A 57,671-nucleotide genomic window follows, 5' to 3' on the forward strand; every position below is an offset into this window, starting at 1 on the left:
TGTTGGTGTTGGATTCGCGGTTGCGGCCGGTTCCGGTGGGTGTGGTGGGGGAGTTGTATGTGGGTGGGGTGCAGGTGGCTCGGGGGTATGAGGGTCGTGTGGATTTGACGGTGGGTCGGTTTGTGGCGGATCCGGTGTCGGGGGTGGTGGGTGCTCGGGTGTATCGGACGGGGGATGTGGTGCGGTGGGGTTGTGGTGGGGTGTTGGAGTTTGTGGGGCGCACGGATTTTCAGGTGAAGGTGCGGGGGCAGCGGGTGGAGTTGGGGGAGGTGGAGGCGGTGTTGGCTGCTCAGGTGGGGGTGGCTGGTGCGGTGGTGGTGTTGCGGTCGGGTGTGGGTGGGGATTTTTTGGTGGGGTTTGTGGTGGGTGAGGTGGGGGTGGTGGTCGATGAGGTGGTGGTGTTGGAGGGGGTGCGGAGGTCTCTTCCGGGGTTCATGGTGCCGTCGGTGGTTGTGGTGTTGGGGGAGTTTCCGGTGACGGTGCATGGGAAGTTGGACCGTAAAGCCCTCCCGGACACTACTTTTACAGCCGCGGACTATCGGACGCCGAGCACACGAGCCGAAGTTATGGTCGCTCGAGCCATCGCCGAGGTTCTCGATCTCGACCAGGTGGGCGCCGACGACAATTTCTTCGAACTGGGTGGAGACTCGCTCAGCGCCACTCGCGTCGCAGCGCGCATCAGATCCGAATCGAGCACGAATGTCGGTGTGAAGGCCTTGTTCGACACTCCCGTGGTCGCTGATCTGGCGGCATCGATCGATCAGCTGCAAGCTGTGCTGCGAGGTTCAGGGCTGGAAGGTTCGGGGCCGGAAGGTTCGAGGATTTCAGAAATTGCAGGTAAGCCACGGCCAGAACACATTCCGCTATCGCTCTCACAGGCGCGCATGTGGTTCGTCAACCAGTTCGACACCTCGTCTCCGCTCTACAACATCCCCGTCGCACTACAACTGGACGGCTTCCTGGATTCGGGTGCGCTCCAAGCCGCACTGGGTGATGTGGTGGAACGGCACGAAACCCTTCGAACGATCTTCCCGACGTCCGCGAACGGGCCCCACCAGGTGATCGCCGAACCAGCGCTCGCTGCTCCTCGAATCCACCCCGTGCCGATTTCCGGCGAGCGGCTTTTTACGGATTTGCACGCGTTCTTCGACGTCGGATTCGATGTGGCCGAAGAGTTCCCGCTGCACGTGAGGTTACTCCGAATCGGGCCGGAGCAGCATGTTCTTGCGATCGTCGTCCACCACATCGCCGCGGACGGTTTCTCGATGGCGCCACTGGCACGTGACCTGATGCGCGCCTATACATCCCGTGCTCAGGAGCAGAATCCGGACTGGGAGCCACTGCCCATCCAGTATGCCGACCACAGCCTGTGGCAGCGGGAGATCCTCGACGCAGAAGTTGGTCCGGGAACGTCGACGTCGCATGAATTCGATTACTGGACAGCGAAGCTGTCGGATATTCCAGAAGTCTTGCCGCTCCCTCTCGATCGACCACGAACGCCGAAACGGTCTACCGAGGGCGCGGTGGTTTCGATGGACTTCTCACCCGAGATCCATCGAGTTTTGACCGACCTCGCACACCAGAATGGTGCGTCCCTGTTCATGGTGATGCATGCGGCGCTCGCGGTGTTGCTGGCACGGCTTTCGGCGTCGGACGACGTAGTGATCGGCACTCCGGTCGCAGGGCGCGGTGCTTCGGTGTTCGACGATGTGGTCGGGATGTTCGTCAACACGCTCGTGCTCCGCACACCCGTCGAATCCGGAGCAACCTTTGCCGAGGTATTGGCCGCGGTGCGGTCAACGGATCTCGGTGCACTCGACCATGCAGACATTCCCTTCGAGAGGTTGGTGGATCACCTCTCGCCCGACCGTTCCACCGCGCATTCACCCCTCTTTCAAGTACTCCTCGAATTCCAGACCGATACGGGACTGCGCTTCGAATTGCCGGAACTGACGGCTCGCTCGCTCGACATCGATCTCGCGGTTGCAAAATTCGATCTACAACTGAGTGTGATGGAACACGTCGACGAGCACGGTGGGCCGGCCGGTATCAGCGCCGGTTTCCGGTACGCAACAGATATTTTCGATCGAGTATCGGTGATGCGCATCGCGGAGCGCTTCGAGAGAGTGATCGGCGCCGTGATCGAGGATCCGTCGGCAGTCGTCGGCGACATCGACATACTTCTGGCCGGCGAATACAGCGAGATGCTGGTTGCGCCATCGGCCTCGGCCTCGGGTTCGGCCTCGGTCTCGGGCGTCGGAACCCACGAGGATTCGCTGTCGGATCTCTTCGATCGTGCGGTGCTGACGTCCGGTGATGCCGTGGCGGTGCGCTGCGACGGTTTGTCCGTCACCTACCGCGAACTCGACGAGCGAGCAAACCGCCTCGCTCGACTGTTGGTGGCTCAGGGTGTGGTGCCGGAAACCCTGGTGGCAGTCGCGATGACCCGCTCGATCGACCTGGTGGCGGCATTGCTGGCGGTGGTGAAGGCGGGTGGCGGATACCTACCGGTGGACCTGACTTCTCCGGTCGACCGGGTGGACTTCGTGCTGCGTGACTCCGCGCCGAAGTGTGTGCTGACCACTGGGGCCGACGGCGCCGACATACGAGACAGTGACGCAATCGCAGACAACGAGATTCCAGTGATTTCCGTGGACGACCCGGCGATTCTCGAAGCGCTGCGTAGGAGTTCTCCGTTTCCGGTGACCGACCAAGACCGGCTGCTACCGCTCCGACCCGATTCGGTGGCCTACGTGATCTACACCTCGGGGTCTACTGGGCGTCCGAAGGGGGTGCAGGTTTCCCACCGCAGTGTCGTGACGTTGCTGGCAAACACCGGAGCGCTCTTCGGCTTCGACAGCGGCGATGTGTGGACGATGTTCCATTCCGAGGCATTCGACTTCTCGGTCTGGGAAATGTGGGGCGCACTCGCACACGGTGGCCGGCTGGTACTGGTCGACTACTTCACGGCCCGTTCACCAGAGGCATTCCTCGAATTGCTACGGCACGAACGTGTCACGGTGCTCAATCAAACTCCCACTGCCTTCTATCAATTGGCGGAAGCCGACCGGCGTATCGGGAGCGCGGCCCTGTCATTGCGCTACGTGATCTTCGGTGGAGAAGCCCTCGACTTCGGACAGTTGACGCGCTGGTACGCCCGCCATGGGACGTCGTCACCAGATCTGGTCAACATGTACGGCATCACGGAGACCACGGTGCACGTCAGCCACCTACCGCTCGATCGTGAGCTGGCGCGTGACGGATCGGCCTCGGTGATCGGTCGGGCGTTGCCCGGATTGCGTGTGTATGTGTTGGATCAGCGGTTGCACCCGGTGCCGCCCGGTGTGGTGGGTGAACTGTATGTCTGCGGCGATCAGGTTTCACGCGGATACCTCGGCCGGTCCGGTCTGACCTCCGCGCGGTTCATTCCCGACCTCACCGTCAGTGGGGCGCGTATGTATCGATCCGGTGACCTGGGGCGCTGGAACGACAGCGGGCAGCTGGAGTACCTCGGACGAAACGATCTGCAGGTGCAGGTAAAGGGGTACCGAATCGAACTCGGCGAGGTGGAGGCTGCGCTGCTCTCCGGAGTGGGCGTGTCTCAGGCGGCGGTCGTGGCCCGCAGAGACCGGTTGGTGGGCTACGTGGTGCCGGAGGCCGTTGCCAGTGTCTCTCCGGCGGCGTTGCTCGAGTATCTCTCACAGAGGTTGGCGGCACACATGGTCCCCGCTGTCGTGACGGTTCTCGAGGCGTTGCCGCTGACGGTGAACGGCAAACTCGACCGGAAAGCGTTGCCTGAACCTGACTTCGGGCTACAGGCAACCGTGAGTCGTGGCCCCGCCTCCGAGACGGAAAGCATCCTTGCGGGCCTGTTCGCCGAGGTTCTGGGACTCGACGAGGTGGGGGTCGACGATTCGTTCTTCACTCTCGGCGGTGACTCGATCATGTCCATCCAGTTGGTGACGCGAGCCAAGTCTGCCGGAGTTTTGATCTCACCGCGCGAGGTATTCGAACGCAAAACCGTTGCGGCGCTGTCCGAGACGGCCGGTACGTCTGGCGGTCACGCTGTTCTCGACGAGTTGCCCGGTGGCGGCGTCGGGGAGATCGAGTTGACACCGATCGCGGTATGGATGCTCGATCGCGGCGGAGATTTTCGGCGGTACTCACAATCTGTTCTCCTCGCGGTTCCTGCCACGCTCGACGAGGTCACGCTGACACAGGCGATGCAGGCCGTGCTGGACCACCACGACATCCTCCGCGCGGGCATCCGGGCGACGCTGCATCCTGAATCCGCTCGGCGGATGGACGTTGCGCCAGCAGGTACGGTGCGGGCGGAGACCGTCGTACGCCACGCGAGCCTGGAGGGTGCTGCCGTGGAGACGGTCTCGGCTGAACTCGACGCAGCTCTGGGGCGGCTCGACCCGGAGACAGGTGTGATGGTGCAGGCAGTCCTGCTCGACACCGACGGACAGATTCAAAAGGAAGGACAGCGCCAGAAACGGTTGCTACTGGTAGCGCACCATCTGGTGACGGACGGTGTTTCCTGGCGAATCCTGATCCCCGATCTTGCACTTGCTTGTGCGCAGGTGCAATCAGGCGTCGACCCGTCACTGGCTCCGGTCGGGACCTCGATGCGTCGATGGGCACGTGGCCTCGTCGACGCCGCGCGCGAGCCGGATCGGGTTGCTGAACTCGACTATTGGCGAGAGGTGCTCGAGGGTCCCGATCCGACTCTGGGTGTGCGCGCCCTGACGAAGAGGGACACCGCCTCGGCCACCACCGACATCGAAGTACGAGTTCCCACGGCATTGACCGAGGCCGTGTCGACGACAGTGCCGCAGGCGATTCACGGGAGTGTCGAGGACGGATTGTTGACGGCTTTGGCTCTTGCGATGGTCCGCTGGCATAGGGAGCGCGGGATCGACAATCCGGAGACATTGATCAGCCTCGAGGGACACGGACGCGAGGAACAGGTGGTTCCCGGGGCAGATCTTGCTCGCACAGTGGGATGGTTCACGTCGATCTTCCCGGTGCGGATCGATCTGAGCGGAGTGGATCCGATCGACGCCTTCGCCGGCGGTCCGGCTGCGGGCGTCGCTGCCAAGGCCGTCAAGGAACAACTCCGGGCGGTGCCGGACCGCGGTATCGGCTTCGGGCTGCTGCGCTATCTGAACCGCGAAACGGCACACACTCTTTCGCAACTTCCGGTGCCTCAGATCAGTTTCAATTACCTCGGACGCGTCGGTGGATCCGAGGCCGACGCTTCAGCGGGATGGGTACCGATCCGCGACGAGAACTTGCGGACGGTTACGGCCGTCGATCTTCCGCTCGCCGGCGTTCTCGAGGTCAACGTGATGACCGTCGACGACAGCGACACCGACAACAGTGATACCGAGGACGGCCCGCAGCTCGTTGCCAGCTGGACGTTCCCACCGGACATTCTGGGCGCGGATGACGTTCGGCAACTGGCGCAGTGGTGGCTCGACGCATTGGTCGGGCTCGGTGAGTACGCGGCGGACGGCGGCGGATTCACACCCTCGGACTTCGATCTGGTCGATCTTCGACAGGATGCGGTCGACGACCTCGAAAGCCGGTGCCCCGACCTGAGCGACGTCTGGTCGCTCTCTCCATTGCAAGCGGGGTTGTTGTTCCATGCCGAACTTGCCGAACGATCGGTCGACGCATACCTCGTACAAGTGGCTCTCGATCTAGCCGGCGCAGTCGATTCGGAGCGCCTGCGTCACGCCGCCGACGCGCTGCTCGACAGGCATGAGAACCTGCGTACCGCCTTCCTTCACGGCGCGGACGGCCGTGCCGTCCAGGTGGTCCGAAGCGCCGTGGCAGCGCCGTGGCAGGAAATCGACCTCACTGGTGCAACAGATCAGGATCTTGATCGAGCACTGGCGGAGGACCGAGCGCGCCCGTTCGACATGGCGCAGGCGCCGTTGATCAGATTCACGCTGATTGCTCTCGCCCCCGAAAAGTTCACGCTGGTGCTCACCAACCATCACATCCTTCTGGACGGCTGGTCCATGCCACTGCTGATCCGGGAGTTGGCGACGCTCTATGCCGCTGACGGTGAAGTGGCGGCCTTGCCTCACGCGCGCGCGTATCGCGACTATCTGACCTGGATGAGCCGCCGCGATCAGCAAGCTTCTCGAGCTGTATGGGCGAGGACGCTGAGCGGAGTCGAAGGACCGACGCTGTTGGCTCCGGCGGTTCGATCTCGTCGACTCTCCACCATGGCGGCCGAGTGGGTGTTCGATCTGGACGAGGAGTTCACAACCTCACTTCGCGGGATGGCGCGTGAACTCGGGCTGACGATCAACACAGTTGTTCAGGCATCGTGGGGGATCGTCCTCGCTGCACTGACCGGGAGAGACGATGTGGTGTTCGGAGCGACGGTGTCGGGTCGACCTCCCGAGCTGACCGGGATCGAAACCATGATCGGGCTGTTCATCAACACAATTCCGGTCCGAATCACTCTGCGCCCGAGAGAAAGTATCGGCACACTCCTCGCGCGGATCCAGGCCGAGCAAGCAGAGCTGTCGGATCATCACTATCTCGGGCTTTCCGAGATCCAAGTAGCCACGGGGCCGGAGACCGGATTCGATACGTTGACTGTCTTCGAATCGTATCCCGCCGACCGTCAGGGCCTTTCGTCCGATACCGATATCGCGGGGATCCGGATCATCGATGTCGAAGCCAAGGACGCTGCCCACTACCCGCTCAGCCTGGTGGCATCGGTCGACACCAGACTCCGCCTGAAATTCGAGTACCTACCCGAGGTTTTCGGTGCCGCCGACATCGAAGAGATCGCCGGACGACTGCATCGTGTACTCGAAGCGTGTGCCCAGCCGGATCGCCCCTTGGCTGTGGTGTCGGTGCTCGCCCCGTCCGAACGTGCCGAATTGGTGCCGGCCCGTGGCACGGCTGGTGGGTCGTCGCGCGTCTTCCCGGAGATCTTCGATGCGGCAGCCCAGCGTGATCCGAACGCGCTCGCCGTGGAATCGGCGGACGGCAGCCTGACCTACGGCGAGCTGGACATCCTCTCCAATCGCATTGCTCGCGTGCTGGTCTCGCGAGGACTGGGAACCGAGGACTACGTAGCAGTCGGTGTCCCACGTTCTCTCACGTCCGTGGTGTCGATACTTGCCGTCGCCAAGACAGGCGCTGCATTCGTGCCGATCGATCCCGCCTATCCCGACGAGCGGATCAATCACATGCTGATCGATTCGATGGTGAGCTTCGGATTGACCACCACCGCGGGCCGAGATCGATTGCCCGATATCGCGGAGTGGCTGATTCTCGACGATCCGCATTTCACGAAGAAGTGCGAGGACTTCTCGGGGAGCCCGTTGACCGACAACGACCGACTCCGTCCGATCGGGTTGGATTCAGCTGCTTACGTGGTCTACACCTCGGGGTCGACCGGCGTGCCCAAGGGAGTCGTGGTCACACAGCGAGGGCTCGACAACTTCGCCCGAGACCAGGTCGAACGCTACGGCGCAACTCCACAATCACGCACGCTGCACTTCTCCACTCCGAGTTTCGACGGGTCGCTCTTCGAATATCTGCAGGCTTTCGGCGCCGGGGCGACGATGGTTATCGCTCCACCCGGGATCTACGGGGGCGAGGACCTGGCGCAGCTTCTGGCCGAGCACTCCGTCACGCACGCGTTCATCACCACGGCGGCATTGGCAACGGTGGACCCGGCTGGGCTGGAACAACTTTCGGAAGTCGTATTCGGGGGCGAGGCGTGCCCACCCGATCTCGTCGCTCGCTGGGGACCTGGCCGCCGCCTGTACAACGCGTACGGACCGACCGAAGCAACGATCATGTCCAACGTCAGTCCGCCCATGACCGCCGGGGAACGCATCACGATCGGTGGACCTGTCAGTGGCGTCAGTGAACTGGTGCTCGACGCTCGACTTCAAGCGGTTCCCGTCGGGGTCCCCGGCGAGCTGTATCTGGCCGGACCAGGCGTGGCGCGGGGATATCACCGAAGGCCGGGGTTGACGGCAGAGCGCTTTGTTGCCAATCCGGCCGACCCAGGAACGCGGATGTACCGCACCGGCGACATCGTGCGATGGACGGCGGACATGTGTGTCGAGTACGTCGGGCGAAGCGACTTCCAGGTCAAGGTTCGAGGCTTCCGTGTCGAACTCGGTGAGATCGACAGTGTGCTGATGTCGGAGCCCAACGTCGGATTTGCCGTTACGGTTGCCGATTCCGCCCCCACCGGAGACACCCGACTCGTGTCGTACGTCGTGCCCACCGCGGGTCGACTGGACACCAGGCTCCTGATTCGCGCCGTGGCCCGGCGCTTGCCTTCGCACATGGTGCCTGCCGTTCTCACGGTGCTGGAGAACATACCATTGACCGCTGTCGGAAAAGTCGACCGTTCGGCATTGCCCAGCCCCGAAATCGAGACGACCACAGGGGATTTCCGTCCCCCTGTCGGCCCGGTCGAACAGGCAGTGTCGGACGTGTTCGCCGAGGTGCTCGGCCTCGAACGAGTCGGTACCGACATCAGTTTCTTCGAGCTCGGTGGAAATTCTCTGAGCGCCACTTCGGTCGCGGCGAGGCTACGGGCGGTGCTCGGAGCTACCGTCGGCGTGCGGGACCTGTTCGAGACGCCGACGGTGGCCGAGTTGGCTACGGTGATCGACCAGTCGGTCGCCGAACGGTCGGAGCGACTGGAACCGCGCCCCCGACCCGACAACATCCCCTTGTCGTTTGCTCAGCAGCGGATGTGGTTCGTCAATCAACTCGACACCAGTTCACCTGCATACAACATTCCGCTCGTGGTGCGGTTGAGCGGTGAACTCGACAAACCGGCCTTGAGATCAGCGATGTCCGATGTCATCGCCCGCCACGAATCGCTGCGAACGATGTTCCCGGTCCACGGCGACGGACCGGTCCAGCACATCGTGCCCACCGAAAGCGCCGCGCTGCCACAACTGGCCGAGACATCGGTGACCGACGAACATCATCTCCGTGACGAGCTTGCCCGAATGGTCTCGGCCGGTTTCGACGTCGCCGCACGAATTCCCCTGCGGGCAGCGTTGTTCACCATCGATGAGCGCGAACACGTACTTGCCGTAGTGGTGCACCACATCTCGGCTGACGGCTTCTCGATGTCTCCACTGACCCGAGACGTGATGATTGCATACGAGGCCCACGCGTACGGCAGGGAACCCCAGTGGACGCCGCTTCCAGTCCAGTACGCCGACTTTGCGCTCTGGCAACGGGAGATTCTGGGCTCCGGCGACGACCCTGGGTCGGTGATCACCGAGCAGTTGGCTTACTGGCGACGCGCACTGTCAGGCGCTCCCGACCTCTTGGAACTTCCCCTCGATCGAGACCGGCCGACACAACAGAGTTTTCACGGCTCGCGGATTCACTTCTCGATCAGCAGTGATCTTCACCGCCGTATCCGAGACGTGTCGAGGCAGCAAGAGTCCACTGCATTCATGACTGTGCATGCAGCGCTCGCGCTCTTGCTGGCACGTTTGGGCAGCACCGACGACATCGTGATCGGAACGCCGATCGCCGGCCGGGGAGATCGTGCCCTCGATGATCTGGTGGGCATGTTCGTCGGCACGCTCGCACTGCGCACACAGGTCGACCCGGCTCAATCGTTCCGGGAGTTGGTTGCGCATTGCCGCGAAGTCGACCTCGCCGCGTTCGCGCATTCCGACGTTCCCTTCGAGCGGGTAGTGGACGCGGTCGGGCCGAAACGGTCGAGCGCCTATGCACCGATTTCCTCGGTGTCGCTGGAATTCCAGAACAACGATCGGCCGATTCTGAAGCTGGCGGGACTGGAAGTCCGCGGGATCGACCCAGAACTCGAGGTAGTGAAGGTAGACCTGGAATTCCTCCTCGCCGAAGAGTACGACGATCGCGGTGCACCGGGAGGAATGAGCGGAGCCGTCGACTTTGCCACCGATCTCTTCGACCCCGGTACGGTCAGCGGGTTTGCCGACATGTTCGTTCGTGTACTCGAGGCCGTGACCCGGAATCCGCAGGTACCGATCGGTGACATCGATCTACTCGGCGATCTTGAACGTCGCGAGTTGACGCCGGCGCATGGGCTCCCCGAAGTACCTCCGAAATTGTGGCCTGAGTTGTTGGCGGACGCCGTGGCGATCGATCCGGACTCGGTGGCCCTGTCGCTCGAGAACCGGCAGCTCAGTTATCGCGACCTGGACGAGTGGTCGAATCGTGTTGCCCGGGAGTTGTGTGGTCGCGGTGTGGGCCCGGAGACCTTCGTGGCACTGGGAATGCCTCGCTCGATCGAATCGGTGGTGGCGATCTGGTCGGTGACCAAAGCCGGAGCGGCTTTTGTGCCTGTCGATCCGGCCTATCCGCGCGAGCGCGTCGAATACATGCTCGCCGATTGCCGAGCCTCGCTCGGTTTGACCGTTCAGTCCAGCCGAACTCAGCTACCCGACGTTGTTCCCTGGCTGGAACTCGACGACCCACACTTCGCCCGGCGGGTAGCCGCGCTGTCGCCGGAACCGATCACCGATGACGATCGAACCGGTGAACTGAACCTCGATCATCCGGCCTACCTGATCTACACCTCGGGATCTACCGGGAAACCCAAGGGAGTGAACATTACTCATCGAGGTTTGGCGAGCTTCACGGCCGAAACTCGTGAGAGGTTCGAGGTCACTCACGACTCTCATGTCTCACAGTTGGCATCGCCGAGTTTCGACGCTTCCATCTTCGAGTTGACGATGGCATTCAGCGCCTCGGCGCAAGTCGTGATCGTTCCGCCTGCTGTGTACGGTGGCGCCGAATTGGCCGATGTTTTCCGGCGCGAGCAGGTCACTCATGCCACCATTACACCGACCGCGCTGGCGGCGTTGGGGGACAACGGTTTCGAGGCGCTCCGTGTTCTCGATCTGGTGGGCGAGGCCTGCCCGCCGGAGGTCGTCGCGCAATGGGCGCCGGGTCGGAGGCTGCACAACGGCTACGGCCCGACTGAAACCACCGTGCAGGCGAGTGTCAGCGATTCGATGAAACCCGGTGCGGGAGTGAACATCGGCTCGCCGGCAGTGGGCTTCGGCTTCCTGGTGCTGGACGAGCGTTTGCAGCCCGTACCGGTGGGCGTGCCGGGGGAGTTGTACATCATCGGTCCAGGTATGGCACGTGGGTACCATAATCGGGCGTCGCTCACGTCGGAACGATTTGTCGCTTGCTTGTACGGATCGCCGGGGCGCCGGATGTACCGCACCGGAGATGTCGTGCGTTGGCGTGAATCCGGCGGTGACAGTGCCAAAATCGTTGGGTCCGGCGATGGAGTGCATCACACACTCGAATACATCGGGCGCAGCGACTTCCAGGTCAAGGTCCGTGGTTTTCGGATCGAACTCGGGGAAATCGATGCAGTTCTCTCACGCCATCCGTCGGTGGACTTCGCCGCGACTGTCGGCTACACGGGACCGTCGGGTGAAACGGTCCTGGTGTCGTACGTGCGTGCGTCAGCTGCCGACGCCTCCGACAGCGACGAGATACGGGCGTACGCAGCCGACCGACTTCCCTCGCACATGGTTCCATCGGCAGTGGTACTTCTCGAGCGGATTCCGATGACACCGGTGGGCAAGCTCGACCGAAAGGCTCTACCGGAACCCGAATTCAGTTCGGTTGCAGCCGAGTTCCGCGAGCCGGTCACCGACACCGAGCGCGCCGTGGTCGACTCGTTTGTCGAGGTTCTGGGTGTCAGCCGGGTGAGCACTACCGACAGCTTCTTCGACCTGGGCGGGTCCTCCCTGGTAGCCACCCGAATCGTCAGCGCACTGCACTCCCGTTTCCAACGCAGAATTCCGCTTCAGTGGATGTTCCTCGACCCGACACCCGCTGGAATCGCTCGACGCCTCGACATGCCGACAGTGGACGCCGGCATGGAAGAGCTTCTCGCCGTGGTTGTTCCGCTGCGGACAGAAGGAAGTGGGCGACCGCTGTTCTGTGTGCACCCTGGTATCGGCCTGTCCTGGGGGTACGCCGGCTTGGTGCGGTATCTGCCCGAGGACCGACCGGTGTACGGACTTCAGCTACCCGCACTCAGCGACGACGGTGACTATCAGTCGATCGAACAGTTGGCGCATCGCTACGTCGAAGAGATGGAAGCCGTTTCGCCGGACGGGCCGTACGACTTGCTCGGTTGGTCCCTCGGCGGAGTCATCGCGCACGCCATGGCCGTCGAACTGCAATCGTCCGGCCGCGAAGTTGCCACACTGACGATGATGGACAGCTACCCCGACAACGGCGATGCCTCTGCGTCAGCCGCACTCGACGTCCGAGACCTACTGCGAGGACTCGGCCTCGAGATCGAGACCGACCGAGATCTGACCTTCGACGAGGCGGCGGCCGTGCTGGCCCGGAGGCTCGGGCCCGAGACGGGAGTCGACGGTCGGGACCTCGCGCGGATTGCCAGAGGGTACGAGACTTCGCAGAGAATCACGCACCAGTTCGTTCCCCAGATCTACGAGGGAGACCTGCTGATCTTCCCGGCTGACGGAAAAGACGACACGATTCCGCGGGAAAGGTCGCCACAGGAATGGCGTCCGCTCGTGACGGGCCGGATCGTGGAGGTACCGGTGCGATGCGGACACAACGAGATGATCGAGGCACCGGCCATGGCGGTCATCGGACCGGAGATGGCTCGGGTGCTCTCGATGTTTTCCGGATACTCCGAACGGGCATGACAACTTGAAGCCACCGAGCCGCACGCCCGTGAAGCGAGCGCCACCGAGCTGTTGCCGGGCACCGCAATCGAGCACGAGGAGCGGCAATGAGAAGGATCGGACGTACTCGGGCGATACTGGTCGTCGCCCTCGTCGCATGGACGGGATTGTTCGGTGAAGCGGCGCTTGCCTCGGCTGATCAGGCGCGAACATCCCCTCCAGACAGTTCAGCTCTCGATCACGTCGAGGAAATCAACGCCCGTCAGCTGACGATGTACGTCTACTCCGCTGCAATGGACAAGGTGATCCCACTCGAGGTGATTCGGCCGGCAGACACGAGTGCGCCCCGGCCGACTCTCTACCTGCTCAACGGCGCGGGCGGAGGCGAGGACACGGCGACGTGGCAGACACGCACAGACGTCGTCGACTTCTTCGGCGACAAGAACGTCAACGTCGTCAACCCGATCGGCGGTGCCTACAGCTACTACACCGACTGGGAGAAGCCCGATCCTGTTCTCGGGCTGAACAAGTGGACCACGTTCCTCACCGAGGAGTTGCCACCGATCGTCGATGCCACGCTCGGGACTACGGGTGTGAATGCCGTTGCCGGATTGTCGATGGCAGGTACCTCGGTTCTGAGCCTGGCCGAGGCGGCGCCATCCGTTTACCGTGCCGTCGGTGCTTTCAGCGGGTGCGCCGAGACGAGTACTCAACCCGGTCAGGACTACGTGAGATTCGTGGTCGGATTCCGCGGCGGCAACGTGGACAACATGTGGGGTCCTCCCGGCGGTCCGGGCTGGGTAGCCAACGATCCTGTGGTCAACGCCGAGAGATTGCGGGGGGTCGACCTCTACATCAGCAATGGATCGGGCCTGCCCGGCCCACACGAGAATCTGGGCGGACCGATGGTCAACGGCGACCTCGGCGTTCTGGCGAACCAGGTGATCGTGGGTGGAGTCATCGAGGCCGGGACGAACCAGTGCACCCAGCGTTTGGCCGAGCGGCTCGACTCCCTGGGCATCCCGGCCACCTATGATTTCCGGGCAACTGGCACTCACTCCTGGGGTTATTGGCAGGACGATCTTCACAACTCGTGGTCGATGATTGCCGAGTCGATCGGTGCGCGCTAGCCGGTGAACCCGAGGATCGGCGGCTGAGTTGTTTCTCACTTCGGGGCCCGCTCGCCCCACCTAGCCGACCGAACTGCAGGTCAGCGGCGTTATAGTCGCCACATGAGTTCAGAAACACTCGCGCCCCTCGACACCGATGTACTTGCGCGCAGGTTTGCGTGCCTGGGTGACCCGACGCGGCTGCGAGTGCTCCGACTTGCTGCCGGCGGTCCGATCGACATCGACACGATTGCACACGCCGCATCACTCGAGCCGTCGGCGCTGAGTGCTCACCTCGAGGCCTTGATCGAGGTCGGTTTTGTCGAGGCTTCGGTGCGTGAAGGCACTTCGGTTGTCAGTGTTGCCGGAACGGCATACTCCGATCTGATGGCAGCGGCCGCCGTCGTGGCTGCGCGTGGCCCGGTCGAAGACACACTGGGAGTTCTTCCCGACGATGTGGTGCTGCGCCGCATGGAATCCGGCGACTGGGATGCCGTGCGCTCGATCTACCGAGAAGGAATCGACACCGGAACCGCGACGTTCACCACGTCGGTGCCGTCAGCCGAGAAGCTCGACGCGCAATGGTTGCCCGATCATCGATGGGTCGCCGAGATCGACGGCCGAGTCGAAGGCTGGGCGAGCCTGAGCCCGGTGTCCTCGCGTGATTGCTACCGCGGGGTCGCCGAGAACTCCATCTACATCAGTAGCGGCGCTCGCGGGCGCGGCGTGGGCAAGCTGCTGCTTCGCCGACAGGTGCAAGCCGCCGACGCCAGCGAGATCTGGACGGTGCAGTCGTCGATCTTCCCGGAGAACCGGGCGAGTGTCGCCTTGCATCAGGCCGTCGGATTCCGAATCGTCGGCACTCGCTCGCGTATCGCTCAACTCGGTGGCAGGTGGCGTGACACGTTGTTCCTCGAACGTCGCAGCGAGGACGCTGACATTGAGGACGCTGACATTTGAGAAGAGACGCTCAGCCCTTGGCAGCGCTGATTCCCGCGCGTCGCCCGTAGAAGCTGCCGTCACCGAGGGACGTTCCGGAGGCGTATCCACCGGCGCAGACGCCGGCGGTGCAGCGTCCAGCGGCAAACAAACCCGGGATCGGTTCGCCGGAGACGTGGATGACCTCCGAGTTGATCGACGTGCGCAGACCGCCGAGCGTGAATCCGGCGGTGAAATTGCGAAGGTCGAGCGCAGCGACGGGTGAGCCGATCGGCTTGACCCACTCCTTCTTCTTACCGAGTACCGGGTCTTCACCACGGGCGGCGTGCCGGTTGTAGACCTCGACCGTCGACTGAAGGGTGCCTTCCGGCAGGCCCATGTCGGATTCGAGTTCCTCGACGGTCTCGGCCACCCACTTGGGCTGGAATCTGAAGAACGGTGTGGAACTGTCGGCGGCGCAGCCCTCTTCGTAGGACGCTTCGTCGATGATCAGGTAGGCCTGATTCTCGTTGCGCAGCAGCGTCTCCTGGCCGATTCTTCCCGGGTACGTGTCTTCGTTGACGTAGCGCTGGCCGCGTCCGTTGACGAGAATGCCGCGGATCATCAACTGGGGGTCGCCGAAGAATGCGACCTCGGTTGCGTCCATGTGTGCGAGGTCGGCCCCGAGTGCCTGCGCCATCTGGATGGCCTTGCCGTCGTGCTCTTCGATAGCCGCACCGGGGCGCCCGATCAGCCGTGGGGCGTACGACTGGATCATCGCTTCGTTGTAGGCGAAGCTTCCCGTCGCCAGTACGACACCCGTGCGTGCTCGAACTGCCACTTCCTTGCCGTACTGCTTGGCGATGATGCCGACTACTCGATCGCCGTCGACGACCAGGCGCTGGACTCGCATGTCGTATTCTGCTCGTACGCCGAGGCTTTCGGCCGTCTCGATCAGTGGCTTCATCAACATGAAACCACCGCCCTTCTCCCCGGTGCGCTTGCCGCTCATCTGCGGCACGTGCCCGCGAGGGGCCGGTGTCGCGATCGTGTTGAACGGTGCCGAGTTCTCGCCGCCGGAATACATGAGTCCGTCGTCGAAGGGTGTTTCCCAGCCGGGTTGGCCGTAGAAACTCTCCTTGAACGGCACACCGTTGTCGACGAGCCAGTTGTAGTGCTCGACACTGCCTTCGCAGTAGTCGGTGATCTTCTCCTCGTCGGCGCCGGGCCCGAGTGCGGCCATCATGAACGATTTCATGTTGGCAGGGGAGTCCTCGAACCCGAGTGCCTGCTGCAACGGGGTCCCGCCGCCCAGATAGATGAATCCGCCTGCCAGCGCCGCAGCGCCGCCCCAGCCGCTCGTGCGCTCGAGCACCAACACGTCGGCGCCCGCTCGCGCGGCCTCGATCGAAGCACTCACTCCGGCAATGCCGTAGCCGGCGACGACGACGTCAGCCTCGAAGTCCCACTGCTCGATGCTTGCGGCGGACTGCGGACGGATTGAGCTGGCCTCGGCCATGGATTCGGATCCTTCGTTCTTCTGGTTGGTTGGTGGGGGAATCGGTGGGTGTGATTGATGCCCTGATGGCAGTATCTCGATCGAAAGTCAGTCGGTGTCCGTTTTCGCGGAATCGGCTGCGGCCTTCTCCTTGGCGCGCGCGGCTTTACGTCTGTCGGCCTTCACGGCGATCAGCGCATTGTTGAGTCCCGTGGCCAGCGGCCAGCCGACGTAGTGGCACAGGAAGATCGCGGCCTCTTCGAACTGCTGCTCGGTCAACTCCTCGTTGTGGAGAGCAGCGTTGATCTGGATCTTTGCCACATCGTTCTGCCCCTGGGCGGTGATGGCACCGATCAGTAGTAGTCGTCGGTCACGCACCGACAGTCCCGGTCGCGTCCAGATGTCGGCAAAGAGGTGGTCGGCGGTGACCGCGAAGAAGTCGCCGGGAACGTCGGCGGGAATCTCCCAGCCGTACACCTCGTTCATCTTCGCGACGCCACGAGCGCGGGCCTCGGAGATGCGGCTTTCGTCGGTTCCACCGGCATCGGTCAGGTGAGTGGTGTCGGTCATGCGTGCTCCCGAGTAGTAGATGCCGAAGATGCCGTTGAAGGTTCGGCCGGCCTGTCTTCGCTGTCATTCCCGACGCCCAGACCGGCACCGAGTCCGGCGAGCGCAAGGTGCGCGAGCGGCAGGTCGAGATTCAGCCGATCACCGAGATCGATGGCCAAGGCCAAGTCCTTCTCGCCGAGATTGCGAACATGCCGCAGTATCGAGAACCACGGGTCGTCCTCCGAGACCGGTGCGGTGGTGTCGCGCAGCATGATCGCGCCCGCGCCACCAGTGATCGCATCGGTGTGCCTGACGACCTTTCCGAGCGTGCGGAGATCGAGTCCTGCTGCTTCGGCGAGTCGCGCGGCCTCGGTCGTGGCGGTGAACGAGACGAAGTGAAGAAGGTTGCGTGCGAGCTTCATTCGCGTTCCCGCGCCGACGTCACCGGCGTGAACCACCAGCTCGGCCCAGGATCCGAAGGGCTCGCGGACGGCTTGGAACGCCTCGTCGGAGCCGCCGATCATCACTGCCAGCCTGCCCTGCGCTGCGCCGCCGGCACCGCCACTGATCGGGGCGTCGACCAGCAGAACACCACGCTGTTGACAGATGTCAGCGAGTTCCACCGCCGTGGTGTCCGAGATAGTGGAGTGAATCGCGACGACAGTGCCTGGCTGTGCGGTCGACAGGATCCCGTGCGGCCCGCACACAACCTCGCGTACCTGCGCGTCGTCGAGCACCGTGACGGAGATGATGCTCGCCTGCGCTGCAACGTCGGCGGGCGTCGATGCTGCGCTCGCGCCCGCAGTGGTGAACGGCTCGAGCGCTTCTGCGCGGGCATCACACACCACCAGTCCGCCCGGCCAGTCCAGGAGGCGCTGCGCCATCGGCGCGCCCATGTTGCCTAGGCCGATGTATCCCAGTCTGGTTTTCGAAGCGCTGGCTTTCGGCGCCGATTCCGTCATGACCGGTACACCTGGCCTCCGTCGACGTTGAAGATCTGCCCGGTCACCCAGCCTGCGTCGTCGGAGAGAAGGAACAGGCACATGCCGACGAGATCCTCTGGCGTTCCCATGCGCTGCAACGGGATTCGCTTTACCATGTCCTTGACGATGTTGCCGGGGGTGACGGTTCGAGTCGCCTCCGTGTCGATGGGACCGGGAGCGATGGCGTTGATCCGGATGTTCGACCAGCCGAGTTCGGTCGCGAGTTGTTGTGTCAGGCTGTTGACGCCGGCTTTCGCGAGTCCGTAGTAATTCGAGTACAGCCAGGCTGCTGTGGAGGATTGGTTGACGATCGAACCGCCCTTCGCGCGCATATGAGGTACGACCGCCCGGCACACGTGCAAGGCGCCGTCCATGTTGACGCTCATGAACTTTCGGTAGTAGTCCCAGTCCACCGTCAACAGGGAATCGATCTTCATTCCGCCGTAGATGGCAGCGTTGTTCACCAGATGCTCGATGCTGCCGAACTGCTCGATCGTGAAGTCGGCAAGTGCCGCAGTCGACTCCCCGTCGGCGACGTCGACGTCCTTGAACACGGCACTTCCACCGTCCGCCGTGATCTGCTTGGCGACAGCTTCACCGAGTTCGCGATTGAGATCCGCCACGACCACGTTGGCCCCCTCCGCGGCCAGAGCGCGGGCATACGCCTCTCCGATACCCTGCGCTGCTCCGGTGACTATCGCGGTGCGACCGTCGAAACGTCCCATGTCGACCTACTTTCGTGGTGATGATTCTGTGGTGAGGGTGTGGGGTGAGGGTGTGGAATGTCAGGAAGGTGAAGCGACGAGCTTGGTTTCGAGGTATTCCTCGAAACCGGCGAGGCCCATTTCGCGGCCGATCCCGGATTGTTTGTAGCCGCCGAACGGTGCGTCGGCCGAATACCAGACGCCGCCGTTGACGCTCAGCGTTCCGGTTCTGACACCGGCAACGACGTGCGCGACGCGATCGGGATCGGAGCCCCACACCGACCCGGACAGGCCGTAGGGGGAATCGTTGGCAATCCGGATAGCGTCGTCGTCGTTGTCGTACGGAATGATCACGAGAACGGGCCCGAAAATCTCCTCCTGCGCTACGCGAGACGAGTTGTCCAGCCCGGCAATGAGAGTGGGTTCGACGAAGAAGCCGCTCTGGTGATCGTCGGGTCGGCCTCCACCCGTCACGATCGTGCCGCCCTCTTCGACCGCGAGGGCGAGGTAGCTCTCCACCCTGGCGCGCTGGCGCGCGGAGATGACCGGACCACACACCGTTCCGCGCGCGCTGGGGTCACCGGCTCGGATACCCGCCATCGCGGCGGAGGCCGCTGCCAGAGCATCTTCGTACCGAGCGCGCGGCACGAGAAGCCTGGTACTGAGTGCGCATCCCTGACCGGCATGAACGCACACGGAGAACGCGGCAACCGAGCATGCACCCTTGATGTCCGCGTCGTCGAGGACGATGAATGCGGACTTGCCCCCGAGTTCGAGGAAGACCTTCTTGAGGGTTTGCGCGGCCGTGGCCATCACCGTGCGTCCGGTGGCGGTGGAACCGGTGAAAGACACGAGATCGACGCGCGGATCGCTGCACAGCTGCGCGCCGAGAGAGTGATCTGTCGACGTCACCACGTTGACGACGCCCGCTGGGATCTCGGTTTCTTCTGCAATCACCTTGGCGACCAGCGCGGCGCACCAGGGCGTGTCCGGCGCGGGTTTGAGAACGATGGTGTTGCCGGCCGCGAGGGCGGGGCCGAGTTTGGCGAAATTGATCTGGTGCGGGAAGTTCCACGGTGTGATTGCGCCGACGACGCCGACCGCTTCCTTGAGCAGTCGGCGATGGGTCGGAATCCCCATGGGTGACGCGTGCCCGAGATCTTGTTCCCACGAATAGGTTTCGATCAGGTCAGCCCAGTAGCGAAGATCTTCGATCGGGCCTTCGAGTTGCGGACCGCTCGTCAGCATGACGGGTGCGCCGACCTCGGCGACGGTGATCTCACGCAACTCCTCGATGTGGGACTGGAGTGCGTCGCACAGTTGGCGCAGGCAGCGAGCGCGAAACCCGTGATCGCGTGCCCATTCGGTCTCGTCGAACGCACGGCGCGCCGCGGCAATGGCCGCGTCCATGTCCGCGGTGGTGCCTTCGGCCGCACGGCCGATCAGTTCCTCGGTGGCCGGGTTGAAAACTTCGAAGGTTCCACCCGATCCGGGAACCAGCTTTCCGTCGACGAGAAGTGCAGAACTGTCTGCGGGTCGAAGCGTCATAACGCGAACCCTCTCTTTCTGGACATGTGTCTGGACTCTAGTTCACACTCGTGGTTGAGGCAATGGTTTCTGGGGCATAAGAGATTTCGAGAGCGTCTCGGGATCTGCTTCGGTGAAAAGCGCCTCGTGTCCGGGGCGGCGCGGCTACGGTTCACCGCACATTCACAACCACGCCTTCACATCCACGCTTTCACATGCACGCCTTCACATACACGCCTTCACGTACACGGGAGAGAGGTCGAAATGAACAGAGTTGACGGAAAAGTGGTGCTGGTGACCGGTGCTGCTCGAGGTCAGGGGCGCAGTCATGCCGTTCATCTCGCACGGGAGGGCGCGCACATCATCGCCTTCGATCTGTGCGCAGACATCGCCAGCAACGAATACCCGCTCGCCAGTCCTGCCGATCTCGAGGAAACGGCTCGACTGGTGAAAGAGGCCGGACAGCAGGTGGTGACGGCCCGTGTCGACGTCCGCGATCGCGCCGGACTCGAAACGGCACTTGCCGAGGCGGTAGGTCAGTTGGGCGGATTGCATGTCGTCGTGGCGAACGCCGGTATCTGTCCGCTCGGCAAGCATGTGTCGACTGCCGGTTTCGTCGACGCGTTCGATGTGAACTTTCTCGGTGTCGTCAATACAGTGCACGCGTCGATGGAATACCTCGGCGAAGGGGGTTCGATCATCGCGATCGGCTCTGTTGCCGGTCTGGTGCCACAGACCGGATTCAACGGGCAGCAGGCGCTCCAGGGTCCGGGTGGCGACGGATACGGACTGGCCAAGAAGCTGATTCAGGCATATACCAGTTCGTTGGCACTGACTCTCGGGCCGAGTTCCATTCGCGTCAACGCGATTCATCCGACCAACGTGAACACCGACATGTTGCAGAGCATGCCGATGTACCGGACGTTCCGTCCCGACCTCGAGAATCCGACCGCCGAGGATGCGGCAGTGACGTTCCCGTTCATGCAGGCGATGCCGACCCCGTGGGTCGAGCCCGCGGACATCTCGCATGCGGTCGTGTACCTGTCCTCGGACGAGTCGCGATTCGTCACCGGCCAGCAACTGCGCGTGGACGCTGGTGCCGGGATGAAGATCGGTCTGTAGTAGAACTTTTCGCTTCGTGGCTGCCTGTGAGTGGTGAATTTTCGAAGTTTCCCCATTTCGTTGCCCTGGACAGGGCGCTGTAGTAACGTCCAGACACGTGTCCAGCAAACGGGGCGATTCAAGTGGCGGGGGATCGATTGTCTATGAATCCACTCGCAGGCGCCTCACGGGCAAACAGGCGGAAACTGTGGCCAGGCTTGCCGAAGCAACAGTGAAAGTTCTACGCAAACAAGAGTTTTCCGGACTGACTGTCCGTTCGGTTGCGGCCGAAGCGGGTGTCGGAACTGCGACCGCCTACACGTATTTCGCGTCCAAGGAGCATCTGGTCGCAGAGGTTTTCTGGCGAAGACTTCAGAACTCGTCGGCGCCTGATGGCTCAGGGTTGGATCGCACCGCGCACGTGCTGTCTGTACTTCGAAACATCGCGCTGCTTCTCGCGGACGAACCGGAGGTATCGGCCGCCGTGACCAATGCACTGCTCGGATCCGATCCTGAAGTGGAACATCTTCGCGGGCGGATCGGACTCGAGATTCATCAACGACTCGCCTCGGCGTTGGATCCGAATGGCGAACCCGAAGTGTTGGAAGCGCTCGAAATGCTTTATGCCGGGGCGCTTCTGCGAGCAGGGATCGGCTACGGAACCTACGCGCAAATCGCTGGACGCCTCGAGGCCTCAGCTCTACTGATCCTGGAGAAATCATGACAGAAGCTTTGATCGATCCGGTGGTCTTCAATCCGTACGACTACCACTTTCACGACGATCCGTATCCGACGTACAAGCGTCTGCGCGAAGAATCACCGTTGTATCACAATCCGGACGTTGGCTTTTGGGCGTTGTCGCGATATGCGGACGTGGTCGACGGATTCAAGGACAACAAGCGTCTCTCGAGCGCCAACGGGGTATCGCTCGACCCCGCAGCCTACGGTCCACACGCGCATTATGTGATGTCGTTTCTCGCGATGGACGATCCCCGCCATATGCGGTTGCGCCAGTTGGTTTCTCGCGGATTCACGCCGCGACGGGTTGCGGAGCTCGACGGCCGGATCCTCGAACTCACGAAGCAACATCTGGTACCTGCGTTGGGCGCGGGGGAGTTCGACTGGATTACGGAGGTGGCGGGAAAGCTGCCGATGGACGTCATCTCCGAACTCATGGGGGTTCCCGAACCCGACAGGGCCGAACTGCGGCGCAAGGCGGATCTGGTGGTGCATCGAGAGGCGGGTGTTCTCGACGTGCCGCAACCTGCGGTGGAAGCTTCGATCAGTTTGATGGGCTACTACAAGGAGATGATCGCGCAGCGTCGCCGATCGCGGACGGACGATCTGACCTCGGCCTTGCTCGATGCCGAGATCGACGGAGACAAACTCTCGGACCAGGAGATCCTCGGATTCATGTTTCTGATGGTCGTGGCTGGAAACGAGACCACGACCAAGCTTCTCGGAAACGCTCTGTACTGGGGTTCGCACCACCGGGAGCAGATCACACCGGTTCTCGAGGATCCCGAACGAGCCTCGGAATGGGTGGAAGAGACTCTTCGCTACGACACGTCGAGCCAGATCGTGGCTCGGACTTCGGTTGTCGACCTCGAATATCACGGACGCACCATTCCGGCGGGGGAAAAGGTCCTGCTCCTGATCGGATCGGCCAACCGAGACGCCGACGTCTTCGAGGATGCCGACAGCTTCCAGATCGGCCGGAGTTCGTCGGGAAAACTCGCGAGTTTCGGTGGTGGCGTGCACTTCTGTCTCGGTGCCCACCTTGCCAAGCTCGAAGCCAAGATCGCCCTCGCAGAGTTCGGGCGTCGTGTCAGCGACTACGAAGTCGACGAGTCCGGAATCGAGCGTGTTCATTCGACAAACGTCCGGGGCTTTGCGGCCCTGCCGGTGAAAGTGCAGGTGCGCTGATGCCTCGTTTCGAACCCAATCCAGTTCGCCGGCCGGCACTGATCAGTGGTGCATCGTCGGGAATCGGCACCGCTACTGCGTATGCCCTGGCCGAACTCGGCCATCCGGTTGCGCTCGGTGCGCGTCGAGTCACCGAATGCGAAGCCATCGCCGAGAAGATCCGCAGCAATGGTGGTGAAGCGTTCGCCCACTTCCTCGACGTCACGGACGGTGATTCGGTCGACGGATTCGTCTCGGCCGCAGAGGCAGTCCACGGTCCCACCGAAATGGTCGTCTCCGGTGCCGGTGACCTCGAATTCGGGGCTGCGGACGAGATGGATCCAGAGGCGTTCTCACGGCAGATCCAAGTCCACCTCGTTGGTGCGCAGCGATTGGCGAATCGCGTACTCCCCGGCATGAGGCAACGACAGCGCGGTGACTTCGTACTGATCGGCTCGGATTGTGCCGAGCGCCAGCGTCCACTCATGGGTGCTTACGACGCGGCCAAGGCCGGGCTCGAAGCAATGGGGCGCCAGATGCGAATGGAGCTCGAAGGAACAGGCATTCGCGCGTCGATCGTGCGACCCGGGCCGACACTGACCGGCATGGGGATGGACACGACGCCGGAGATCATCGGACCGGTTGGGGAATCGTGGAGTAAGTGGGGGTTCGCCCGCCATGGTTACTTTCTGCGCGCCTCGGACATCGCCAATGCCATCGTCGCCGTTGTGTCGGCGCCGCGAGGAGCACACATCGTGCTCGTCGAAGTTCAGCCCGAGGCACCACTGGACAAACTTCCCACTGCGAACTCACAGGAGACGACATGACGCACGGAGTGCAGGAGACGTCGCGAACACTGCCCGAGCCGCCGCGGGTGTCCGGCGGGGACCTCCCGCACGGGCATCTCGAGGAACTGCGAACCGACCCGATAGCGCTCATGCGCCGGGTGCGTGAGGAATGTGGTGACGTCGGCGCCTTTCAACTTGCCGACCGCACAGTGATCCTGCTGTCCGGAGCCGAGGCAAACGAGTTCTTCTTCCGCTCCACCGACGAGGATCTCGACCAACAAGCTGCGTACCCCTTCATGAAGCCGATATTCGGTGAAGGCGTCGTCTTCGATGCCAGCCCGGAGCGGCGTAAGGAGATGCTGCACAACTCGGCTCTGCGCGGCGAACAGATGCGCGGGCACGCTGCCACGATCGGCCGCGAGGTCGAGGCGATGGTCGCGCAGTGGGGAGACGAAGGCGAGATCGATCTGCTCGACTTCTTCGCCGAGCTGACCATCTACACCTCGTCGGCGTGCCTGATCGGCAAGAAGTTCCGCGACGAACTGGACGATAGCTTCGCCAAGCTGTATCACGAGCTCGAACAGGGAACTGATGCATTGGCTTTCGTGGATCCGTACGCGCCGATCGAGAGTTTCCGCCGCCGCGACGAGGCCAGGTTGGCGTTGGTCGCTCTGGTACAGGACATCATGAACGGGCGCATCGCGAATCCTCCGCAGGGCAAGGAGGACCGCGACATGTTGGACGTGTTGGTCTCGGTCAAGGACGAGAACGGCGACCTCCGGTTCAGTGCCGACGAGATCACCGGCATCTTCATCTCGATGATGTTCGCCGGCCACCACACGACTTCCGGCACGGCAGCGTGGTCGCTGATCGAGATGTTGCGGCATCCCGACACCATGACGGACGTCGTCGACGAACTCGACAATCTGTACTCCGACGGCGCCGACATCAGTTTTCATGCGCTGCGCCAGATTCCGGTTCTCGAGGCCGTGGTCAAGGAAACCCTTCGACTGCATCCGCCGTTGATCATCCTGTTGCGGGTGGCACGTGGAGATTTCGAAGTGGGCGGCTTCGAGATCCGAGAGGGCCATCTTGTCGCTGCGACCCCCGCGATCTCCAATCGAATCGCCGAGGACTTCCCCCGACCGGACACCTTCGATCCCGGGAGGTACATCGACCCGAATCAAGAGGACATCGTCAACCGCTGGACGTGGATTCCGTTCGGAGCCGGCCGGCATCGCTGCGTCGGCGCTGCATTCGCCCAGATGCAGCTCAAAGCGATCTTCTCGATCCTGCTGCGGGACTTCGAGTTCGAGATGGCGCAGCCGTCGGAGTCCTACCGAAACGACCACAGCAAGATGGTCGTCCAGTTGCAGCAGCCGTGCGCGGTGAGGTACCGGCGCAGAACACGTCCCGGGCGTGAGGGGTGATCATGCACGTCGAAGTCGACCTCGACCTGTGCCAAGGCCATGCGGCGTGTGAGCTCGAGGCACCGGAGATCTTTGTCGTCCCGAAGCGGGGGAAGGTCAGTCTTCTGGACTCGGACCCACCCGAGTCGCTCCGCGGTGAAGCCGAGCTGGCGGTCAGGTACTGCCCGACCGGCGCCCTGAGAATTGTCGACTGATTACAGCGGATTGTCGATTGATTGCAGCGAATTCAAGTACTCGAGGGAGGAAGTTCAGATGACGGGTTTCGACCGCGCAGAGCTCGACGAGATGGTCCAACGCTGGATCGAGGCGAACAAGAAGGCCGAAGCCGCCGGTGATTGGAAACCGTTGGCGGACATGTACACCGAGGACGCCACGTACGGGTGGAACTACGGTCCCAAGCAGGATTTCATGGCAGTGGGGCGCGAGGAGATTCGCGAAGTCGCGCTCGGCCTCGAGATGAAGGGCCTCGAAGGTTGGGAGTACCCGTATCAAGACTTTGTGATCGACGAACGTAGCGGAAACGTGATCGGCTTGTGGAAGCAGATTTCCGATGCCAAGCGTGAGGACGGGAGCAACTACTCCGTCTACGGTATCGGCGGTAGTTGGTTCCGCTACGGCGGGGACTTCCAATGGTCCTGGCAGCGTGACTTCTTCGACTTCGGGAACGTGTCGGCACTGTTCATGGAGATGATCGGCAACAACGCTCTCTCGAAGGGGATGCAGGGCCGGATCCAGCGATCGATCTCGGGCGACCCGCTACCGGGCTGGTATCCGGTGGGCACCGCGCCGGTCCCGCTGTGGTGAGTCCGATGACGGTGCGCGATTCCTTCGAGACACTCTCGCAGCGCGACCTTGCCGTGTTGGTGCCCGAGTTGCTCCTGTGTGGGCAGCTGATCGATCGCTCGGGCATGGCGCATCTGATCGTCGAATTCGGACGCGAGGGTATGGCGCAGGTGGCCGTCGAGGAGTGGGAATCGGCCAGCCCCTGGTACACCCGCCGCATGCAGAAGGCTCTCGGATACGAGGGCGACGACGTCGTGACGATCTTCAAAGGGTTACAACTCGACATCGGCGCTCCGCCACAGTTCATGGACTTTCGATACCGGGTCGACGATCCGCTGCACGGTGAATTCTGGCTCGATCATTGCGGAGCACTCATGGACGTCGAGCCGTTGGGCGATGAGTTCGTGACCTCGATGTGTCACGACATCGAGGATCCGACTTTCGATGCGACGGCCATCGCGACCAACCCGCACGCCCAGATCCGGCCGATTCACCGACCACCGCGCAGGCCCGCGGACCGACATCCGCACTGCGCCTGGACCGTTGCCATCGACCCGTCGCACACTCCTCCCGTGATGACCGCGCACACCGAGCAGATCGGACGCACCGCCGCGGTGACGGTCGAGCTGAGCCCGATCGATCACGGTGGGGACGGTAAGGCGGACTACTCGGGTCCGTTGTTGTCCGACCTGAGGTTTTCCGACTTCTCGCGATCAGCCTTGGTTCGTATCGCAGAGGAGATCTGCGTGCAGCATCATCTGTTGGCGTTGGGCTTTCTGGCAGCGGTTCGCCGCCGTGCCGACGAAGACAAGGCACGCGAGATCACGCGAAAGCAATTGACCGGAATCGCGGGAGTTTCGGCACAGCGTATTCGAGATGCGCTCGGGCTTCCTTCGACTCTGGAATCGTTGGCATTGGTCCTGTCCGTGCATCCCTTGCTGAATCCGAAGCAGTATGTGGAGAGCGAGATCCGACCGGACGGCGGTGCTCTGGAGCTGTGGATCTCGCGAGACGCTCTTGTCGACCGCGACGGCGGTTGGCCGACCTTGCTCGGCAGCGAGCACCTCGATCCCCTCCAGGCTTTGGTCCGCGGCGTGAATCCGCACTTCACCGTGAGAGTGGTGGCCGAAGATGCCGCGGGGCTCCTTCTGGCCGTCGACATCACCGAAGCTCCCGCTCCGGAATGCGTCGAAGTCGCCATTACGAAGGTCAGTACCGGCGCGGCATTCGTATTCGAAGATCGCGGAATCCCTTTGCCTCTCTTCGTCGTCTGACCGGCCGAACCCGAAGGACTCAACCTATGGCGTACACGTTTGCAGACCTGTTCGAGCATTCCGTCGATGCGATGCCCGATCGCCTCGCGCTGATCGTTTCCGGCGAGGAGGTGACATACCGTGAGCTCGACGAGCGGGCCAACCGATTGGCGCATTACTTCCAGTCCGTCGGGTTGGGTGTCGGTTCGCACATCGGTATTCAACTGCACAACTCGATCGAGGCGATGGTTGCTGTCCTCGCGGCCTTCAAGATCCGCGGCGTTCCCATCACGGTGAACTACCGCTACACGAGCGACGAATTGGTTTATCTGTACGAGAATGCGGATCTCACGGCGTTGGTTTTCCATCGTGGTTTCGCTGAGCGGGTCGCCGGGGCGTTGGTGTCCACGCCGCGGGTCAAGTACGTGATGGAGGTGCCGGACGAACTCGCTCTCGGGAACGAACCGTCGATTCCGGGGGCAGTGGCGTACGAGGATGCGCTCGGCAACCAATCCCCGCTGCGCGTAGGTGAACATGCTTTTCCCGAGCGTTCCGGCGACGACGTCTACGTTCTCTACACCGGCGGAACAACCGGACGACCGAAAGGCGTCGTCTGGCGGCAGGAAGACATCTGGCGCGTGTTGGCCGGCGGTTACGACTTCTATTCGGGTGAGCCGATCGCCGACGAGTACCAGCAGTCGCGCGGTGGCGCCGCGGCAGCCGAACCGATGCGGTGGTGCATGCTTCCACCGCTGATCCACACCTCGGCACTGATGCCGACGTTCAACGCTCTGTTCTCCGGAAACACCGTCATCTTCGAACCGAAGTTCGATGCGGCGCAGGTCTGGAAAGTCGTCGCCGAATATCGCCCGCAGGTCATGGTCATCACCGGCGACGCCATGGGCCGTCCACTGGTCGAAGCCCATCACGAATTGCAACCGGATGCGTCGAGCCTGGCTGTGCTCGCCTCCGGCGCTGCGCTCTTCTCCGGGTCGGTCAAAGACGCGTTCTTCGACGTCTTTCCGAATCTGATGATCTCCGATTCGGTTGGATCGTCCGAAACAGGCTTCGGCGGAATCGGATTCGCAACCAAAGGGCTCCAGCAGCGTGGCGGACCCAAAGTGGGCGCCAACAGATTCACGGTCGTCGTCGACGACGACAACCGTGTGTTGGAGCCGGGTTCGGGGGCCGAAGGATGGTTGGCGAAACTCGGCAACGTCCCACTGGGCTACTACAACGATCCGGTGAAGTCGGCCGAGATATTCCGAGAGGTGAACGGCGCGCGGGCAGTGGTGACCGGAGACCGAGCGCGGATCGAGGACGACGGCTCGGTCACTCTCCTCGGCCGGGGAAACATGGTGGTCAACACCGGCGGTGAGAAAGTCTTCGTGGAAGAGGTCGAAGCAGTGGTGAAGGCCCATCCCGACATCTACGACGCAACAGTGATCGGCATTGCCGACGAGCGGTGGGGCAATCGGGTGGCGGCGGTGCTCCGCGTCCGCGATGGTGTGGAACCGGATTTCGATTCCATCGAAAAACACACCCGCACTCAGCTTGCCGGCTACAAGATTCCGCGTTCCTTCTGGATCGCCGACGAGGTCGTTCGAGCGCCGAGCGGCAAGCCGGACTACCGCTGGGCCAAGGAGTTCTCACAGAACAGCGACCCGGTCCACCGGATCGACTAGCGCTCACACGCAACACCCGGCACCCGGCGCCCATCCGTAAAGGAGCATCTGCAATGCCTGAGATCGACCTTCCCGACGGGTTCGACGTGACCGACCCGCATCTGTACGGCGAGCGCGTCCCGCTTGCCGAGTTCGCCGAACTACGACGATGCGCTCCGGTCTGGTGGAACGCCCAGGAACCGGGTACCGGCGGATTTCACGACGGTGGTTGTTGGGTTGTCTCCCGCCACGCAGACGTCCGCGACGTCTCGTTGCGCAGCGAGGAGTTCTCGAGCAACGTCAACGGCTGCATTCCGCGGCATGAAGACAACATCTCGGCGGAGGAGTTGGAGGCGACAAAACACGTCCTCATCAACAAGGACGCCCCTGAGCACACACAGCTGCGCAAGTTGGTGGCGCGCTTGTTCACTCCGCGGTCGGTGGAAGCGATGCGGGCCGGGCTGGAAGCGCGGGCAGAAGACATAGCGTCGGCTGCCGTGGCGGAAGGTAGCGGTGATTTTGTCAGCCAGGTCGCCAGCGAGTTACCGATGCAGGCGATCTCGGAGCTGATCGGTGTACCGCAGGACGGGCGCCGTCAGCTGTACGAATGGTCGAATCAGATGACGGGATACGACGACGAGTCGCTCGCCGGCGAGTCGCGGATGGCGTCGGCGCAGATCCTGGGCTACGCCTATCAACTGGCCGAGGCGAGACGGGAGGAACCGCTCGACGACATCATCTCGCGCTTGGTGCATGCCGACATCGACGGGCAGAAACTCACCCCGGAACAGTTCGGTTTCTTCGTCATCATGTTGGCTGTCGCGGGCAACGAAACGACGCGCAACGCAACGACACTCGGCATGATGGCATTTCTCGAGCATCCGGATCAGTGGGAACTGTACAAGCGTGAGCGTCCGCGCACCGCCGCGGACGAGATCATCCGCTGGGCTTCGCCACTGACGTCCATGCAACGAACAGCAGTGGTGGACACACAGATTGCCGGCACTGCGATTGCGAAGGGGCAGCGTGTCGTACTGCTCTACGGCTCGGCGAACTTCGACGAAACCGTCTTCGAGAACCCCGACGTCTTCGACATCACCCGAGACCCGAACCCGCACCTCGCGTTCGGAGGAACCGGACCGCACTACTGTGTCGGCGCCAACCTGGCCAGAATGGAGGTCGATCTGATCTTCGGCAAGATCGCCGATCACATGCCCGACATCAGCAAGCTCGGCGATCCGAGCAGGCTCTCGTCCGGTTGGCTCAACGGGATCAAGGAATTCAAGGTCGACTACGGCAACTCCACGTCATGTCCTTCGGGGCATTGACGTGTACAGCGGAAGAGTTGCACTTGCGGGCCCGATGCGCGAACTCGGCCAGTTCTACCGGATGGGCGCCGATGTCGCAGTGGGCTTGTTCCGCACCCGCTTTCAGGTGCAGGAGTTTCTCGAGCAGAGTTGGATGATCGCCCGGGTGTCGATCGTGCCGACAGTGTTGGTAGCCGTGCCGTTCACGGTCCTGGTGAGTTTCACCCTCAACATCCTTCTCCGCGAGATCGGTGCCGCCGACCTCAGCGGCGCCGGGGCCGCGCTCGGTGCCGTGACTCAGGTCGGTCCGGTGGTGACGGTGCTGATCGTGGCAGGTGCGGGCGCGACAGCCATCGCCGCCGATCTGGGATCGAGAACGATTCGTGAAGAGATCGACGCCATGGAGGTGCTCGGGATCGATCCGATCAATCGGTTGGTGATTCCGCGTGTGGTCGCGTCGACCGTGGTGGCTTTGCTGCTCAACGGACTCGTCTGCGTCATCGGCATCGCCGGCGGTTACGCCTTCTCGGTGTTTCTCCAGGGCGTGAACCCTGGCGCCTTCGTCGAGGGAATCACGTTGCTGACCGGCCTGCCCGAGGTGGCGTTGTCGATGGTCAAAGCGGCACTGTTCGGGATGCTGGCGGGATTGGTGGCCTGCTATCGCGGACTGTCGGTACGGGGTGGGCCGAAAGGCGTGGGGGAGGCCGTCAACGAAACGGTGGTGTACGCGTTCATGGCGTTGTTCGTCGTCAACACCATCGTCACCGCGGTCGGCATCCGATTGACGGCGGGGTGATCGAGGTGACGCTGTCGGATTCGCTGGCACAAATCGGCAAGTTCGGACGCACGCGGGCGCGGGTGGCTCGAACGTCACGCTCGATCGACGACGTCGGGCGACAAGCTGTCTTCTTCGCGCGCGCCATCGCTCACATCCCGTGGGCAATTCGCAAACACCCGAAAGAAGTGTTGAGGCTGGTAGCCGAGATCAGCATGGGCACCGGAGCTTTGGCAGTGATCGGCGGCACGGTTGCGGTCGTAGGATTTCTGACTCTCGCCTCGGGCGGCACCATTGCGATCCAAGGTTTCAGCTCACTGGGAAATATCGGAGTCGAAGCGCTCACCGGATTCTTCTCCGCCTTCATCAACGTTCGTATCGCTGCGCCGGTCATCGCGGGAATCGGCCTGTCGGCCACGATCGGCGCAGGTTCGACCGCGCAGATCGGTGCCATGCGCATCAGTGAGGAAATCGACGCCCTCGAATCGATGGCGATCAGTTCGGTCCCGTACGTCGTCAGCACCCGCGTCACCGCAGGGATGATCGCGATCTTGCCGCTGTACTCACTGGCGCTCGTAGGATCATTTCTGGCCGGACGATTCACCACGGTCGTGCTGTTCGGTCAGTCCTCGGGTCTTTACGACCACTACTTCACGACGTTCCTCGATCCGGTCGACGTCGCATGGTCCTTCGTTCAAGTGCTCGTGATGGCACTACTGGTGATGCTGATCCACACGTACTACGGATACAACGCGTCCGGGGGACCGTCGGGCGTGGGAACTGCAGTGGGCCGCGGGGTTCGGCTCTCGCTGATCTGCGTCGTGGCGGTGACCCTGCTCGTCTCACTCGCGCTCTACGGCGGTTCCGGCAACTTCAATCTGTCCGGTTAGGGGGACTGCGTGCACAGATACGGCTACAAGTTGGCTGCTCTGGGCTTGGCTGCGGCGATCGTCGGGGTCATCGCTTTGTCGGTCGCGTCTTTCAACCAGGTGTTTGTCGCTCGCGTCCCGATCACGGTGATCGCGGAGCGCGCGGGGCTCGTGATGGATCCGGGCGCGCGGGTGAAGATGGCCGGGGTGACCGTGGGCTCGGTGGAGTCCATCACGCCGACTGACGACGCTACCGCACAACTGTCGTTGTCGATCGATCCCGAAGCGCTCGAATCGATTCCGTCAAACGTGGATGTGGCGATCACGTCGAACACGGCCTTCGGCGCGAAGTTCGTCAGCCTGTCCTCGCCGGAGCAGCCGAGCAGCGCGCGACTTGCCGCCGGGGCGACGATCGACGCATCCCGGGTGACTGTCGAGCTGAACACGGTGTTCGAGAAACTCACCACCGTGCTCCGGACGGTGGACCCGGGCAAGCTCGATTCGACATTGGGTGCCCTCTCGACTGCTCTGCAAGGACGCGGCGAACGGCTCGGGGTCGCACTCGAACAAGCAGATTCCTCGTTGCTCGAATTCAACACTGCACGTGAGGCTCTCGATCATGTGTTGACGGATTTACCAGCCGTCACACAGACCTACCGCGACGCTGTTCTCGACTTGATGGACACCCTCGACTCGCTCACGACGACGGGAACCACTGTTCTCGACGAGCAGCAGAATCTCGATCTCCTCTTGCTCAACGTGATCGGGGTCGCCCGCACCGGAGAAGATGTACTGGGAGCCAACGCCGACGGTATCGACACCGTTCTGTCGTTACTGCGGCCGACCACCGCACTGCTCGAGGAATACTCCCCGGTGATTCCCTGCATGTTCCACGGACTGCAGGAGAGCAAGAAGATCGGCGACGGCGCCTACAACGGACAACCAGGAATCAAGATGTCGATCGGTCTGATCGCCGGAACCGAACCGTACCGATATCCCGACGACCTTCCGAAGGTCGCGGCAACAGGTGGCCCGCAGTGTATGGGTCTTCCACTGCGCGACCCGAACGTCAATGCTCCGTACCTGGTGACCGATACCGGGGTGAATCCGTTTGCGCCCGAGCGTCAGCCGAATGGTGGGCAACCGATGAACACGGTCCCGGATCTGATGAGCTACCTGTTCGGGACGGAGATCCGATGAAAGTTCGTGGGTACACCGTCAAGTTCGGAATTTTTGTTCTGGTGATGATCCTCGTCAACGCCGGGCTGATCCTCGTGTTCGGCCAGATGCGAGGTGGCGACGCGAGGTCGTACTCGGCGGAGTTCGTCAACGCCTCCGGGCTCAGAGCCGGCGACAAGGTGCGCATCGCGGGTGTGCCGGTCGGTTCTGTCGGCTCCGTCGAATTCGGTGGGAATCACCGTGCCCACGTGAGTTTCAGTGTGGATACGGGTGACACCGTGACTGTATCGACCAGAGCCGCTGTTCGATATCAGGATCTGGTGGGTAATCGATACCTCGAACTGCTCGACGATCCGGGGATCGCGGAACCGCAGCCACAGGGCGAGAGCATTCCCGTCGATCGCACCGCGCCGGCACTCGACCTCGATGCGCTACTCGGTGGTTTCAAGCCGCTGTTTCAAGCCCTGGACCCGGAGCAGGTCAACGCGTTGTCGATGTCCTTGCTCGAGGTGTTTCAAGGCCAGTCCGGAACTGTGGCATCGGTGCTGGCGCACACCGGATCGATCACGAACACTCTCGCAGACCGCGACCAACTGATCGGTCGAGTGATCGGCAACCTCGACGGTGTGCTCAGTGAATTGCGCAGCCGCGGTGGTCAGTTCAGTGACACTCTCGATCACCTACAACAGCTGGTCAGCGGGCTCGCGGCGGACAGGGAGATGATCGGGACTGCCGTCGAGAGCGTGAACACCGCATCAGGCACCTTCGCCGATCTCCTCGCCGGAGTTCGCCCGGACATCGCGGGAAACCTGTCGAAGCTGGACGCAAGCCTGAATCCGCTGATCGAGCAACAAAGTGAGCTCGATCGGATTCTCGCGTCCATGCCCTCGAACTACAAGCAGCTGATCCGAGTCGGCTCGTACGGGTCGTTCTTCAACTTCTATCTGTGCGGAATCGCACTGAAGGTCGACGGTGCCGACGGTACGCCGCTCACTGTCGACCTGGTGGATCAGACGACCGGAAGGTGCGCACCACGATGAGAGAGATGGCACAGAGCCAGGCCGTACGCGTGGGGGTCGTGGGATTGGTCGTCACGGCCGCCGTCGTATTGGCATCGCTCCAGTATCAGAATCTGCAGTTCCTGAAATCGGGCGTCGGGTACAGCGCGGTGTTCGCCGACGCCAGCGGTCTCGCGCCGGGAGACGAAGTCAACGCCGCCGGAGTGAAGATCGGAACGGTGGACCGGATCGAGGTCGAGCACGGACTCGCGCGCGTGGACTTCACACTGGAAGGCTCGATCGGTTTGGGAGAAAGCACGTCGGCAGCCGTCACCACGATGTCGTTGCTCGGCAAGCGAGCGGTATCACTCGATCTGGACGGTCCGGGAAGGATCGCGGTCGGCGGCGAGATCCCGGTCGAGCGAACAAGATCGGCGTACTCGCTGCCCGACGTGCTCGGTGACCTCACCACGACGGTCGAGGACATCGATCTCGACCAACTCTCCGAATCACTCGACGCAGTGGGGCAGGTGATGTCCGACAGTGCGCCGAACCTGAGGCCGGCACTGGACGGTGTCGCACGGATCTCCGACAGCGTCAATAGACGCGACGACATGTTGCGCACCTTGCTGTCCGATGCAAACGACGTCGCCGGGACGCTGGCCGAGCGTGGACCACAGGTCAACGCGCTACTCGTCGACGGCAACGCCTTGTTGGGAGAACTGGATCGGCGACAGGCGGCGCTGGGGGAAGTGATCACGAACATCTCGGCGTTGTCGACCCAGCTGAGCGGACTCGTCCACGACAACGAGGCGCAATTGCAACCGGTCCTCGGCAAACTCGACACGGTTGTCGGCATTCTGCAGAACAACAAGGACAACCTTTCTCAGGGAATCGACGGTCTCGGTACGTACGTGGGCACGCTCGGCGACACCGTGGCCAGCGGTCCCTTCTATTACGCCTACGTCCAGAACCTGGTACCGGCGCAATACACCCAACCGTTGATCAACGCGATGTTCGGGCTACCATCTGCGCCGCTACCGATTCCGGAGGTTCGATGATGGGTGCCTTACGAGTTCGCAAACCGGTGAACTGGCGTCGAATCGGCGTAGTCGGTGGAAGCGTCGTCGGCGCGGCGATCGTCGTCGTGTCGGGATACCTTGCGGTGCAACATCTGCGCTACTACAACGTGACGGCCTACTTCACCTCGACGACCGGCCTGTATGTCGGTGACGACGTTCGTGTCGTGGGGGTCGACGTCGGCCGCGTCACCGAGATCGCCCCACAGGGAGATCGAATGCGCGTCGAACTGAAATTGGCGCGCGAGGTTCCCGTCGCCGAGGACGCGAAAGCGGTGATCGTTGCCCAGTCGCTGGTCTCGGCCCGCTTCGTGCAGTTGACGCCGGCGGTGACGGACGGCGCCGACGCACTGAATGACGGTGCGGAGATCGGGCTCGACCGAACAGCCGTCCCGGTCGAGTGGGACCAGATCAAGGAACAGCTGGGCCGGGCTGCCGATGCTTTGGGTCCCGACGGGGACGATCGCGGTCCCGCCGCCAACTTCCTCGACGGTGCCGGATCCGCACTGGCCGGCAACGGGGAAGCGCTGGGGCGCTCGGTGACCGAACTCTCGGAGGCTATGAGCACACTCGACGAAGGCGGAGCCGATCTGTTCGGCACCATCCGCGGCCTGCAGACCTTCACGACCGCACTCGCCGCAAGCGACGAACAGATCGTTCAGTTCCAAGGACGACTGGCAAATGTCTCGAGTGTGCTCGCCGAGAGCCGGACGCAATTGGCTCCGGCTCTCGCCGATCTGGACGCCGCCGTCATCGACGTACAGCGGTTTGTCGAACAGAACCGAACCGGCTTGACGGAGCAGATCGCGAAGTTGGCCGACGTGTCCCAGGTATTGGTCGACAAGCGCGCAGGTCTCGAGAAGGTACTGCATCTGGCTCCGACAGCGTTGTCGAACTACTACAACGTCTACCGGCCGGCCCAAGGAGCGATGGTGGGTGTGCCCGCATTCCAGAACGTCGGCAACCCGATCGACTTGATCTGCGGCGGAATCGCCGGCCTGGCCAACGACACCTCGAAGAAGGGCGCGGATTTGTGCATCGAATACCTCGGCCCGTTGCTCAACACGATCAAGGCGAACTACCCGGACCTGAGCATCAACCCGACCCGGGCGCTCGGCGCTCTTCCGGACCAACTGGTGTACAGCGAGCCTGATCTGGAACCGACTGGCGCCTTGAGTTTTCCGACGGTACCGGTGGCGTCTGATCTGACCGGCTTGCTCATGCCGTCGACAGGATCACGATGACTGGCCGCCGGTGGGGAACAGTGTGTGTGGCGGCGAGCGCCGTGCTCGTTCTGACGGGTTGTCAATGGAGCGGGCTGAATTCGGTGTCGCTGCCGGGCGCGGCCGGCCGCGGTGAGGGAAGTTTCTCGGTCGTGATCGAGATGCCGGACGTCACGTCGATCAGTCCCAACTCTCCGGTCATGGTCAACGACGTGACAGTCGGAAGTATCAGTGCGATCGAGACCGACAACTGGCACGCCCGGGTGACGGTTGCGCTCGACGGTTCGGTGTCGCTGCCCGCCAACGCGACTGCCAAGATCGGCCAAACCAGTCTGCTCGGATCCAAACACGTCGCGCTCGCGCCGCCCACCGAGGTGGCGCCGGAAGGGCGGTTGTCGGAGGGATCCGTGATTCCCCTTGCATCGGCCAGTGTCTATCCCACCACCGAGGAAGCGTTGACGGCACTGTCCTTGGTGCTCAACGGCGGTGGGCTGGCCCAGATTCACAGCATCACCACGGAACTGAACACCGCTCTCGGCGGGCGGACCGATGCGGCGCGCGACCTGCTGAGCCAGATGGACAGCGTGACCGAGACACTCGACCGTCAACGCGAGGCGATAGTCACGACCATGGAGAATCTCGACGTGTTCGCCGGTGAGATCACGGCTCAGCGAGACGTTCTCGGTGAGGCGTTGGAGACCCTTGATCCGGCCTTGGCGGAACTGAGCGCCCAACGCGTCGACCTGACCACCGCCCTCGATGCGGTCGGCAGGTTCGGGGACGTCGGGACCGATCTGGTCGACCGGACCCGCGACGATTTGAAAGCCAATTTGAGCGCCTTGGAATCGACGCTGCAGAAGGTGGTCGAAACAGGACCGGACCTGATCAACAATTTGGGCAATCTGAGTACCTTCCCCTTCCCCCAGACGACCATCGACGACGGAATGCGCGGTGATTACACCAATTTGTGGGCGCTGATCGACCTCACGAGTAATCGCCTTCAGTCAGGTCTGGGCTTCGGTACTCCGTTCGGGGCGCCGCAAACTCCGGTGGAGAACGGAATACTGGTCGATCCTTTGACCGCGCCTCTGGGTACCGGGCGGGCCGCCCCAAGTGACACCGGGCGGGCCGCCCCAAGTGGTACAGGGCGGACCGACCAGGACGGTGGACGATGATTCTCACGAAGTTGGTGCGAAGGCAATTGACGATCTTCGCGATCCTGGCGGTGATAGGCATGAGCGCAGCGGCTATCTCGTACCTGAGAGTTCCGACCATGCTCGGCATCGGGCGCTATTCGGTGACAGTCGAACTGCCCGACGCCGGCGGCCTGTATCGGAACGCGAACGTGACCTATCGCGGCGACACCATCGGTCAGGTCAGGTCGGTGCGTCTCTCTCCGGGAGTGGTACGCGCCGAATTATCCTTGGAGAGTGCGGTTCCCGTTCCCTCCAGCGGGCTCACAGTAGCGGTGCGAAGCGTGTCGGCAATCGGTGAGCAATACGTCGACATGCAACCGAGCACCGCGGACGGACCCTTTCTGGCCGACGGAGACGTGATCGGCCCCGACGCTGTCACGATCCCGACCGAGATCGGACCGGTCCTCGATCAGGCGCAGGCGATGCTCGCATCCGTACCGCAGGACAAGTTGCGATCGGTGATCGACGAGTCCGCGGCAGCTTTCGGAGGCAGGGGAGAGGATCTGGCTCGTCTGCTGGATTCGACCACCTCGTTCGTCGATCAGATGGCCGCTGCCACAACGCCGGCTACGACGCTCGTACAGCAGTTGGATCCGCTCCTGCAGACACAGGTGGTGACGGGCGATCAGATTCGCCAGTGGGCGTCCAGTGTCGCTCAGCTCAGTGGACAGTTGGAGGTCGCCGACGGGTCCGTGCGCAATATCCTCGAGACCGGACCGGGCTTCGCGACTGAAGCCGACCTGCTGTTTCAAGGCCTCAAACCCACTTTGCCTGTGCTGCTTGCCAATTTCACCAGCACCGCTCAGGTGGCTTTGACGTACAACGCCGGGTTGGAACAGGTGCTCGTCATCTTGCCGCCACTGGTCGCGGCACAGGAAACCGTCGTACAACGCGGGCAGGTGGACGGCGCCGCGAACGTCAACTTCCACCTCCAAGCGCAGGACCCTGCGGCGTGCTCGACCGGTTACCTTCCTGCCGATCAGCGACGGGACCCGACCCAGACGAGTGTGCCGGACACCCCGGCTGATCTGTACTGCAAAGTGCCACAGAACTCGGTCTTCGCCGTTCGTGGATCTCGGAACATTCCCTGCATGGAGGTACCGGGCAAACGAGCACCGAGCCCGGAGATCTGCCGGAGCCCCGAAGCGTACGTGCCGTCGGGGACCAATGCGCCCGGCGAGTTGTACACCGGGCCTGACGGAGTCGACTATCAACACACGGAGTTGGCTCCGGCTGACTCCGGTCCGGGGGAGGGGGAGCCGTGGCAACAGTTGCTGACGCCGACGAATCGCTGAGAGGTGAGGTGCTGGATCCGGTCCGAGGGAAGCGCGGTGTACTCACTGCCCTGGTCTGGATTGCACTCGCGGCTCTGAGCGTCGTTGTCGTCTTCGGTTGTCTGGCAGTTCGATCGGACCGCGTGCGAGAGTCCCAGCGTCAAGGGTTCGTCGACGGTGCTGTCGCAGGAACCCTTGCTCTGATCGACGTTCACTCTGCCACGCTCGACGAGGATCTCGCGGAGCTGAAGTCGCTGACTACGGGAACTTTTGCAGACGAACTGAAGTCCGGTGAATCTGCGTTCGTCGCATCGATCCGTGATTTCGCCGTCGATTCCGACGGTCATGTCGACACCGCCGCCCTGGCATCGGAATCCGGAACCTCGGGGGTGGTACTGATCGCGGCATCGGCTCAGGTCGGCAATTCGGCGGGAGAGTCTTCGGCGCGAACCTACCGTCTTCGCGTCGGTGTCGAAGAGGTCGACGGTCGGGTACTGATGTCGAGTGTGGAGTTCGTCCCGTGAAGCGCGTGGTCTTGGCGTTTGCAGCGCTGATCTTGGTGGGAGCCGGCGGGACTCTGCTCTGGAGTCACCACCGTTCGGCAGCCGCTGAAACCGCACGTGTCGAGGTGATCGGTGTGGCGCCGATGCTCGTCGAGAATCTCTTGACCTACAACAGCGACACGGTGGACGAGGATCTTGCACATGCTGCCGAGGGCGCAAGTGGAACATTTCAGGACGGCTTCGCCGAATTCGGATCGAAAACCGTTGCACCCCAGTCGAAGGAGCAAGGAATCAGCACGAAGGCGCGAGTAGTCGACGTGGGAGTGCTCTCCGCTGCTGCAGACCGAGCGGAATTGCTCCTGTTCGTCGATCAGATCACGACGAGTATCGCGCGGCCGGCACCAGCGTCGACGTCGAGCCGAGTCGAGGTGACACTCGATCGAGTCGACGGCACATGGTTGGTGAGTGCCATGACTCCCGTCTAGTGAAGGTTGTCGCGGCCCGCCATGATCAGCCTGGCAGTGACTTCGAGCCGGTCTGCGATCTGCGAATAGGACTCGTATCCCATGCCGGCTCGGACAAGCGCTCCGGACCAGGAGATTTCGAGTGCTTCGAGTACGTCGGGATCGTATGACGGCCCCAGTGCCTCGATGAGCCGCTCGCGGATGTTCTTGCCGATACGTCCCCGAAGGTGTTCGACGTCGGGATCGTTGCCCATCATCGCCGTGGTCACGGCCGCGGCCAGCTCCGGTTCGTCGGAAACGAGGAGTGCGACGCTTCGAAGGACCGAGCAGACCTGCGCTTCTCGTTCCGCCTCGGGGGAGGGTTCGTGAGGTACCGCGTCGAGTCGGCGCCAGAACAGTTCTGCCACAAGGTGACTCTTGGACGAAAAATAGGTGTATGCCGTGGCTGCGGCGACACCGGCTTCCGCTGCCACCATTCGCACAGTCAGATCGGCAAACCCTTTGTCGCGCAGGACCGTGATCGCTGCCGCGGTCAATCGATCGACGGTTTCGGCTTGCTGCTGTGTGAGCCGTCGACGAGTGGACTCGAACTTGGTCTTACCAGACATGTGTCCAGACACTACGGGATCAGACCCGTGCGGGCAAAGTGTGCGCTATCACCGCTCGTTCTCGCTCCCCGCTCGGTGTCATGTCTCGCTCCCCGCTCGGTGTCATGTCTCGCTCCCGCTCGGCGTCATGTCTCGCTCCCGCTCGGTGGGACAGAATTTCGATCCCCCGCGATCGCTAAGTCCATGTGTTAGAACGATTTCTAGAACACGTTCGGAAATGTGCCCAGGATCGGAGAGGCTGATTATGACGAAGTGGGACGAGACATGCGACGTACTCGCTGTGGGATCGGGCGGCGGACTCGCCGGCGCGTATACGGCAGCACGCGAAGGCCTCGACGTCATTGTGATCGAAGCGACCGGCAAGTACGGCGGAACAACGGCGTACTCGGGCGGCGGCGGAATGTGGTTCCCGTGCAACGCCGTTCTTCGCCGGGGCGGGGACGACGACACCATCGAAGATGCGCTGGAGTACTACCGTTCGGTGGTGGGTGATCGGACACCTGCCGACGTCCAGGAGGCATACGTTCGAGGCGGCGCCGGGTTGATCGACTATCTCGAAGAGGACTCGAATTTCGAGTTCCAGATACTGCCGTGGCCCGACTACTTCGGGGAAAAACCCAAGGCTCGCGCGAGCGGTCGACACATCGTTCCCAAGCCGATGAACGCGAAGAAGCTTGGTGTGCTTCGTGATTCACTTCGGCCGCCGCTCGCGACGGAGCGGTTGGGAGAAGAGTTGCCGGCGTACCTCGTCGGCGGGCAGTCGTTGATCGGTCGATTCTTGCTGGCACTTTCGACATTCGCCAACGCCGCCATGCACCTGAACACCACTCTCGAAGAATTGGTTGTCGAGGACGGATCGGTCGTCGGCGCGGTCGTCGAACAAGGTGGTCGGCGTCGAACCATCCGAGCCCGCAGAGGAGTGATTCTGGCCGCGGGCGGATTCGAACAGAACGAGACCCTGCGTGCCGAATTCGGTGTTCCCGGCTCTGCGCTCGACACGATGGGTTGTCCCGGCAATCTCGGCAAGGCGCATCAGGCGGCTATCGCCGTGGGCGCCGATACCGACCTCATGGGGGAGGCCTGGTGGTCGCCGGGGCTCACCCATCCGGATGGCCGCTCCGCGTTTGCGCTGTGGTTCACCGGCGGAATCTTCGTGGACGACAACGGTCGTCGATTCGTCAACGAGTCTGCGCCGTACGACCGCTTGGGTCGCTCCGTCATCGAACACATACTGGCACGAGAAGTAACCACACCGTATTGGATGATCTACGACAACAGGGAAGGTGCAGTGCCGCCGGTGAAGGCGCCCAACGTGCCCATGGCGCAGACGGAGCAGTATGTGGATGCGGGGTTGTGGAAGAGTGCCCAGACGCTCGAAGACCTCGCCGCCCAGATCGATGTTCCCGCAGCGGAACTGGTGCAGACAGTGAAACGATTCAACGAGTCTGCGGCGACCGGCGTCGACACGGACTTCGGCCGAGGAGACACTGCGTACGACCGTGCCTTTTCGGAGGGGGCTTCACCGCTAGTACCGATCGACCAAGGACCGTTTCACGCTGCCGCTTTCGGTATCTCCGACCTCGGGACCAAAGGTGGTCTACGTACCGACGCAACCGGGCGGGTGCTCAAAGCCGACGGTACGGCGATTGCCGGGTTGTACGCGGCGGGGAACACGATGGCAGCGGCCAGCGGGACTACGTATCCCGGAGGTGGAAACCCGATCGGAGCGAGCATGCTGTTCAGTCACCTGGCTGCACTCGACCTCACGAAGCCGCCATCGTAAGGATCAGACCGCTGGTGTCGGGAAAGGGGTCAGGCCTTGCCGAGTCCGGCGGCGATTCCCTTGTCCAGTTGGCTGAGCATTGCAGTCCCCAAGGACGAAAGCTGGGCGACCTGGCGATCATCGAGGCCCTCGAAGAGGAGACCTTGAACGGAGGCAACGTGTGGCGGCGCGGCCGCGACGACCTTTGTCATTCCTTCGTCGGTGAGTACTGCGTTGGAGCCGCGGCTGCCGCGAATGACTTCCCGTTTCACCCAGCCGGCTTTCTCCATCTTCGTGACGACGTGCGAGAGGCGGGACAGGGAAGCGTTCGCGCGCTGGGCCAGTACCGACAACTGGAGCTTGTGGTCGGGGGCGTCCGAGAGTGCGGCGAGCACGAAGTATTCGAAGTGGGTGAGTGCCGAATCGCGTTGCAGTTGAGTGTCGAGTGCGGCAGGCAACCGTGTCACGAGAGCGATCAGTGTCAGCCAGGCTTCCTGCTGCTCGGCTGTGAGCCACTTCGTCTGAGACTGCGCGTCGGGCTGCGCGGTCGGTTCACTCATCGGTGACTTCTCCTTCGGGTCGAGCATTCTTCGTGCACGGAGCGTGCTGGTGTACAGCGTCTCAGACGCATGTCCAGAAGAATATTGCGGGGAATAGTTGCGGGACGCAAGTGTTGAGTCCTATATTAGGTTGAACCTTCAACTTAACGACGAATGTCTATCCCGAGGAGCCCATATGTCCACCACAACCATGCCTGCGCTGTATCTCAGCCACGGTGCTCCGCCGCTGGTGGACAGCGCGTTGTGGGTCGACCAATTGGGGGCGTGGGCCGGTGATCTTCCGCGGCCGACGGCAATCCTCGTCGTCTCGGCGCACTGGGAATCAGCACCGCTGACGATCGGTTCGACGACCACGGGCACCCCGCTCATCTACGACTTCGGTGGTTTTCCCGAGAGGTTCTACCGCGCGAAGTACAACTCTCCCGGCGCTCCGGAACTCGCAGCTCAGGTTGCCGCGTTGATGCCGGACAACGAACGAGTGGTTCAGCAGCCGAATCGAGGACTCGATCACGGTGCCTACGTGCCGCTCACGGTGATGTACCCGGACGCAGACATCCCGGTACTGCAAATTTCGCTGCCAACCCTCGATCCCGAGCGTTTGCTCCATCTCGGAGAACGCCTACGGCCACTCCGTGAGCAAGGTGTACTGATCGTGGGATCCGGATTCACCACGCACGGGCTGCCGTTCCTGCGCGATCCGTCACCGGAGGCGCGGGCCCCGGGATGGTCGGCGGAATTCGACGCGTGGGCAGGGGAGAGGTTCGCTGCCGGAGACGTCGATTCGTTGATCGACTTCCGCGCCCAAGCTCCCGGGATGCCATACGCGCATCCGACCATCGAGCACTTCGCCCCGTTGTTCGTCACGCTCGGTGCGTCGTCCGATCCGGAGCAGGTGCCCACCCAGGTGATCGACGGATTCTGGATGGGACTTGCGAAGCGCTCGATTCAGGTCGCCTAGAGAATCAGGTTGCTCAGAGAATCACTTCGCCCAGGTGAGTCAGCTTCGATTGCGAAGGAACTCGAGTGCCTGGTCGCCGTGCGTGTTGGCGCGAAGTTCACTCGAGATGACTTTGAGAACGGTGCGGTCTGTGTCGATCACGAAGGTCGAGCGTTTGACCGGAGCCAGCTTGCCCAGGAGTCCGCGCTTGACGCCGAACTGTTCGGCTACCTTGCCGTCGGTGTCGGCGAGCAGGGGGTAGTCGAAGGATTGTGCGGTGGCAAAGGTGGACTGAGCTTCGACCGTATCGGTGCTGATACCTGCCCGCGAAGCGCCCACCGCGGCGAATTCGCTGCCCAGGTCACGGAAGTGGCACGCCTCGGCGGTGCACACCGGCGTCGAGGCTGCCGGGTAGAAGAAGAGGACCAAGGGGCCGTTCGCGAGCAGGCTCGTCAGCGAGCGCGGAGTTCCGTCCTGGTCGGGCAGCGAGAAATCGGGGGCGAGTTGGCCTGGTTTCATTCGGCCGAGGTTACCCGCGCACGACGACCGTGTGGGGGAGCCTGGGATGATGGAGGCATGCACGGCGAGCCCACCTCCATGTCCGCACGGTCGTCCGACACCGCGATCGTCGGTGACGCGTCCGATTCCACCACCACTCGGGAGCAGTTCCGTGCCCTCGCAGCTGAGCACCGGGTCGTTCCGGTCACTCGGAAAGTGTTGGCGGACTCCGAAACTCCGCTCTCGGCGTACGAGAAGTTGGCCGGCAATCGTCCAGGCACCTTCTTGCTCGAGTCGGCCGAGAACGGTCGTTCGTGGTCGCGGTGGTCGTTCATCGGCGTCGGGAGTCCGGCTGCACTGACCGTCGTGGACGGAGAGGCGGCTTGGTACGGCAATGTTCCGGCCGGTGCTCCGGCCGGCGGTGACCCGATCGATGCACTCGGTGCCACCCTCGAACTACTTCGTTCGGAGCGACTTCCCGACCTACCCCCGCTGACCGGCGGAATGGTCGGGTTCCTCGGTTACGACGCGGTGCGGCGCCTCGAGAGATTGGGTGACTCCGCGGTCGACGACCTGCAGATACCCGAGATGGTCATGCTGCTTGCTGCCGACATCGCCGCTGTCGATCACCACGAAGGGGCGATCACCCTCATCGCCAATGCGGTCAACTGGGACGGCACCGACGAGCGTGTCGACACGGCGTACGACGACGCGGTCGCCAGGTTGGACGCGATGACTCGCGCTCTCGCGGCGCCGGCGAAATCGACGGTGTCGACATTCTCGAAAGCGACTCCGAACTACCGTCGTCAACGCACCACCGAGAGCTTCGGTGTCGACGTCAAAAAGTTGATCGGCGACATCGAAGCGGGCGAGGCATTCCAGGTAGTTCTCTCGCAGCGATTCGAGATCGATTGCACTGCAGCACCGATCGACGTGTACCGGATGCTGCGCGCGTCGAACCCCAGCCCGTACATGTATCTGCTCAACGTGCCGAACGGTGACGGAGAGACGGCGTTTTCGATCGTCGGTTCGAGCCCTGAAGCACTGGTCACCGTCGCCGAGGGCGTCGCGACAACACACCCGATCGCTGGAACCAGATGGCGCGGTGCCACAGAGGAGGACGACATCCTGCTCGAGAAGGACCTCCTCGCCGACGAGAAGGAAAACTCCGAGCACCTCATGCTCGTCGATCTGGGGCGAAACGATCTGGGTCGTGTCTGTCGCCCGGGCACGGTGAAGGTGCACGACTACCGGCACATCGAGCGGTACAGCCACGTGATGCATCTCGTATCGACCGTCACCGGTCATCTGGCCGAGGGAAAGCACGCTCTCGACGCGGTCACCGCATGCTTCCCCGCTGGAACCCTGTCAGGGGCACCCAAGGTGCGTGCGATGCAGCTGATCGAAGAACTCGAGCCCACCAGGCGGGGTATCTACGGCGGCATCGTCGGCTACCTCGACTTCGCCGGCGACGCCGACACCGCGATCGCGATCCGAACGGCATTGATCAAGGACGGGATCGGATATGTCCAGGCGGGCGCCGGCGTCGTCGCCGACTCCGATCCGGTCTACGAGGACACCGAGGCCCGCAACAAGGCGATGGCAGTGCTGAGCGCCATCGCGTCGGCGCACACCCTGCGCACCATCGGAGGTGACGATCAGTGAGTGAGAACGAGTCGATTGCAGCGGAGCAGCCTACAAGGGCTTCTCGTGGCACCGCTGTGCCGAGGACGCTTTTGCTTGCACTGTCGGCAGCAGCTCTGTGGGGCAGCTCACGAATGACGTGGGTTCATCTGACCTCGAGCGACGGCAAGACGCTGGAGCGGACGACGGACCTCGACGGCAGCACCTGGGCGGCGGCGATGACTCCGCTCGCGCTCGCGCTTCTGGCGGCGATCGCGGCGTCGTTCGCGGTGCGAGGTTGGGCGCTTCGTGTGGTCGGACTGTTGGTGGCACTCGTCGCCGTCGCGGTAGCGGTTCCGGCGGTGCAGTTGTTGGTGTCCGGAGCCTCTGCGGACCGAGCGGTGGAGTTGGCCGAGTTGTCCGGTCACCCGGAAGATCTCTCGACGACTGTTTCGGTACTGCCTGCCTTGCTTGCGTTGCTCGGAGCGGTGGCGGCGCTCGGCGCAGCAGTACTTCTGATGCGCAAACCTCCAGTGCGAGGCGGGTTGTCGTCGAAGTACGACAACCCGGCCGCGCGCCGCGAAGCTGCAGCCAAGCTCGGTCAGGGAGACACGCCCGCGTCGGACGAGCCTGTGACACAACGGATGTTGTGGGACGCGCTCGATGCCGGAGAGGACCCGACAGTGGCTGACGGGGACGACGGAGCTGGGGGAGGCAACGGTGCGAAACCGGGGTCGTCGCACTGAGTAAGACTGAACCCTCACCTGCGTGGGTACCCCGGCGGAGTAGCAAAATTTCGTCCCACTAGGCTGAGACCACCCTGATGACGTATCTCACATCGGGCTCTTGCCCAGAAAGGATTCGGGCCACGATGACCGTACTCGACTCGATTCTCGACGGGGTGCGCGCTGATGTCGCCGCCCGCGAAGCCGTACTCGACTTCGCTGCAGTCAAGGCTGCTGCGGCCGCTGCACCGCCTGCACTCGATGCTGCAGCAGCACTTCTGGAATCGAGCATCGGCGTCATCGCCGAGGTCAAGCGAGCGAGCCCCTCAAAGGGTGCGCTGGCCGACATTGCCGATCCCGCAGAGCTTGCCGCGGCTTACCAAGCCGGTGGCGCACGCATCATCAGTGTTCTCACCGAAGAGCGCCGTTTTCACGGCTCGTTGGCCGACCTCGACGCAGTCCGTAAAGCGGTCACCATTCCGGTGCTGCGCAAGGACTTCATCGTGGGGCCGTACCAGATTCACGAAGCTCGCGCTCACGGCGCCGACGTCATCTTGCTGATCGTCGCGGCACTCGAACAGCAGGCGCTCGCCTCGCTGATCGATCGCACCGAATCTCTGGGAATGACTGCCCTCGTCGAGGTGCACACCGAGGAAGAAGCCAACCGCGCGCTCGAAGCCGGCGCCAAGGTGATCGGTGTCAACGCGCGCAATCTCAAAACCCTCGAGGTGGACAAGAACACCTTCGGTCGCATTGCTCCCGGTCTGCCGACCGAGACGATCAAGATCGCCGAATCGGGTGTTCGCGGAACTGCCGATCTGTTGGCGTACGCCGGTGCGGGCGCCGACGCAGTGCTCGTCGGTGAAGGCCTCGTGACCAGCGGCGACCCTCGCAAGGCCGTCGCAGATCTGGTCAATGCCGGTGCTCACCCGTCCTGCCCCAAACCGTCTCGATAAAGCGCTTCACCCGCCCGGCGTGCTTTGATGCACCCGGGCGGTGACCAGCGACACCGTTGGGGCAGACTGGTGGGGTGACTTCACGTACTCAGGAACCAGGCTCCGGTGCAGTATTCAAGGGCGGCAATCTGCCGCCGGCCAGCGCGGGACTCACCGAGCGCTCTCACGACCCGGATGCCGGAGGGCATTTCGGCGTCTATGGCGGACGGCATGTGCCGGAAGCCCTCATGGCGGTTATCGAGGAAGTCACTGCGGAGTACGAAAAGGCTCGCGCGGACGACACGTTCTTGAACGAACTCGATCGCTTGCAGCGCGATTACACCGGGCGTCCGTCGCCGATTTTCGAGGCAACACGAATGAGCGAGTTCGCCGGTGGTGCGCGCATCATTCTCAAGCGTGAAGATCTGAACCACACCGGTTCTCACAAGATCAACAATGTTCTCGGTCAGGTTCTGCTGGCGAAGCGTATGGGCAAGACCCGCATCATCGCCGAGACCGGAGCGGGCCAGCACGGTGTGGCATCGGCCACCGCCTGTGCACTGCTCGGTCTCGAGTGCGTCATCTACATGGGTGCTGTCGACACCGAACGTCAAGCACTGAACGTCGCACGCATGCGCCTGCTCGGCGCGGAGGTCGTCTCGGTCGAGACCGGTTCGCGCACGCTCAAGGACGCGATCAACGAAGCCTTGCGCGACTGGGTTTCCCACGCGGACAACACCTATTACTGCTTCGGTACCGCGGCAGGCCCGCACCCGTTCCCCACCATCGTTCGCGACTTCCAGCGAGTGGTCGGCCTCGAAACACGCGTCCAGGTTCAGGCACTGACCGGCCGCCTGCCCGATGCAGTCACAGCCTGCGTCGGAGGCGGCTCCAACGCAATCGGACTCTTCCATCCGTTCATCGACGATCTGTCGGTACGTCTGGTTGGCTACGAAGCAGCCGGCGACGGTGTCGAAACCGGAAGGCATGCAGCAACGTTCGCCGGCGGTACCCCTGGCGCATTCCAGGGTGCCTACTCCTACCTGCTCCAGGACGAAGACGGTCAGACCATCGAATCGCACTCGATCTCTGCTGGTCTGGACTACCCGGGCGTCGGACCCGAGCACGCTTACCTGAGCGATATCGGGCGTGCCACCTACGAACCCGTCACCGACAGCGAAGCGATGGATGCTCTACTGCTGCTCTCGCGCCGCGAAGGCATCATCCCGGCCATCGAATCCGCCCACGCCGTTGCCGGCGCGCTCCGACTGGGCAAGGAACTCGGCGAGGGCGCGATCATCGTCGTCAATCTCTCCGGTCGCGGTGACAAGGACATGGACACCGCCGCAAGCTGGTTCGGTCTCTTCGACGGCGCCTCGAGTCAGGCAACCGCTCCGGCTGATGCAGCAGACCAGAACGACAACACGGAAGGCTCGGACAAGTGAGCGAACGACCATCACGCCTCGCACCCACCTTTGCAGCGTGCAAGGCTGACAAGCGTGCCGCCCTCGTCGGTTACCTGCCTGCCGGTTATCCGACCGTTCCCGAATCGATCGACGTGTTCAAGGCGATGGTCGACGGTGGCTGCGACATCATCGAAGTCGGTGTCGCGTATTCCGATCCGGTCATGGACGGTCCGACCATCCAGCGTGCAGCCGAAACCGCACTCACCAACGGCGTTCGCCTTCGCGACATCTTCACCGTGATCGAGCAGATCAGTTCGGTCGGCGGCAAGGCCGTCGTGATGACCTACTGGAACCCGGTACTGCAGTACGGCGTCGACAAGTTCGCACGAGACCTCGCTTCCGCCGGCGGGCTCGGACTCATCACCCCCAACCTCATTCCGGAAGAAGCAGGCGCCTGGATGGAAGCATCCGAGGAGCACCACCTCGACCGGATCTTCCTTGTCGCCCCGTCCTCGACGGAAGAACGGCTCGCGATGACACTCGACGCGAGTAGTGGATTTATCTACGCGGCCTCGACAATGGGTGTCACCGGCGCTCGAGACGCCGTGTCTTCGATGGCTCCGGAACTGACCGCACGAATCCGCGCGCATTCCGACATTCCCGTCGGCGTCGGATTGGGTGTTCGGTCCGGCGCACAAGCTGCCGAAATCGCGGCGTACGCCGATGCCGTCATCGTCGGCTCGGCTCTGGTCTCCGCGGTCGAGAACGGCTTGGGAGCGGTTCGCTCGCTCACCGAAGAACTCGCCGAGGGCGTCCGCTCGGCTACCGTGGCGTCGTGACCTCAACTGTGGACCTACTGGCCTATATCCCCAGCCCGCCCCAAGGCGTCTGGTACGTCGGACCGGTAGCGCTGCGCGCCTACGCGCTCTTCATCATCCTCGGCATCATCGTCGCGATCGTGTGGGGAGATCGTCGTTGGGTCGCCCGCGGCGGCGAGAAGGGGACCGTTCTCGACATCGCGATCTGGGCTGTTCCGTTCGGTCTGATCGGTGGCAGGCTCTATCACGTATTGACCGACTGGCCCGCCTATTTCGGCGAGAACGGTCAGCCTCTCGATGCACTCAAGGTGTGGCAGGGAGGCCTCGGAATCTGGGGAGCTGTGTTCCTCGGCGGCATCGGTGCGTGGATCGGCTGCCGTCGACGCGGCATTCCGGTTTCCGCGCTCGGTGATGCGATTGCGCCCGGAATCCTGCTCGCGCAGGCCATCGGTCGTATCGGCAACTACTTCAACCAGGAGTTGTACGGTCGCGAGACCACCGTCCCATGGGGCCTCGAGATCTTCGAGCGTGTGAACTCCTCCGGCCAGCTCGATCAACTGGCAGGTGTCTCCAACGGAGAAGTCATTCGGGTCGTTCACCCGACGTTCCTCTACGAAGCTGTGTGGAACGTCCTGATCGTGATCCTGCTGGTCCTCGTCGACCGCCGATTCAAGATCGGTCACGGACGCCTGTTTGCTCTGTACGTCGCGGGTTATTGCCTGGGCCGGTTTGTCGTCGAACTGATGCGCGACGATTTCGCATACGAGATCGCCGGCATTCGAGTCAACACATTCACTTCGGGGATCGTGTTCTTCGCCGCACTGGCCTACTTCTTCCTGGCGAAGAAGGGTCGTGAGGATCCGGCTGATTTGAAGTCGAAGGACTACGTCGCTGCGGTAGCTGCCGGCGAAGCAGGAGTCGCGGCGCCAGTTACCGAAACTGATTCGGCGAAGGCCGACGCGAAAGGCGCCGACGCTGAAGATTCTGAATCCGATGCTGCTGAATCCGCTTCCAGTGAGGCAAGCGCCTCCACGGCAGCGTCGGATGAGTCGTCGGACGCGGTGAAGCTGTCGAAGAAAGACAAGCCGTGACAGGTCCCTATTCGCAAGGGGGATTCCCCGAGGATCAGGGACCGGTCTACGGCGCGCCCAATCCGTACGGATATCAGCAGCCACTGCCCGCTCAATCGATGTACGGGTTCGGAGATCCCTATGCGCCGTACGGTCGGCACCCGGTAACGGGGGAACCGTATTCCGACAAGTCGAAAGCTACAGCTGGACTGTTGCAGATCTTGCTGGGCTTCTTCGGAATCTGTGGAGTCGGTCGTCTTTACATCGGGAGCGTCGGCATTGGACTGTGCCAACTGCTCGGCATGTTCTTCGCGCTGTTCATGTCCGCGTTCCTCATCGGAATTCCATTTGCCATCGGAATTTGGATCTGGGCGTTCGTCGACGGCATCGTGATACTTTCGGGCAATGCGCGGGACGGTGTTCGCCGGCCGTTACGAGGATGATCCGGGAGCACGAACCGAGGAAAGATCTGTGGGGGACCGGCCACGCGAAGGCCGAACCCGTCTCGTGGCCCGATAACAAAAGCTATTACGTACCGTCGTCGAATCGAAGGAAAGTACGTTGCCTAACTTGAACAAGAATCCGGAACCGTCCGAGTCGGGGGACTCGTCAGGATCGCAGCCGCCGGTTCCACCCCAGTTCGGGTCGCCGTTCGACTACGACGCGACGGCAGATGCGTCGTTGACGGAAACCTCGGCGCCAACGGAAAAGACTCCGTCGACGGAGACCACCGGCACCGGTCCAGGCTGGGACACGTATTCGGGAGTCGGGAACGGCCCGGGCTGGGGAAACCACCCCATCTACCCGCCGCCGACCGGAACCGAATCGACTACAGCGTTCCCCACTGCCGATTCTGATTCCACCCCGAGTCAGCCCACGGCGCCTTACACGTCGCAGGAAAGCTACGCCGCCCAGAACTATCCGGCGACCGACCATCCGGCGCCGGACTACTCGAGGCCGACCCAAACCCCGACGGACGGTCCCGTCTACGGTGCGCCGGCAGATCAAACTCCGAATCCCTACGCGGCTCCGCCGCAGGGCTACCCCGCCGCTCCGCCGCAGGGAAGCCAGAATTACGGTCAGCAGCAGGGCTACCCCCAGCCTGGATATTCGCAGCCCGGTTACGGTCAGCCTCAGGGTTACCCGCAAGGTCAGGGTTATCCTCAGCCTGGTTTCGGCCTTGTCGATCCGTCCGCACCCTACGGACGTGACCCGATGACCGGCGAACCGTATTCGGACAAGTCGAAGACGACCGCCGGATTGCTGGGCATTCTGCTCGGCGGTTTCGGAGCAGGACGTTTTTACCTCAACCAGCCCGGCATGGCTGTCGCACAGATCGCGGTCACTTGGTTGACGTGTGGAATCGGTGGCATCTGGCCGCTCATCGACGGAATCATGATGTTGACCGGCAGTGTGCGCGATCAGTACAACCGACCTTTGCGTAGCTGATCGAAAACGATGTTCGGAACTGTGGCCCCCTGACGCTCGTCGTCAGGGGGTCACACTTTTCTCTCGCGACCTGCGGTTATGTGCTGATAAACTAACGAACGTCGGCTGCATGACCGTGTGGAGGTCGCCGAGTGCCGTTTTCTCGAATACCTGATCCTCGAGGCCTGTACGACCCCGATCAGGAAACCGATTCATGTGGTGTAGCCGTAGTAGCAGACACCTCTGGACGTCACCTGCATTCCATTGTCGACGAGGCGCTCGCGGTCCTGGCCAATCTCACCCACCGTGGCGCGGTCGGGCGCGAGTGCAACAGTGGTGACGGCGCGGGCATCCTTCTTCAGCTGCCGACGGAATTCTTCGACGCGGTGACCGCGTTCGAGCTTCCACCACCCAACGCGATGGGTGAGAACACCTACGCAGCCGGAAACTGCTTTCTCCCGGTGGATCAGGAAGCACGTGGGCGCGCGGTAGTTCGGATACACCGGTACGCAGCGGCAGAAGGACTGCGGATTATCGGGTGGCGGGAGGTCCCAGTCGACCGTGACTGCGTCGGAACCGTTGCCGCGCAGTGCGCTCCGTACATCAGTCAATGTTTTGTGACGTGCGCCGAGCCAAGAGATCGCAGTGTGGGCGGAATTGCCTTGGACCGACGAGTGTTCGCGCTCAGGAGACAAGTCGAGCGAATTCATTCGGCCGATGATGCGGTGTATTTCCCCTCGTTGTCCGCCCGAACCATCGTGTACAAGGGCATGCTCACGCCGACGCAGTTACCCGGTTACTTCACCGACCTATGCGACGCCCGAATGCGAACTGCCTTGGCGGTCGTGCACAGTCGGTACTCCACGAACACTTTTCCGTCGTGGTCACTTGCTCAGCCGTATCGCTGCATCGCTCACAACGGCGAGATCAATACGATTGTGGGAAACAGGAATTGGATGCGCGCTCGCGAGCCGATGTTGCGGAGCGCACTTTTGGGTGGGGACATCGATCGCATGTTTCCGATCTGTACCCCGGGTGGATCCGACTCTTCGTCGTTCGACGAAGTGCTCGAGTTTCTGACGCTCGGGGGCCGCAGTGTGCAGCACGCCATCGCGATGATGATTCCCGGTGCCTGGGAGAACGATTCTTCGATGCCAGACGAGATGAGGGCCTTCTACCAATTTCACGCTTGCCTGATGGAACCATGGGACGGTCCGGCGTCCGTGACGTTCAGCGACGGCACTGTTGTCGGGGCGGTGTTGGATCGTAACGGTCTTCGCCCCGGGCGATGGTGGCGGATGAGGAACGGCCGTATCGTGTTGGCGAGTGAGAGCGGTGTGTTCGACGCTCCGACGTCCGAGGTGTTGGAGAAGGGGCGCCTCGAACCGGGTCGAATGTTCCTCGTCGACACCGCTCGTCGTGGCATCGTTTCCGATGCGGAGATCAAATCCGAACTCGCGAGCACAGCCCCCTACCGGGAATGGGTCGACGGGGGATTGGTCGATCTCGAGGAAATCCCCGAGTCGGCGCCTGCCCGAGGCGATCCGGCTCCGCTGTTGCAAAGGCAGGTGCTCTTCGGATACCAGGCAGAGGACTTGCAGGAAGTTCTCCTTCCAATGGCTCGCTCAGGATCGGAGCCGTTGGGATCGATGGGAGTCGACACACCTCTCGCCGTTCTCTCGGATCGGCCGAAGCTGTTGTACGACTACTTCGTCCAGCTCTTTGCTCAGGTGACGAACCCGCCTTTGGACGCGATTCGCGAGGAAGTCGTCACTACGCTTGGTGTCACCCTCGGCGCTGAGCAGAACTTGTTCGAAGCGTCGGCGCTGTCGTGCCGAAGGATTGTTCTCGATAAACCGGTGATTGGACCGGGGAAGATGGCGAAGGTCGCCGAACTGTGCGGCGCAAGAACTCCGAGAAGCGCTGTCCTACGGGGAGGTTTCGATCCGAGAGGCAGTCTCGGCGAAGGCGTCGAGAGGCTTCGTGAGTCCGCCCGAACGGTCGCCGCAGCCGGAATCGAGATTCTGGTGATCTCCGACCGTGGATCGGGCCCTGAGCAGGCTCCCATTCCGTCATTGCTCGCAGTATCTGCCGTGCATCACGATCTGGTTCGGCATGGCCTGCGAACCAAGGTTTCCCTCGTCGTCGAGTCGGGTGACGCGCGCGAAGTTCATCACATCGCGCTGCTGATCGGCTACGGTGCTGCGGCTGTCCACCCCTATCTTGCTCTCGAATCGGTAGAAGCACTCAGCGAGCAAGACGAGCTTCCCGGAATAGATTCGAAAATGGCATCGGACAACTATCTGAGAGCGGCAAATTCCGGCGTGCTCAAAGTGATGTCGAAGATGGGAATCGCTACGGTTCACTCCTATACGGGCGCACAGGTATTCGAGGCAGTGGGCTTGGGCCGAGAATTGGTCGACGAATACTTCTGCAACACACGAAGCAGGATCGGCGGGATCGGTATCACCGAAGTCGCGCGAGAAGTTCTGATGCGTCACGCGGCCACGTATCGTACGGTGCGGCATCGTCAGTTGAGCAGCAGTGGAGAGTTCCGGTATCGCCGCGGTGGTGAATTGCATGTGTTCACACCCGAGTCCGTGTTCTTCCTTCAGCATGCGACCCGGACGGGGCGAAGTGAGATGTTTCGTCGCTACAGCGATGAAGTCGATCGACTGAGTGCGCAGGGCGGAACACTTCGGGGGCTGTTTCGATTTCGGCGTGGGATTCGTCCGCCGATTCCGCTCCGTCAGGTCGAACCCGTCGAGTTGATTCTCGCTCGATTCAACACCGGTGCGATGAGCTACGGCTCCCTCTCTGCCGAGGCTCACGAGACGATGGCAGTCGCGATGAATGCTCTCGGCGGACGTTCCAACACCGGTGAGGGCGGAGAGTCACCGGAGCGGTTGCGCGACAACAAGCGTCGAAGCGCAGTCAAGCAGGTCGCGAGTGGGCGCTTCGGGGTGACCAGCGATTACCTGGTCAACGCCACCGACATTCAGATCAAGATGGCCCAGGGTGCCAAGCCCGGTGAAGGAGGGCAGCTTCCGGGGTCCAAGGTGTACCCGTGGATCGCGGAAACCCGGTACTCGACACCTGGAGTCGGGCTCATTTCTCCGCCCCCGCACCACGACATCTATTCGATCGAGGATCTCGCCCAATTGATCTACGACCTCAGATGCGCAAACGATCGTGCGCGGATACACGTGAAGTTGGTCAGCGCAGTCGGAGTCGGGACTGTTGCGGCAGGTGTGGCCAAAGCGCACGCCGACGTGGTGCTGATCTCCGGTCACGACGGCGGGACGGGGGCGGCGGCACTCTCGTCCATCCACCACGCTGGTACGCCCTGGGAGATCGGGCTGGCCGAAACTCAGCAGACCTTGGTGCTCAACGGGTTACGCGATCGGATCGTCGTCCAGTGTGACGGGGGTTTGCGCACGGCGCGGGACGTCGTCGTCGCCGCGTTGCTGGGGGCGCAGGAGTACGGGTTTTCCACGGCGCCACTGATCGCGGCCGGCTGCGTCATGATGCGGGTATGTCACCTCGACACCTGCCCCGTCGGAGTAGCGACGCAGAATCCCGAACTGCGAGAGCGATTCACCGGCCGGCCGGAGTACGTCGAGAACTTCTTTCGCTTCATCGCCGACGACGTACGACGTTTGTTGGCAGAACTGGGGTTTCGAAGTATCGACGACGCTCTGGGCCACGCAGACGTATTGGAAATGTCTCCGGCGGTGGCGCATTGGAAGAGTCGCACGTTGGACCTCTCACCACTCTTCGACGTTCCGGCCGCGCCGACCGGCGCGGCCTACCCGCCGTGTGTACCTGTCTCGAGCGAACTCGAACGCACCCTGATCGAGTGCGCGGCGAACTCACTCGAGGACGCTCGACCCGTGCATATCGAACTGCCAGTACACAATACGGATCGGGCGGTGGGAACGAGGCTGGGCGCAGAGGTGACCAGACGTTACGGCGCCGTCGGGCTACCTCAAGGCACCATCGACGTCGTGCTCAGTGGAACGGCAGGCCAGTCACTCGGTGCGTTCCTGCCGCCCGGCATCTCGCTGGTCGTTGTCGGCGATGCAAACGACTACGTGGGGAAGGGGCTCTCCGGTGGACGAATCGCGCTTCGGCCGAGTGAGGACGCGCCCTTCGTAGCGGAGGATCAGGTGATTGCCGGCAATACGCTGCTGTACGGAGCTACGAGCGGTGCGCTCTATGCCAGGGGGCGTGTCGGGGAACGATTCGCGGTGCGCAACTCGGGCGCGGTCGCTGTGGTGGAAGGCGTCGGAGACCATGCGTGCGAGTACATGACCGGGGGTCGCGTCGTCATCATCGGCCCAACTGGTAGGAACCTTGCTGCGGGAATGTCGGGCGGAATTGCCTTCGTACTCGACGTGAAGGCAGAGAAGGTCAACGGCGACATGGTCGTTCTGGAGCGGCCTTCGGCGGAAGACTGCAGTCAGCTGGTCGAAATTCTCGGCGAGCATTTGGCTGCGACCGGCTCGCCGGTGGCGGCAAAACTTCTCGACGACTGGGTTGGCCAGAGTCCGAGATTCACCAAAGTTTTGCCTGTCGACTACCGGAAGGTCGTGGAAGAGAACGAACTGGTGGAGCCGGCTCATGCCTGACGCACGCGGGTTCCTCAACGTGAAACGATCCGGCTCACCGACCAGATCGACCGATGTGCGTGTCGGCGACTGGGCGTCGGTATACGAGTCGCTGGATCCCGTCGTGCGAAATCGAGACGTATCTGCACAGGCCTCGCGTTGCATGGACTGCGCTGTGCCGTACTGCCATTCGGCCGACGTGGGGTGTCCGCTCGGCAATCTCATTCCGGAATGGAACGACCTGGTTCGGCGTGGACGGTGGTCCGAAGCCTCGGAGAATCTGCATTCCACCAACAATTTCCCCGAGTTCACCGGACATCTGTGCCCCGCACCGTGCGAAACGGCGTGCGTTCTCGCACTCGACGACGAGCACACGTCGGGGGGTGTCACCATCAAGCGCATCGAACAGGCAATCGTCGACAACGCCTGGGAGTCGGGTTGGTTGGGGCCGCAGGCACCGGTAGTTCACAGTGGAAACCGTGTTGCAGTTGTCGGTTCGGGACCGGCGGGACTGGCTGCGGCTCAACAACTGACACGAGCCGGACACAGTGTCACGGTGTTCGAGCGGAGCGATCGGATCGGGGGACTGCTTCGCTACGGAATTCCGGAATTCAAGTTGCCCAAGGCCCTCATCAACCGGCGGCTGGACCAACTGACCGCCGAGGGGACCAGATTCGTCACCGACTGCGCCGTCGGAGTGAACGTGAGCGCGCACGACCTCTCGACGGAATTCGAGGCGGTAGTCCTGGCGGTCGGGGCTGACCGTGCCAGAGACACAGACGTACCGGGTCGTAGTCTTCGCGGAATCCATCGTGCGATGACGTACCTGCGTGCGGCCAACCACGAATGCGAGGGTGACGGAGCGTCGAGCATCTCGGCGCGAGGTAAGAACGTCGTGATCATCGGTGGCGGCGACA

General features: G+C 62.7%; 43 protein-coding genes (1 of these 43 running past the window's edge). 35 read left to right on the forward strand and 8 right to left on the reverse strand.

Annotated elements, in window-relative coordinates; translation table 11 throughout:
* From FEZ59_RS13160 to FEZ59_RS13170, 3 genes are all read left to right on the forward strand, one after another.
* Positions 1 to 12,716: non-ribosomal peptide synthetase (locus FEZ59_RS13160; RefSeq protein ID WP_172932754.1), on the forward strand; the 12,716-nt coding region annotated here is incomplete at its 5' end.
* Between the two features lie 86 nt (positions 12,717 to 12,802).
* Positions 12,803 to 13,825, forward strand: coding sequence for an alpha/beta hydrolase family protein (locus FEZ59_RS13165; protein WP_046378652.1), 1,023 nt, complete (start codon positions 12,803 to 12,805; stop codon positions 13,823 to 13,825).
* Positions 13,826 to 13,927: 102 nt separating this feature from the next.
* Positions 13,928 to 14,764, forward strand: coding sequence for a GNAT family N-acetyltransferase (locus FEZ59_RS13170; protein WP_172932755.1), 837 nt, complete (start codon positions 13,928 to 13,930; stop codon positions 14,762 to 14,764).
* Positions 14,765 to 14,774: 10 nt separating this feature from the next.
* On the opposite strand, the gene FEZ59_RS13175 is transcribed toward FEZ59_RS13170, so the two are convergent.
* From FEZ59_RS13175 to FEZ59_RS13195, 5 genes are all read right to left on the reverse strand, one after another.
* Positions 14,775 to 16,241: an FAD-dependent oxidoreductase gene (locus tag FEZ59_RS13175; protein ID WP_020907950.1), complete on the reverse strand. Its 1,467-nt coding sequence runs from the start codon at positions 16,239 to 16,241 to the stop codon at positions 14,775 to 14,777.
* 87 nt (positions 16,242 to 16,328) lie between these two features.
* Positions 16,329 to 16,790, reverse strand: coding sequence for a carboxymuconolactone decarboxylase family protein (locus tag FEZ59_RS13180; RefSeq protein WP_172932756.1), 462 nt, complete (start codon positions 16,788 to 16,790; stop codon positions 16,329 to 16,331).
* Complete coding sequence (locus FEZ59_RS13185) at positions 16,787 to 17,731, reverse strand: NAD(P)-dependent oxidoreductase (protein WP_019748686.1); 945 nt, start codon at positions 17,729 to 17,731, stop codon at positions 16,787 to 16,789. Before FEZ59_RS13185 ends, FEZ59_RS13180 begins: the two co-directional genes overlap by 4 nt.
* Positions 17,728 to 18,477 (reverse strand): SDR family oxidoreductase, encoded by a 750-nt coding sequence (locus FEZ59_RS13190; protein WP_007728639.1) that lies wholly within the window; start codon positions 18,475 to 18,477, stop codon positions 17,728 to 17,730. Before FEZ59_RS13190 ends, FEZ59_RS13185 begins: the two co-directional genes overlap by 4 nt.
* Positions 18,478 to 18,537: 60 nt before the next feature.
* Positions 18,538 to 20,004, reverse strand: a complete 1,467-nt coding sequence (locus FEZ59_RS13195; protein WP_021334002.1) for an aldehyde dehydrogenase — start codon at positions 20,002 to 20,004, stop codon at positions 18,538 to 18,540.
* Positions 20,005 to 20,247: 243 nt separating this feature from the next.
* Between FEZ59_RS13195 and FEZ59_RS13200 the strand changes: the two genes are divergently transcribed.
* From FEZ59_RS13200 to FEZ59_RS13295, 20 genes are all read left to right on the forward strand, one after another.
* Positions 20,248 to 21,105 (forward strand): mycofactocin-coupled SDR family oxidoreductase, encoded by an 858-nt coding sequence (locus FEZ59_RS13200; protein WP_080910678.1) that lies wholly within the window; start codon positions 20,248 to 20,250, stop codon positions 21,103 to 21,105.
* Between the two features lie 136 nt (positions 21,106 to 21,241).
* The gene (locus tag FEZ59_RS13205) at positions 21,242 to 21,808 is read left to right on the forward strand and encodes a TetR/AcrR family transcriptional regulator (protein WP_024487471.1); all 567 of its coding nucleotides are present in this window, start codon (positions 21,242 to 21,244) and stop codon (positions 21,806 to 21,808) included.
* Positions 21,805 to 23,010, forward strand: coding sequence for a cytochrome P450 (locus FEZ59_RS13210; RefSeq protein WP_172932757.1), 1,206 nt, complete (start codon positions 21,805 to 21,807; stop codon positions 23,008 to 23,010). Before FEZ59_RS13205 ends, FEZ59_RS13210 begins: the two co-directional genes overlap by 4 nt.
* The gene (locus FEZ59_RS13215; protein ID WP_020969765.1) at positions 23,010 to 23,816 is read left to right on the forward strand and encodes an SDR family oxidoreductase; all 807 of its coding nucleotides are present in this window, start codon (positions 23,010 to 23,012) and stop codon (positions 23,814 to 23,816) included. Before FEZ59_RS13210 ends, FEZ59_RS13215 begins: the two co-directional genes overlap by 1 nt.
* On the forward strand, positions 23,813 to 25,207 hold the full coding sequence (locus tag FEZ59_RS13220) for a cytochrome P450 (RefSeq protein ID WP_019748680.1): 1,395 nt from the start codon (positions 23,813 to 23,815) through the stop codon (positions 25,205 to 25,207). Before FEZ59_RS13215 ends, FEZ59_RS13220 begins: the two co-directional genes overlap by 4 nt.
* A 2-nt stretch (positions 25,208 to 25,209) precedes the next feature.
* Positions 25,210 to 25,401, forward strand: coding sequence for a ferredoxin (locus tag FEZ59_RS13225; protein ID WP_029255487.1), 192 nt, complete (start codon positions 25,210 to 25,212; stop codon positions 25,399 to 25,401).
* A gap of 58 nt (positions 25,402 to 25,459) precedes the next feature.
* A complete protein-coding gene (locus tag FEZ59_RS13230; RefSeq protein ID WP_020907944.1) occupies positions 25,460 to 26,011 on the forward strand; it encodes a hypothetical protein in 552 nt (183 codons plus the stop codon).
* Between the two features lie 5 nt (positions 26,012 to 26,016).
* Entirely contained in the window at positions 26,017 to 27,264 is a 1,248-nt protein-coding gene (locus tag FEZ59_RS13235) for a hypothetical protein (RefSeq protein WP_172932758.1), read from the forward strand.
* 26 nt (positions 27,265 to 27,290) lie between these two features.
* Positions 27,291 to 28,928, forward strand: coding sequence for an acyl-CoA synthetase (locus FEZ59_RS13240; RefSeq protein ID WP_172932759.1), 1,638 nt, complete (start codon positions 27,291 to 27,293; stop codon positions 28,926 to 28,928).
* A 53-nt stretch (positions 28,929 to 28,981) separates the two neighbouring features.
* Complete coding sequence (locus FEZ59_RS13245) at positions 28,982 to 30,235, forward strand: cytochrome P450 (protein WP_042952022.1); 1,254 nt, start codon at positions 28,982 to 28,984, stop codon at positions 30,233 to 30,235.
* 61 nt (positions 30,236 to 30,296) lie between these two features.
* Positions 30,297 to 31,010: an ABC transporter permease gene (locus FEZ59_RS13250; protein ID WP_085989611.1), complete on the forward strand. Its 714-nt coding sequence runs from the start codon at positions 30,297 to 30,299 to the stop codon at positions 31,008 to 31,010.
* The gene (locus tag FEZ59_RS13255; protein WP_003944051.1) at positions 31,007 to 31,879 is read left to right on the forward strand and encodes an ABC transporter permease; all 873 of its coding nucleotides are present in this window, start codon (positions 31,007 to 31,009) and stop codon (positions 31,877 to 31,879) included. Before FEZ59_RS13250 ends, FEZ59_RS13255 begins: the two co-directional genes overlap by 4 nt.
* A 9-nt stretch (positions 31,880 to 31,888) precedes the next feature.
* Entirely contained in the window at positions 31,889 to 33,058 is a 1,170-nt protein-coding gene (locus FEZ59_RS13260; protein WP_020907940.1) for an MCE family protein, read from the forward strand.
* On the forward strand, positions 33,055 to 34,077 hold the full coding sequence (locus FEZ59_RS13265) for an MlaD family protein (protein ID WP_020907939.1): 1,023 nt from the start codon (positions 33,055 to 33,057) through the stop codon (positions 34,075 to 34,077). The genes FEZ59_RS13260 and FEZ59_RS13265 overlap by 4 nt, the downstream gene beginning before the upstream one ends.
* Positions 34,074 to 35,096, forward strand: coding sequence for an MCE family protein (locus tag FEZ59_RS13270; protein WP_020907938.1), 1,023 nt, complete (start codon positions 34,074 to 34,076; stop codon positions 35,094 to 35,096). Before FEZ59_RS13265 ends, FEZ59_RS13270 begins: the two co-directional genes overlap by 4 nt.
* The gene (locus FEZ59_RS13275) at positions 35,093 to 36,358 is read left to right on the forward strand and encodes an MCE family protein (RefSeq protein WP_020907937.1); all 1,266 of its coding nucleotides are present in this window, start codon (positions 35,093 to 35,095) and stop codon (positions 36,356 to 36,358) included. The genes FEZ59_RS13270 and FEZ59_RS13275 overlap by 4 nt, the downstream gene beginning before the upstream one ends.
* A complete protein-coding gene (locus tag FEZ59_RS13280) occupies positions 36,355 to 37,512 on the forward strand; it encodes an MCE family protein (protein WP_172932760.1) in 1,158 nt (385 codons plus the stop codon). Before FEZ59_RS13275 ends, FEZ59_RS13280 begins: the two co-directional genes overlap by 4 nt.
* Complete coding sequence (locus FEZ59_RS13285; RefSeq protein ID WP_029255478.1) at positions 37,509 to 38,828, forward strand: MlaD family protein; 1,320 nt, start codon at positions 37,509 to 37,511, stop codon at positions 38,826 to 38,828. Before FEZ59_RS13280 ends, FEZ59_RS13285 begins: the two co-directional genes overlap by 4 nt.
* Positions 38,795 to 39,331, forward strand: a complete 537-nt coding sequence (locus tag FEZ59_RS13290; protein WP_020907934.1) for a hypothetical protein — start codon at positions 38,795 to 38,797, stop codon at positions 39,329 to 39,331. The genes FEZ59_RS13285 and FEZ59_RS13290 overlap by 34 nt, the downstream gene beginning before the upstream one ends.
* The gene (locus tag FEZ59_RS13295; protein ID WP_097387327.1) at positions 39,328 to 39,795 is read left to right on the forward strand and encodes a hypothetical protein; all 468 of its coding nucleotides are present in this window, start codon (positions 39,328 to 39,330) and stop codon (positions 39,793 to 39,795) included. The genes FEZ59_RS13290 and FEZ59_RS13295 overlap by 4 nt, the downstream gene beginning before the upstream one ends.
* Here FEZ59_RS13295 and FEZ59_RS13300 read toward each other — a convergent pair.
* On the reverse strand, positions 39,792 to 40,382 hold the full coding sequence (locus FEZ59_RS13300; protein ID WP_003943994.1) for a TetR family transcriptional regulator: 591 nt from the start codon (positions 40,380 to 40,382) through the stop codon (positions 39,792 to 39,794). The genes FEZ59_RS13295 and FEZ59_RS13300 overlap by 4 nt on opposite strands.
* Positions 40,383 to 40,626: 244 nt before the next feature.
* Here FEZ59_RS13300 and FEZ59_RS13305 point away from each other — a divergent pair, with 244 nt between their 5' ends.
* Positions 40,627 to 42,165, forward strand: a complete 1,539-nt coding sequence (locus FEZ59_RS13305) for an FAD-binding protein (protein ID WP_172932761.1) — start codon at positions 40,627 to 40,629, stop codon at positions 42,163 to 42,165.
* Between the two features lie 29 nt (positions 42,166 to 42,194).
* Here FEZ59_RS13305 and FEZ59_RS13310 read toward each other — a convergent pair whose 3' ends face one another.
* Positions 42,195 to 42,704, reverse strand: a complete 510-nt coding sequence (locus FEZ59_RS13310; RefSeq protein WP_020969752.1) for a MarR family transcriptional regulator — start codon at positions 42,702 to 42,704, stop codon at positions 42,195 to 42,197.
* A 175-nt stretch (positions 42,705 to 42,879) separates the two neighbouring features.
* Between FEZ59_RS13310 and FEZ59_RS13315 the strand changes: the two genes are divergently transcribed.
* Entirely contained in the window at positions 42,880 to 43,662 is a 783-nt protein-coding gene (locus FEZ59_RS13315; protein WP_172932762.1) for a class III extradiol ring-cleavage dioxygenase, read from the forward strand.
* 39 nt (positions 43,663 to 43,701) lie between these two features.
* On the opposite strand, the gene FEZ59_RS13320 is transcribed toward FEZ59_RS13315, so the two are convergent.
* Positions 43,702 to 44,160 carry a peroxiredoxin gene (locus FEZ59_RS13320; protein WP_020907928.1) on the reverse strand — a complete coding sequence of 153 codons (459 nt, stop codon included), beginning with the start codon at positions 44,158 to 44,160 and terminating at the stop codon, positions 43,702 to 43,704.
* 57 nt (positions 44,161 to 44,217) lie between these two features.
* Here FEZ59_RS13320 and FEZ59_RS13325 point away from each other — a divergent pair, with 57 nt between their 5' ends.
* The 10 genes from FEZ59_RS13325 to FEZ59_RS13370 all read left to right on the forward strand — a co-directional run.
* Positions 44,218 to 45,804, forward strand: coding sequence for an anthranilate synthase component I (locus FEZ59_RS13325; protein ID WP_019748660.1), 1,587 nt, complete (start codon positions 44,218 to 44,220; stop codon positions 45,802 to 45,804).
* Positions 45,801 to 46,508, forward strand: a complete 708-nt coding sequence (locus tag FEZ59_RS13330) for a TIGR02234 family membrane protein (protein ID WP_019748659.1) — start codon at positions 45,801 to 45,803, stop codon at positions 46,506 to 46,508. The genes FEZ59_RS13325 and FEZ59_RS13330 overlap by 4 nt, the downstream gene beginning before the upstream one ends.
* A gap of 125 nt (positions 46,509 to 46,633) precedes the next feature.
* The gene (gene trpC / locus FEZ59_RS13335; RefSeq protein ID WP_003944016.1) at positions 46,634 to 47,443 is read left to right on the forward strand and encodes an indole-3-glycerol phosphate synthase TrpC; all 810 of its coding nucleotides are present in this window, start codon (positions 46,634 to 46,636) and stop codon (positions 47,441 to 47,443) included.
* Positions 47,444 to 47,517: 74 nt separating this feature from the next.
* A complete protein-coding gene (gene trpB / locus FEZ59_RS13340) occupies positions 47,518 to 48,867 on the forward strand; it encodes a tryptophan synthase subunit beta (RefSeq protein ID WP_172932763.1) in 1,350 nt (449 codons plus the stop codon).
* Positions 48,864 to 49,667: a tryptophan synthase subunit alpha gene (trpA, locus tag FEZ59_RS13345; protein ID WP_003944010.1), complete on the forward strand. Its 804-nt coding sequence runs from the start codon at positions 48,864 to 48,866 to the stop codon at positions 49,665 to 49,667. The genes trpB and trpA overlap by 4 nt, the downstream gene beginning before the upstream one ends.
* Positions 49,664 to 50,737, forward strand: coding sequence for a prolipoprotein diacylglyceryl transferase (gene lgt, locus FEZ59_RS13350; protein WP_019748656.1), 1,074 nt, complete (start codon positions 49,664 to 49,666; stop codon positions 50,735 to 50,737). The genes trpA and lgt overlap by 4 nt, the downstream gene beginning before the upstream one ends.
* Entirely contained in the window at positions 50,734 to 51,159 is a 426-nt protein-coding gene (locus tag FEZ59_RS13355; protein ID WP_020907925.1) for a TM2 domain-containing protein, read from the forward strand. Before lgt ends, FEZ59_RS13355 begins: the two co-directional genes overlap by 4 nt.
* Before the next feature lie 127 nt (positions 51,160 to 51,286).
* Entirely contained in the window at positions 51,287 to 52,165 is an 879-nt protein-coding gene (locus tag FEZ59_RS13360; protein ID WP_029538193.1) for a TM2 domain-containing protein, read from the forward strand.
* A 131-nt stretch (positions 52,166 to 52,296) separates the two neighbouring features.
* Positions 52,297 to 56,775, forward strand: coding sequence for a glutamate synthase large subunit (gltB, locus tag FEZ59_RS13365; protein ID WP_172932764.1), 4,479 nt, complete (start codon positions 52,297 to 52,299; stop codon positions 56,773 to 56,775).
* Positions 56,768 to 57,671 carry the 5' portion of a glutamate synthase subunit beta gene (locus tag FEZ59_RS13370; protein ID WP_020969747.1) on the forward strand. It continues 599 nt past the right edge of the window, so only the first 904 of its 1,503 coding nucleotides appear in the window; its start codon is at positions 56,768 to 56,770; its stop codon lies off the right edge, out of view. Before gltB ends, FEZ59_RS13370 begins: the two co-directional genes overlap by 8 nt.

The organism is Rhodococcus sp. MS13, assembly GCF_013277835.1.
Taxonomy (GTDB): Bacteria; Actinomycetota; Actinomycetes; order Mycobacteriales; family Mycobacteriaceae; genus Rhodococcus_F; species Rhodococcus_F erythropolis.

Coding starts and splice junctions, on each gene's coding strand:
- FEZ59_RS13165 (WP_046378652.1), top strand. CDS start 12,803: ATGAGAAGGATCGGACGTACTCGGGCGATACTGGTCGTCGCCCTCGTC.
- FEZ59_RS13170 (WP_172932755.1), top strand. CDS start 13,928: ATGAGTTCAGAAACACTCGCGCCCCTCGACACCGATGTACTTGCGCGC.
- FEZ59_RS13175 (WP_020907950.1), bottom strand. CDS start 16,241: ATGGCCGAGGCCAGCTCAATCCGTCCGCAGTCCGCCGCAAGCATCGAG.
- FEZ59_RS13180 (WP_172932756.1), bottom strand. CDS start 16,790: ATGACCGACACCACTCACCTGACCGATGCCGGTGGAACCGACGAAAGC.
- FEZ59_RS13185 (WP_019748686.1), bottom strand. CDS start 17,731: ATGACGGAATCGGCGCCGAAAGCCAGCGCTTCGAAAACCAGACTGGGA.
- FEZ59_RS13190 (WP_007728639.1), bottom strand. CDS start 18,477: ATGGGACGTTTCGACGGTCGCACCGCGATAGTCACCGGAGCAGCGCAG.
- FEZ59_RS13195 (WP_021334002.1), bottom strand. CDS start 20,004: ATGACGCTTCGACCCGCAGACAGTTCTGCACTTCTCGTCGACGGAAAG.
- FEZ59_RS13200 (WP_080910678.1), top strand. CDS start 20,248: ATGAACAGAGTTGACGGAAAAGTGGTGCTGGTGACCGGTGCTGCTCGA.
- FEZ59_RS13210 (WP_172932757.1), top strand. CDS start 21,805: ATGACAGAAGCTTTGATCGATCCGGTGGTCTTCAATCCGTACGACTAC.
- FEZ59_RS13215 (WP_020969765.1), top strand. CDS start 23,010: ATGCCTCGTTTCGAACCCAATCCAGTTCGCCGGCCGGCACTGATCAGT.
- FEZ59_RS13220 (WP_019748680.1), top strand. CDS start 23,813: ATGACGCACGGAGTGCAGGAGACGTCGCGAACACTGCCCGAGCCGCCG.
- FEZ59_RS13225 (WP_029255487.1), top strand. CDS start 25,210: ATGCACGTCGAAGTCGACCTCGACCTGTGCCAAGGCCATGCGGCGTGT.
- FEZ59_RS13230 (WP_020907944.1), top strand. CDS start 25,460: ATGACGGGTTTCGACCGCGCAGAGCTCGACGAGATGGTCCAACGCTGG.
- FEZ59_RS13235 (WP_172932758.1), top strand. CDS start 26,017: ATGACGGTGCGCGATTCCTTCGAGACACTCTCGCAGCGCGACCTTGCC.
- FEZ59_RS13240 (WP_172932759.1), top strand. CDS start 27,291: ATGGCGTACACGTTTGCAGACCTGTTCGAGCATTCCGTCGATGCGATG.
- FEZ59_RS13245 (WP_042952022.1), top strand. CDS start 28,982: ATGCCTGAGATCGACCTTCCCGACGGGTTCGACGTGACCGACCCGCAT.
- FEZ59_RS13250 (WP_085989611.1), top strand. CDS start 30,297: ATGGGCGCCGATGTCGCAGTGGGCTTGTTCCGCACCCGCTTTCAGGTG.
- FEZ59_RS13265 (WP_020907939.1), top strand. CDS start 33,055: ATGAAAGTTCGTGGGTACACCGTCAAGTTCGGAATTTTTGTTCTGGTG.
- FEZ59_RS13270 (WP_020907938.1), top strand. CDS start 34,074: ATGAGAGAGATGGCACAGAGCCAGGCCGTACGCGTGGGGGTCGTGGGA.
- FEZ59_RS13275 (WP_020907937.1), top strand. CDS start 35,093: ATGATGGGTGCCTTACGAGTTCGCAAACCGGTGAACTGGCGTCGAATC.
- FEZ59_RS13280 (WP_172932760.1), top strand. CDS start 36,355: ATGACTGGCCGCCGGTGGGGAACAGTGTGTGTGGCGGCGAGCGCCGTG.
- FEZ59_RS13285 (WP_029255478.1), top strand. CDS start 37,509: ATGATTCTCACGAAGTTGGTGCGAAGGCAATTGACGATCTTCGCGATC.
- FEZ59_RS13300 (WP_003943994.1), bottom strand. CDS start 40,382: ATGTCTGGTAAGACCAAGTTCGAGTCCACTCGTCGACGGCTCACACAG.
- FEZ59_RS13305 (WP_172932761.1), top strand. CDS start 40,627: ATGACGAAGTGGGACGAGACATGCGACGTACTCGCTGTGGGATCGGGC.
- FEZ59_RS13310 (WP_020969752.1), bottom strand. CDS start 42,704: ATGAGTGAACCGACCGCGCAGCCCGACGCGCAGTCTCAGACGAAGTGG.
- FEZ59_RS13315 (WP_172932762.1), top strand. CDS start 42,880: ATGTCCACCACAACCATGCCTGCGCTGTATCTCAGCCACGGTGCTCCG.
- FEZ59_RS13320 (WP_020907928.1), bottom strand. CDS start 44,160: ATGAAACCAGGCCAACTCGCCCCCGATTTCTCGCTGCCCGACCAGGAC.
- FEZ59_RS13325 (WP_019748660.1), top strand. CDS start 44,218: ATGCACGGCGAGCCCACCTCCATGTCCGCACGGTCGTCCGACACCGCG.
- trpC (WP_003944016.1), top strand. CDS start 46,634: ATGACCGTACTCGACTCGATTCTCGACGGGGTGCGCGCTGATGTCGCC.